Source organism: Blautia sp. aa_0143, assembly GCF_004167315.1.
Lineage (GTDB): Bacteria > Bacillota > Clostridia > Lachnospirales > Lachnospiraceae > Blautia_A > Blautia_A fusiformis.
The window spans coordinates 56,229-113,899 of the sequence record NZ_RCXU01000002.1 but is presented as its reverse complement, the minus strand read 5'-3'; the positions used below and the strand labels follow the sequence as shown (position 1 = coordinate 113,899).

Annotated in this window: 59 protein-coding genes and 1 pseudogene (2 of these 60 cut by a window edge); 26 read left to right on the top strand and 34 right to left on the bottom strand. The window is 43.5% G+C overall.

All coding sequences use genetic code 11. The annotated features are described in order from the left end of the window. Positions 1-584, top strand: partial view of a site-specific integrase gene (locus EAI83_RS01520; RefSeq protein ID WP_129974505.1) — the 3' portion only. Its footprint begins 181 nt before the window's first position; the window shows 584 of its 765 coding nt (coding positions 182-765); its start codon lies beyond the left edge, outside the window; it ends in the stop codon at positions 582-584. A 56-nt stretch (positions 585-640) separates the two neighbouring features. After that, positions 641-1,165: a hypothetical protein gene (locus EAI83_RS01515; protein WP_161206332.1), complete on the top strand. Its 525-nt coding sequence runs from the start codon at positions 641-643 to the stop codon at positions 1,163-1,165. Here the strand turns inward: EAI83_RS01515 and EAI83_RS01510 are convergent. Next, entirely contained in the window at positions 1,162-1,998 is an 837-nt protein-coding gene (locus tag EAI83_RS01510; protein ID WP_158526512.1) for a tyrosine-type recombinase/integrase, read from the bottom strand. The two genes, EAI83_RS01515 and EAI83_RS01510, sit on opposite strands and share 4 nt — an antisense overlap. Before the next feature lie 603 nt (positions 1,999-2,601). Between EAI83_RS01510 and EAI83_RS01505 the strand changes: the two genes are divergently transcribed. The 11 genes from EAI83_RS01505 to rsfS all read left to right on the top strand — a co-directional run bounded on the left by EAI83_RS01505 (position 2,602) and on the right by rsfS (position 10,734). After that, positions 2,602-4,473, top strand: coding sequence for a TIGR03960 family B12-binding radical SAM protein (locus EAI83_RS01505; protein WP_044961848.1), 1,872 nt, complete (start codon positions 2,602-2,604; stop codon positions 4,471-4,473). Beyond that, the gene (locus tag EAI83_RS01500; protein WP_334290829.1) at positions 4,448-5,164 is read left to right on the top strand and encodes a TIGR03936 family radical SAM-associated protein; all 717 of its coding nucleotides are present in this window, start codon (positions 4,448-4,450) and stop codon (positions 5,162-5,164) included. Before EAI83_RS01505 ends, EAI83_RS01500 begins: the two co-directional genes overlap by 26 nt. Further along, the gene (locus EAI83_RS01495; protein ID WP_044961818.1) at positions 5,148-6,371 is read left to right on the top strand and encodes a ribonuclease E/G; all 1,224 of its coding nucleotides are present in this window, start codon (positions 5,148-5,150) and stop codon (positions 6,369-6,371) included. Before EAI83_RS01500 ends, EAI83_RS01495 begins: the two co-directional genes overlap by 17 nt. Before the next feature lie 141 nt (positions 6,372-6,512). Then, complete coding sequence (gene rplU / locus EAI83_RS01490; RefSeq protein ID WP_015525170.1) at positions 6,513-6,818, top strand: 50S ribosomal protein L21; 306 nt, start codon at positions 6,513-6,515, stop codon at positions 6,816-6,818. Positions 6,819-6,830: 12 nt separating this feature from the next. Next, the gene (locus tag EAI83_RS01485; RefSeq protein ID WP_015525169.1) at positions 6,831-7,151 is read left to right on the top strand and encodes a ribosomal-processing cysteine protease Prp; all 321 of its coding nucleotides are present in this window, start codon (positions 6,831-6,833) and stop codon (positions 7,149-7,151) included. 5 nt (positions 7,152-7,156) lie between these two features. Beyond that, entirely contained in the window at positions 7,157-7,444 is a 288-nt protein-coding gene (gene rpmA / locus EAI83_RS01480; RefSeq protein ID WP_015525168.1) for a 50S ribosomal protein L27, read from the top strand. Positions 7,445-7,508: 64 nt separating this feature from the next. Beyond that, on the top strand, positions 7,509-8,801 hold the full coding sequence (obgE, locus tag EAI83_RS01475; RefSeq protein WP_021652070.1) for a GTPase ObgE: 1,293 nt from the start codon (positions 7,509-7,511) through the stop codon (positions 8,799-8,801). Between the two features lie 11 nt (positions 8,802-8,812). After that, positions 8,813-9,103, top strand: coding sequence for a ribosome assembly RNA-binding protein YhbY (gene yhbY, locus EAI83_RS01470; RefSeq protein ID WP_021978046.1), 291 nt, complete (start codon positions 8,813-8,815; stop codon positions 9,101-9,103). A gap of 16 nt (positions 9,104-9,119) precedes the next feature. Further along, a complete protein-coding gene (gene nadD, locus EAI83_RS01465; protein WP_021652068.1) occupies positions 9,120-9,761 on the top strand; it encodes a nicotinate-nucleotide adenylyltransferase in 642 nt (213 codons plus the stop codon). After that, positions 9,748-10,362, top strand: a complete 615-nt coding sequence (yqeK, locus tag EAI83_RS01460; protein WP_015525164.1) for a bis(5'-nucleosyl)-tetraphosphatase (symmetrical) YqeK — start codon at positions 9,748-9,750, stop codon at positions 10,360-10,362. The genes nadD and yqeK overlap by 14 nt, the downstream gene beginning before the upstream one ends. A gap of 6 nt (positions 10,363-10,368) precedes the next feature. Next, positions 10,369-10,734 (top strand): ribosome silencing factor, encoded by a 366-nt coding sequence (gene rsfS, locus EAI83_RS01455; protein ID WP_015525163.1) that lies wholly within the window; start codon positions 10,369-10,371, stop codon positions 10,732-10,734. Positions 10,735-10,914: 180 nt separating this feature from the next. Here the strand turns inward: rsfS and lexA are convergent, their stop codons facing one another. Then, positions 10,915-11,535, bottom strand: a complete 621-nt coding sequence (gene lexA, locus EAI83_RS01450) for a transcriptional repressor LexA (protein ID WP_015525162.1) — start codon at positions 11,533-11,535, stop codon at positions 10,915-10,917. 214 nt (positions 11,536-11,749) lie between these two features. Between lexA and EAI83_RS01445 the strand changes: the two genes are divergently transcribed. The 11 genes from EAI83_RS01445 (at position 11,750) to EAI83_RS01395 (ending at position 22,032) form a co-directional block, all read left to right on the top strand. Then, positions 11,750-13,192, top strand: coding sequence for an HlyD family efflux transporter periplasmic adaptor subunit (locus EAI83_RS01445; protein ID WP_114001608.1), 1,443 nt, complete (start codon positions 11,750-11,752; stop codon positions 13,190-13,192). 19 nt (positions 13,193-13,211) lie between these two features. Continuing rightward, on the top strand, positions 13,212-13,904 hold the full coding sequence (locus EAI83_RS01440) for a YggS family pyridoxal phosphate-dependent enzyme (protein WP_129974503.1): 693 nt from the start codon (positions 13,212-13,214) through the stop codon (positions 13,902-13,904). Positions 13,905-13,928: 24 nt separating this feature from the next. Beyond that, the gene (locus tag EAI83_RS01435; protein ID WP_021652063.1) at positions 13,929-14,582 is read left to right on the top strand and encodes a cell division protein SepF; all 654 of its coding nucleotides are present in this window, start codon (positions 13,929-13,931) and stop codon (positions 14,580-14,582) included. Positions 14,583-14,586: 4 nt separating this feature from the next. After that, on the top strand, positions 14,587-15,339 hold the full coding sequence (locus EAI83_RS01430; protein ID WP_021652062.1) for a YlmH family RNA-binding protein: 753 nt from the start codon (positions 14,587-14,589) through the stop codon (positions 15,337-15,339). Positions 15,340-15,359: 20 nt separating this feature from the next. Next, complete coding sequence (gene aroB / locus EAI83_RS01425) at positions 15,360-16,451, top strand: 3-dehydroquinate synthase (protein WP_092069990.1); 1,092 nt, start codon at positions 15,360-15,362, stop codon at positions 16,449-16,451. A gap of 62 nt (positions 16,452-16,513) precedes the next feature. Beyond that, the gene (gene lspA / locus EAI83_RS01420) at positions 16,514-16,984 is read left to right on the top strand and encodes a signal peptidase II (RefSeq protein WP_242872557.1); all 471 of its coding nucleotides are present in this window, start codon (positions 16,514-16,516) and stop codon (positions 16,982-16,984) included. 51 nt (positions 16,985-17,035) lie between these two features. Beyond that, positions 17,036-17,950, top strand: a complete 915-nt coding sequence (locus EAI83_RS01415) for an RluA family pseudouridine synthase (protein ID WP_114001609.1) — start codon at positions 17,036-17,038, stop codon at positions 17,948-17,950. A gap of 102 nt (positions 17,951-18,052) precedes the next feature. After that, positions 18,053-18,694, top strand: coding sequence for a cytidylate kinase-like family protein (locus EAI83_RS01410; protein WP_022427272.1), 642 nt, complete (start codon positions 18,053-18,055; stop codon positions 18,692-18,694). A 170-nt stretch (positions 18,695-18,864) separates the two neighbouring features. Next, positions 18,865-20,292 carry an AI-2E family transporter gene (locus tag EAI83_RS01405; RefSeq protein WP_044961815.1) on the top strand — a complete coding sequence of 476 codons (1,428 nt, stop codon included), beginning with the start codon at positions 18,865-18,867 and terminating at the stop codon, positions 20,290-20,292. After that, complete coding sequence (gene dtd / locus EAI83_RS01400) at positions 20,289-20,738, top strand: D-aminoacyl-tRNA deacylase (protein WP_114001611.1); 450 nt, start codon at positions 20,289-20,291, stop codon at positions 20,736-20,738. The genes EAI83_RS01405 and dtd overlap by 4 nt, the downstream gene beginning before the upstream one ends. 232 nt (positions 20,739-20,970) lie before the next feature. After that, a complete protein-coding gene (locus EAI83_RS01395) occupies positions 20,971-22,032 on the top strand; it encodes a tyrosine-type recombinase/integrase (protein ID WP_022427274.1) in 1,062 nt (353 codons plus the stop codon). A 221-nt stretch (positions 22,033-22,253) separates the two neighbouring features. Here EAI83_RS01395 and EAI83_RS01390 read toward each other — a convergent pair whose 3' ends face one another. The 9 genes and pseudogenes from EAI83_RS01390 to EAI83_RS17810 form a co-directional block, all read right to left on the bottom strand. Next, positions 22,254-22,511: a hypothetical protein gene (locus tag EAI83_RS01390; RefSeq protein WP_092070005.1), complete on the bottom strand. Its 258-nt coding sequence runs from the start codon at positions 22,509-22,511 to the stop codon at positions 22,254-22,256. 159 nt (positions 22,512-22,670) lie between these two features. Further along, positions 22,671-23,501, bottom strand: coding sequence for a rhamnulose-1-phosphate aldolase (rhaD, locus tag EAI83_RS01385; RefSeq protein ID WP_129974502.1), 831 nt, complete (start codon positions 23,499-23,501; stop codon positions 22,671-22,673). A 390-nt stretch (positions 23,502-23,891) separates the two neighbouring features. Further along, a complete protein-coding gene (gene cyaB, locus EAI83_RS01380; RefSeq protein WP_021652052.1) occupies positions 23,892-24,464 on the bottom strand; it encodes a class IV adenylate cyclase in 573 nt (190 codons plus the stop codon). A gap of 4 nt (positions 24,465-24,468) precedes the next feature. Beyond that, a complete protein-coding gene (locus tag EAI83_RS01375) occupies positions 24,469-24,816 on the bottom strand; it encodes a hypothetical protein (protein WP_015525145.1) in 348 nt (115 codons plus the stop codon). Positions 24,817-24,990: 174 nt separating this feature from the next. Further along, complete coding sequence (locus EAI83_RS01370) at positions 24,991-25,863, bottom strand: DegV family protein (RefSeq protein WP_092070011.1); 873 nt, start codon at positions 25,861-25,863, stop codon at positions 24,991-24,993. A 23-nt stretch (positions 25,864-25,886) separates the two neighbouring features. Further along, a complete protein-coding gene (locus EAI83_RS01365; RefSeq protein ID WP_059085858.1) occupies positions 25,887-26,528 on the bottom strand; it encodes a GNAT family N-acetyltransferase in 642 nt (213 codons plus the stop codon). A 198-nt stretch (positions 26,529-26,726) separates the two neighbouring features. Then, positions 26,727-27,737, bottom strand: a complete 1,011-nt coding sequence (locus EAI83_RS01360; protein WP_059085857.1) for a HAMP domain-containing sensor histidine kinase — start codon at positions 27,735-27,737, stop codon at positions 26,727-26,729. Further along, complete coding sequence (locus EAI83_RS01355) at positions 27,734-28,405, bottom strand: response regulator transcription factor (protein ID WP_059085856.1); 672 nt, start codon at positions 28,403-28,405, stop codon at positions 27,734-27,736. The genes EAI83_RS01360 and EAI83_RS01355 overlap by 4 nt, the downstream gene beginning before the upstream one ends. 10 nt (positions 28,406-28,415) lie before the next feature. Next, positions 28,416-28,601: pseudogene (locus EAI83_RS17810) on the bottom strand (purine permease); the annotation flags it as partial. Between the two features lie 311 nt (positions 28,602-28,912). Between EAI83_RS17810 and EAI83_RS01345 the strand changes: the two are divergent. Continuing rightward, on the top strand, positions 28,913-30,295 hold the full coding sequence (locus EAI83_RS01345) for a citrate/2-methylcitrate synthase (RefSeq protein ID WP_022427281.1): 1,383 nt from the start codon (positions 28,913-28,915) through the stop codon (positions 30,293-30,295). A 220-nt stretch (positions 30,296-30,515) separates the two neighbouring features. Here EAI83_RS01345 and EAI83_RS01340 read toward each other — a convergent pair whose 3' ends face one another. The 6 genes from EAI83_RS01340 to EAI83_RS01315 form a co-directional block, all read right to left on the bottom strand. After that, positions 30,516-32,270 carry an alpha-amylase family glycosyl hydrolase gene (locus EAI83_RS01340; protein WP_129974501.1) on the bottom strand — a complete coding sequence of 585 codons (1,755 nt, stop codon included), beginning with the start codon at positions 32,268-32,270 and terminating at the stop codon, positions 30,516-30,518. A 174-nt stretch (positions 32,271-32,444) separates the two neighbouring features. Next, positions 32,445-32,675, bottom strand: coding sequence for a hypothetical protein (locus tag EAI83_RS01335; protein WP_015525138.1), 231 nt, complete (start codon positions 32,673-32,675; stop codon positions 32,445-32,447). Between the two features lie 75 nt (positions 32,676-32,750). Beyond that, positions 32,751-33,983, bottom strand: a complete 1,233-nt coding sequence (locus tag EAI83_RS01330; RefSeq protein WP_114001617.1) for an MYG1 family protein — start codon at positions 33,981-33,983, stop codon at positions 32,751-32,753. A 167-nt stretch (positions 33,984-34,150) separates the two neighbouring features. After that, positions 34,151-34,570, bottom strand: coding sequence for a hypothetical protein (locus EAI83_RS01325; RefSeq protein ID WP_021652042.1), 420 nt, complete (start codon positions 34,568-34,570; stop codon positions 34,151-34,153). Between the two features lie 128 nt (positions 34,571-34,698). After that, entirely contained in the window at positions 34,699-35,940 is a 1,242-nt protein-coding gene (locus EAI83_RS01320) for a DNA polymerase Y family protein (protein ID WP_129974500.1), read from the bottom strand. Between the two features lie 42 nt (positions 35,941-35,982). Next, on the bottom strand, positions 35,983-36,531 hold the full coding sequence (locus EAI83_RS01315) for a hypothetical protein (RefSeq protein ID WP_015525131.1): 549 nt from the start codon (positions 36,529-36,531) through the stop codon (positions 35,983-35,985). 194 nt (positions 36,532-36,725) lie between these two features. Here EAI83_RS01315 and EAI83_RS01310 point away from each other — a divergent pair, with 194 nt between their 5' ends. Further along, positions 36,726-37,235 carry a hypothetical protein gene (locus EAI83_RS01310; RefSeq protein WP_129974499.1) on the top strand — a complete coding sequence of 170 codons (510 nt, stop codon included), beginning with the start codon at positions 36,726-36,728 and terminating at the stop codon, positions 37,233-37,235. Positions 37,236-37,318: 83 nt separating this feature from the next. On the opposite strand, the gene EAI83_RS01305 is transcribed toward EAI83_RS01310, so the two are convergent. From EAI83_RS01305 to EAI83_RS01225, 17 genes are all read right to left on the bottom strand, one after another. Continuing rightward, complete coding sequence (locus tag EAI83_RS01305) at positions 37,319-38,485, bottom strand: D-alanyl-D-alanine carboxypeptidase family protein (protein WP_129974498.1); 1,167 nt, start codon at positions 38,483-38,485, stop codon at positions 37,319-37,321. Continuing rightward, on the bottom strand, positions 38,482-39,657 hold the full coding sequence (locus EAI83_RS01300) for an FtsW/RodA/SpoVE family cell cycle protein (protein WP_015525128.1): 1,176 nt from the start codon (positions 39,655-39,657) through the stop codon (positions 38,482-38,484). Before EAI83_RS01300 ends, EAI83_RS01305 begins: the two co-directional genes overlap by 4 nt. Before the next feature lie 3 nt (positions 39,658-39,660). Next, positions 39,661-39,900 (bottom strand): cell division topological specificity factor MinE, encoded by a 240-nt coding sequence (minE, locus tag EAI83_RS01295; RefSeq protein WP_015525127.1) that lies wholly within the window; start codon positions 39,898-39,900, stop codon positions 39,661-39,663. Between the two features lie 45 nt (positions 39,901-39,945). Continuing rightward, entirely contained in the window at positions 39,946-40,734 is a 789-nt protein-coding gene (gene minD / locus EAI83_RS01290; RefSeq protein ID WP_118752708.1) for a septum site-determining protein MinD, read from the bottom strand. A gap of 57 nt (positions 40,735-40,791) precedes the next feature. Beyond that, a complete protein-coding gene (locus EAI83_RS01285; RefSeq protein ID WP_110103139.1) occupies positions 40,792-43,689 on the bottom strand; it encodes a penicillin-binding transpeptidase domain-containing protein in 2,898 nt (965 codons plus the stop codon). Continuing rightward, positions 43,674-44,201: a rod shape-determining protein MreD gene (mreD, locus tag EAI83_RS01280; protein WP_021652034.1), complete on the bottom strand. Its 528-nt coding sequence runs from the start codon at positions 44,199-44,201 to the stop codon at positions 43,674-43,676. Before mreD ends, EAI83_RS01285 begins: the two co-directional genes overlap by 16 nt. Further along, positions 44,191-45,087, bottom strand: coding sequence for a rod shape-determining protein MreC (gene mreC, locus EAI83_RS01275; protein ID WP_022427290.1), 897 nt, complete (start codon positions 45,085-45,087; stop codon positions 44,191-44,193). The genes mreD and mreC overlap by 11 nt, the downstream gene beginning before the upstream one ends. Positions 45,088-45,100: 13 nt before the next feature. Beyond that, positions 45,101-46,114 (bottom strand): rod shape-determining protein, encoded by a 1,014-nt coding sequence (locus tag EAI83_RS01270; protein WP_021652032.1) that lies wholly within the window; start codon positions 46,112-46,114, stop codon positions 45,101-45,103. A 16-nt stretch (positions 46,115-46,130) separates the two neighbouring features. Then, positions 46,131-46,838, bottom strand: coding sequence for a RadC family protein (gene radC, locus EAI83_RS01265; RefSeq protein WP_022427291.1), 708 nt, complete (start codon positions 46,836-46,838; stop codon positions 46,131-46,133). 105 nt (positions 46,839-46,943) lie between these two features. Beyond that, positions 46,944-48,545 (bottom strand): NAD(P)/FAD-dependent oxidoreductase, encoded by a 1,602-nt coding sequence (locus EAI83_RS01260; protein ID WP_118607985.1) that lies wholly within the window; start codon positions 48,543-48,545, stop codon positions 46,944-46,946. Between the two features lie 2 nt (positions 48,546-48,547). Next, a complete protein-coding gene (locus tag EAI83_RS01255; RefSeq protein WP_129974497.1) occupies positions 48,548-49,747 on the bottom strand; it encodes an NAD(P)/FAD-dependent oxidoreductase in 1,200 nt (399 codons plus the stop codon). Then, complete coding sequence (locus EAI83_RS01250) at positions 49,744-51,018, bottom strand: methionine gamma-lyase family protein (protein WP_044961809.1); 1,275 nt, start codon at positions 51,016-51,018, stop codon at positions 49,744-49,746. The genes EAI83_RS01255 and EAI83_RS01250 overlap by 4 nt, the downstream gene beginning before the upstream one ends. 21 nt (positions 51,019-51,039) lie before the next feature. Then, the gene (miaA, locus tag EAI83_RS01245) at positions 51,040-51,993 is read right to left on the bottom strand and encodes a tRNA (adenosine(37)-N6)-dimethylallyltransferase MiaA (protein ID WP_021652027.1); all 954 of its coding nucleotides are present in this window, start codon (positions 51,991-51,993) and stop codon (positions 51,040-51,042) included. Positions 51,994-52,020: 27 nt separating this feature from the next. Then, a complete protein-coding gene (gene mutL / locus EAI83_RS01240; RefSeq protein ID WP_044961807.1) occupies positions 52,021-54,135 on the bottom strand; it encodes a DNA mismatch repair endonuclease MutL in 2,115 nt (704 codons plus the stop codon). Positions 54,136-54,140: 5 nt separating this feature from the next. Beyond that, positions 54,141-56,759 carry a DNA mismatch repair protein MutS gene (gene mutS, locus EAI83_RS01235; protein ID WP_015525114.1) on the bottom strand — a complete coding sequence of 873 codons (2,619 nt, stop codon included), beginning with the start codon at positions 56,757-56,759 and terminating at the stop codon, positions 54,141-54,143. Positions 56,760-57,314: 555 nt separating this feature from the next. After that, positions 57,315-57,464 carry a helix-turn-helix domain-containing protein gene (locus EAI83_RS17985; protein ID WP_227588800.1) on the bottom strand — a complete coding sequence of 50 codons (150 nt, stop codon included), beginning with the start codon at positions 57,462-57,464 and terminating at the stop codon, positions 57,315-57,317. Positions 57,465-57,578: 114 nt separating this feature from the next. Further along, positions 57,579-57,671, bottom strand: the final stretch of a protein-coding gene (locus EAI83_RS01225) for a DUF4179 domain-containing protein (protein ID WP_129974496.1). 1,011 nt of this gene lie beyond the right edge of the window; 93 of the gene's 1,104 nt are visible here — the last part of the coding sequence; its start codon lies beyond the right edge, outside the window; it ends in the stop codon at positions 57,579-57,581.

The window sequence follows — 57,671 nt, the reverse complement described above, 5'->3', positions numbered from 1 at the left end:
ACAAGCAGACGGCCCGTATGGAAAGGGATCTTGCACTGATGCACATTGCCAGGGGAACTTTCATCCCTTTTTCTTATACAGTCAGGGAATTCTACGAATACTGGTTTTATCATCATATGATCGGAGAAAAACGAATTTCCTATAATACCTATACTTCTTATCGCAGCATCTTGAATAATCATATCCTTCCCGTGATCGGACACCAAAAACTTGATTGTCTGCAGAGAAAAGACCTGATCCGGGCATTACGGAAGATTCCTTCAAGAAATGTACAGCGTACCGCCATCGGAATGATATCAGGGTCTCTGCGCTATGCACAGGAACGGAGTTATTTTCCAGTAAACATATACAGCGGTCTCAATTATGAATTAAAGAAATCCGGTCTTTTTCAAAAAGAAACGAAAACAGAAGCAAACGTATATACAGTAGAACAGGATGCGCATCTTTTACATCTCTGCCGGAAACAGGAACCACAGATCTATCTTCCTATGCTTCTTGCCGTTACTGCCGGTCTCAGAGTATCGGAGGCGATCGGACTGAAATATGAAGATATTGATTTTCTCTTAATAAAAAACTTACCGTGACACGTCAGCTCGGAAGAAGTCTGTATCCGGAAAACTCTCATATAGAGCGGCCAGCATTGTCGCAGGAAATCCAGCTGAAAACAGCGAGGAGCCACCGGCAGGTAGAACTGGCAGACTTTGTCCTTGACGAGATTCTGCTGGAACGGCAGCGGTATGAAAAACGCAAAGCAGAAGATCCAGGCTTTCAGAATCTGGGATATATCTGCTGCCAGAAAGATGGACGCTGCTATAATCGCAGATTTTATACAGATGCTTATAATCGGATTCTGCAACAATGTGAATTTCCAAGACTTGAATGGAGAAAATTCCGTAATACCTATGCGACAATTCTGTCTGATTATCAGGTCCATATCAAAACAATTTCTCAGTGTCTGGGACATTACAGCCCGGATTTCACCAAGAAAGTTTACGTGTTTGTAAAAGAGCCGGACGTTTATGACATTTCTCACGCAATCGGGGAATATGTTTCTACGAACCGTCTTCTACCTGTTCCCCGTAGCTGGAAAGAAACAGATGTCTACCTGCTCCCAGGAGATTCCGTCTACAGGGAATATTTTTTGAATAATTTTTATTCCATTTAAAACATCACTGGTAATATAAATTTCATAGTGGAAAGTTCTCCCTGCGGTTCCGCAATCTGCTGACACAGGGTCAGCATCCGGCTGGGGTTTGTATAACCAAAGAGCTCCATGATCCTTTTAATATGCTTTTCTTCTTTTATAAGACTGGCAAGATACATATAGCGAAGATCTCCCATTGTGATACCAGGCAGGCCTGCAGCCTGCGTAATCTTTTTCAATCTGGTGTTTAATGCTGGAAGTGTCTTTGTCTTTCCGTATGGTCCAAGACAAAGAACATCTTTTTCAGCCAGGCCTGGATATTTTTTATGGATGCGCTCATTCTGAGATTTTCTGCATTTAATTTCATCAAAAAGGAAATCTGGCACAGGTAGGGTGCGGTAGTTACTTTCACCACGGAGCTTTCTGTTACTGTATTTTTCTTGTCCTGCTTTTGATTCATAATGCTCATTGGTACTATAATTTCTGATATGCATCCCAGTTACGGTAACAGTACCTGCTCTCAGATCAAAACTGTCATACTTAAGGTTCAGGATTTCCCCGGCTTTCAGTCCGCAGTAAAGTGCCAGGGCAAATTCAAGATAATGGGAAGCCGTATCATTTTTTGCAGCTGACAGGAAACAGGAAAGCTGTTCCGGCGTATAAAGGATCAATTCTTTCTCAATTGCAGAATAATTTTTCAAATCCAGGAAAAGCCACAGATTTCCAATTTTGTTTCCAAGCCCATTTGTTATGAGAATACGGAGAAAACGGTGTAAAGAAGCTGCCGTATTTTCGCTTTTTATGCTCACACGTTCCAAAAGTGCATTCAGGAATATCGCATATGTCTTTTCCACGGGCAGCCCCATAGCTGGAAGATTCGGCTCAATAACACTAAAAATCATCTAGCGGTAGTAAGCATCTGTACTGCTGCTGGTTGAAGTGGGAAGGTAATTGTTGTAGTACCAGTATTCCAGGTAATCTTCCAAAGTGATGCCTTCTTTCTTTTCGGTTGTTTCTTTCATGTCTTTTTTCTTTTCTGTCATCAGCCATTACAGGCCGTTTTTTGGTCAGTTATAAGCGGATTTAATTTCTGCTTTTAACTCTTACATTACTGATATGTATGATTTGCATTCTATTATCCCTCCATTTTTATCAATTTTTGACAAAATGAAAAAATTTTTTACTTAGAATATTCCGAAATGAAAAAAGACAAATTTTAGCACTTTGGAAAAAGCAAACGATTTCCCTTGAATTTATGAAATGACCTGTATTATAATAGGATAATTAACGGCATATGCTAAAATAAAAACATAAGTGACCATGTGCCATTTTTTGAGTCAAAACGGCCTGGAAAATGCATACTATTTTTCAAGTTTATTCAGAAAAAAGGATACGGTATGCCACCATCAGGAAAATCTCTGTTTTGGCAGAAAGTAACAATTGTTGAAAGGAAAAGAATGAGAAAATTAGCACTTAGTGATGAAATTTTAATGAAGGTTGACAAAGCTGCCCGTTATATCGGCGGTGAAGTCAACTCCGTAATGAAAGATAAAAATGCAGTAGATATCCGTTTCGCAATGTGCTTCCCGGATGTCTACGAGATCGGAATGTCAAACCTGGGCATGATGATCCTCTATAACATGTTCAACCAGCGCGAGGACGTATGGTGTGAGCGGCTCTTTTCCCCATGGCCGGATCTGGATAAGGTGATGAGGGAGGAGAAGATCCCGTTGTTTGCACTGGAATCCCAGGAGCCTATCCGGGATTTTGATTTTCTTGGAATTACGATCGGGTACGAGATGTGTTATACCAACATCCTCCAGGTACTGGATCTCAGTGGTATCCCGCTGAAAAGTGCAGACCGTGGTGAGGATTTTCCTATTGTGATCGGTGGCGGTGCCTGTGCGTATAATCCGGAGCCGCTGGCACCTTTTTTTGATATGTTTTATATCGGAGAAGGTGAAACGGTTTATGATGCACTTTTTGATGCGTACAAGGCAAATAAAAAGGCTGGTGGCAGCAGGAAGGATTTTCTTCTGGCAGCAGCTAAGATCCCTGGAATTTATGTTCCGTCTCTCTATGAAGTTACCTATAAAGAAGATGGTACGATCGCATCCTTTGCACCGACGGCGGATGGTGTTCCTGAGAAGGTCCAGAAACAGCTGATCATTGATATGGAAAAGGAATATCGTGCTGTGGAGGCACCGGTCGTTCCTCACATTAAGGCAACACAGGATCGTGTAACTCTTGAAATCCAGAGAGGATGCATTCGAGGCTGTCGTTTCTGCCAGGCAGGTATGATCTATCGTCCGACCCGTGAACGTGATGTGGAAACTCTGAAAGAATCGGCGCGTATTATGCTGAAAAATACAGGTCATGAGGAGATTTCCCTCAGTTCTTTAAGTTCCAGTGACTATTCCCAGCTGAAAGAACTGGTGAATTTCCTGATCGAGGAATTCCACGGAAAAGCAATCAACATTTCCTTGCCATCTCTTCGAATTGATGCTTTTGCGCTGGATGTTATGAGTAAAGTGCAGGATGTAAAGAAAAGCAGCCTGACTTTTGCTCCGGAGGCCGGTTCTCAGCGACTTCGTGACGTTATCAACAAAGGTCTGACAGAGGAAGTGATCCTCCATGGTGCGGGCGAAGCATTCAAGGGTGGCTGGAATCAGGTGAAGCTTTACTTTATGCTCGGTCTTCCCACAGAAACAGAAGACGATATGAAGGGAATTGCTCATCTGGCACAGAAGATCGCAGAGACCTATTATGAGGTAGTTCCGAAAGAACAGCGTAAAGGTAAGGTACAGATCAACGTCAGCACATCTTTCTTTGTGCCGAAGCCGTTTACCCCATTTCAGTGGGCACCAATGTATACAGAGCAGGATTTTGTGGAAAAAGCCAAGGTGGTTAAAAATGAAGTCCGCGCCCAGCTGAATCAGAGAAGTATCCGTTATAACTGGCATGAACCGGATGTAACAGCTCTGGAAGGATTTCTCGCACGCGGGGACAGACGATGCGCGGATGTGATCCTGAAGGCTTATGAAAAAGGTGCCCTTTACGATGCCTGGACAGAAAATTTTGATTATGATATCTGGAAGGAAGCTATGGCTGAATGCGGAGTGGATATGACATTCTACACACTTCGTGAAAGAAGCCTGGATGAGATCCTTCCATGGGATTTCATTGATACCGGTGTCAGTCGCAGATTCCTGGAGCGTGAATGGCAGCGTGCAAAAGAGGGTGTTGTGACGGAAAACTGCCGTCAGAAATGTTCCGCATGTGGAGCTATGAAATTTAAAGGAGGTGTCTGCCTTGAAGGTAAGAATTAAATTCAGCAAAGAGGGTCCTATGAAGTTTGTGGGACATCTGGATACCATGCGTTATTTCCAGAAAGCGCTTCGTCGTGCAGAGCTCCCGGTAGCGTTTTCCGGTGGATACAGCCCGCATATGATCATGTCTTTTGCGGTTCCACTTGGAGTGGGGATGGAGAGTCTCGGAGATTATTTTGACCTGGAAATGGCAGAAGATATGCCTACTGCAGAGATCGCAGCCCGTCTGGAGGAACAGATGGCAGAGGGGATGCATATCGTTAGCGTCCGCAAGGTAGAGGATGGAAAAGCGGGTAAAGCGATGGCACTGGTGGCAGCAACAGATTATCTTGTGGAGTTCCGTCCGGGCAAAGAGCCTTCTATTGACTGGAAAAGCCGTGTGAAAGAATTTCTGGCACAGCCGGAGATCAAAGTGACCAAGCAGACCAAGCGCAGCGAAAAGGAGATCGATCTTCGTCCGAATATCTATAAAATGGAAGTAAGAGAGAATGGGTTCTTTTATATGCTGGCATCTGCAAGCTCTAATTATACGAAGCCGGAGATGGTAACAAACACATTTTTCCACTGGATTGGAGAAGAACTTCCGGAATTTGCCTTCACAGTGAAACGTCTGGAAATGTATGCCGATAAAGGAGAAAATGCAAGCCCACGTTTTGTGACTCTGGAATCATTAGGTGAGAAAATTGAGTAAACTGATCATAACAAGAATGGAGATCCATGGTGTGCCCTGTACAGTAGCGGCTCTTTCGGAGGAGGAACGGATCGTTGAGATCCGACTGGAATCCGATCAGGAAAAATCCATTCTTGGAAATATATACACCGGACAGGTCGAAAATATCGCATCCAATATCCAGGCGGCTTTTGTGCAGATCGAGCCTGGAAAGAGATGCTACTATTCTCTTGCAGAGGCACAGAGAGCTGTTTTTTCCGCAGGAAGAAAAGGAAACGGACCATTGCGGCCTGGAGATGAGCTCCTGGTACAGGTGAGCAGGGATGCCATGAAGGGAAAACTTCCGGCACTGACATCCAATCTGAATTTTACGGGAAGATATCTTGTTCTCACTACAGGAGATAAAAAGTTTGGTCTGTCTTCCAAGCTGGCACTGGAAGATCGCCATCGCCTCAGCGGATGGCTGAAAGAGGAAGCAGAGCGTCCGGATAAGGAATTCGGTATCATTGTCCGGACCAATGCCGCAGACGCTTCCAAAGAAGAGATCCTGAAGGAACTGGAGTGGCTGAAGGGCCGCTACCATAAAGCCGTAGTTCAGGGACGGAACCGTACCTGTTTCAGTCTTGTACTGGAGACAGAACCATTTTATGTGGCTGCTGTGAGGGATGCTTATGGTCGTGACCTGGATGAGATCATTACCGATGTGCCGGAAATCAGAGAAATGATCCTGGGATATCTGGAAGAGATCAGCCCGGAGCTTAAAGAAAAGCTTCGTTTTTATCAGGACAAACTTCTTCCGCTTTATAAGCTGTATCGCGTGGAAACCGCACTGGATGCGATCCAGAAAGAAAAAGTATGGCTGAACAGCGGCGGATTTCTGGTGATCCAGCAGACGGAGGCCTTTGTATCCATTGATGTAAACAGTGGAAAATATATCGGAAAGAAGAAAATGGAAGAAACCTTCCGCAAGATCAATCTGGAAGCGGCTGCGGAGATCGGCCGGCAGTTACGGCTGCGTAATCTTTCAGGTATTATCCTGATCGATTTTATCAACATGGAAAATCCGGATCACAGAGATGAACTCTTTCATGTTTTACAGAAGCTCCTCAGAAAAGATCCGGTAAAGAGCAGGGCCATTGATATCACACCATTGCATATCCTGGAAATGACCAGAAAGAAAGTAAGACGTCCGGTGATCGAGGACATTCGGGAGCTTACAAAAAAATAATAAAAATATCAAAAAAACTATTGACATAACAGTATGTCACTGTTATGATAATCGAGTATGCCGCACAAAGAGGTTAAAGAGCTTCAGTTTCAGAACAGGAGCCACCGAATTTGGCGAGTAAATAATTAGGAGGTGCCACAGATGTACGCAATTATTGCAACAGGTGGTAAACAGTACAAGGTTGCCGAGGGTGACGTAATTAAAGTTGAAAAGCTCGGTGTAGAAGCTGGTGAAACCGTAACATTTGACAACGTGATCGCAGTCAGCAATGACGGATTAAAGGTTGGCGAGGATGTAAAAGATGCCAGTGTTACCGCTTCTGTAGTTGAAAACGGTAAGAATCGCAAGGTCATCGTTTACAAATACAAACGCAAAACTGGATATCACAAGAAAAACGGACACAGACAGCAGTACACCAAAGTTAAGATCGAAAAGATTAACGGTTAATCTGGTGTCATCATGATTACAATTAAAGTCAGAAAGAAAAACGGATCTTACGAAGAATTTATTTCGAAGGGACATGCCGGTTATGCAGAAGCCGGACAGGATATTGTCTGTGCTGCGGTATCTGCACTGATCATTACCACGGTGAATTCTCTTGAGAAATTCACAGATGATAAATTTGATGTGCAGGAAAAGGATGGATTTGTTTCCATTCATTTCAGAAATGATCTTTCTGAACGGGGGATGCTCCTTATGGATTCCTTACTTCTCGGTCTGACGGAAATTGCTGGTAGTTATAACAATCGATATTTGACAGTAAAAGTCAAGGAGGTGTAACAACAATGATGAAGATGAACCTTCAGTTATTCGCACATAAAAAGGGAGTTGGTTCTACAAAGAACGGTCGTGATTCCGAGTCTAAGAGATTAGGTGCGAAAAGAGCAGACGGACAGTTTGTAAAAGCCGGAAACATTCTTTACAGACAGCGCGGAACCAAGATTCACCCAGGTGAAAACGTAGGCTGCGGTAAAGACTATACTTTATTTGCACTTACAGACGGAGTCGTAAGATTCACAAGAAAAGGTCGCGATAAGAAACAGGTTTCTATCGTTCCTGTAGACGCAGAGTAATGAAATAGGTAAAAGGCTTCAAATCGATCCGGTTTGGAGCCTTTTTTTGGAATAGAGGTGTAATATGTTTGCAGATAGAGCAAGGATCATTATCCGCTCCGGTAAAGGCGGCGACGGACATGTAAGCTTCCGACGTGAGCTGTATGTACCCAATGGCGGGCCGGATGGCGGCGATGGTGGCCGTGGCGGTGATGTGATTTTTGAGATTGACGAGGGCCAGAATACTCTCGGAGACTACAGACACAGAAGAAAATATAAAGCTGAGGATGGCCAGGAAGGCGGTAAAAAACGCTGCCATGGTGCAGACGGTAAGGATGTGGTCCTGAAGGTTCCGGAAGGTACGGTGATCATGGATGCGGAATCCGGCAAGGTCATCGCGGATATGTCCGGTGAGAATCGCAGACAGGTCGTATTAAAAGGCGGTCGTGGTGGAAAAGGCAATCAGCACTATGCAACAGCTACCATGCAGGTACCGAAATATGCCCAGCCTGGACAGCCGGCTCAGGAACTTGAGGTTCTCCTTGAGCTTAAAGTGATCGCAGATGTCGGTCTGGTAGGATTTCCGAATGTTGGTAAATCTACTTTCCTTTCCCGTGTGACAAATGCACAGCCGAAGATCGCCAACTATCATTTTACAACATTGAGCCCTAATCTTGGAGTTGTAGATACTGATAACGGCGGCTTTGTTATCGCTGATATTCCGGGACTGATCGAGGGTGCATCAGAAGGTGTGGGACTTGGACATGAATTCCTCCGTCATATTGAGCGTACACGAGTTATCATCCACATTGTAGATGCCGCTTCCGTAGAAGGTCGTGATCCAGTGGAGGATATCCACAAGATCAATAAAGAACTGGAGGCCTACAATCCGGAAATTGCAGCAAGACCGCAGGTGATCGCAGCCAACAAGATTGACTGTATTTTTGATGATGGCGAAGAAAGCCCTATTGATCAACTGAAAGCAGAATTTGAGCCACAGGGTATTTCGGTTTATCCAATTTCAGCCGTTACCGGGCAGGGTGTCAGAGAACTCCTTTTCCATGTGAAAGAGCTTCTGGATAAGAGCCCGATGAAACCGGTAGTGTTTGAACAGGAATTCTTCCCGGAAGATGTTCTTGTAAATGAAAATCTTCCGTTTACTGTGGAGCGCAGCGAGGAAGATCCGGAAGTATTCCTTGTGGAAGGTCCTAAGATTGAAAAAATGCTTGGCTATACAAATCTGGATTCTGAGAAGGGATTTGCCTTCTTCCAGAAATTCCTGAAAGAGGGCGGTATCCTGGAGGAACTGGAAAAAGCCGGTATCCAGGAAGGCGATACGGTTCGTATGTATGGCTTTGATTTTGATTATTATAAATAAGAGGTATGACAATGACAAGTAAGCAGAGAGCATATTTAAAAGGCCTTGCCATGACAATGGATCCGATCCTTCAGCTTGGCAAGGGTGGTCTTACTCCTGAAAATACCGCTGCTGTTGAGGAAGCTCTTGCAGCAAGAGAGCTGATCAAGATCAGCGTTCTTCAGAACTGTCTGGAGGATCCACGTGAAATGGCACAGGTTCTTGCAGAGAGAACAAGATCTCAGGTAGTACAGGTGATCGGTAAAAAGATCGTTCTCTACAGAGAAGGTAAAAAGGACAAGAAAAAAATCATTCTTCCGTAATCTCGGGAGGTTATAAATGAGCAAAGCAACAAAAAAAATAGGAATCATGGGTGGTACTTTTGATCCCATTCATATGGGGCATTTGATCCTGGGAGAAAAAGCCTATGAACAGCTTGAGCTTGATAAAGTTTTGTTCATGCCCTGCGGGAATCCACCTCATAAACGGAACCGTAAGGGCAGAGCAACTGATGAACAGCGTGCGGAAATGGTCCGTCTTGCCATAGAGGATAATCCTCACTTTGAGCTGTCTCTGATCGAGATGCATGAGGAAGGCTATACGTATACTTACCGGACTCTGGAACAGCTGAATAAAGCGAATCCGGACACAGAGTATTATTTTATCATCGGTGCAGATTCGCTTTTTAATTTTGATACCTGGATGGAACCGGAACGCATTTGTCAGGAAGCAGTACTGGTAGTGGCAACCAGAGATCATACTCCATTGAAGGAACTTGATCAGCAGATGCAACTTCTGTCACAGAAGTATAACGGGAATTTTATTCGACTGGATACCATGAATATTGATGTTTCCAGTGAGCTGCTCCGTTCCTGGCATGAAAGCGGGCAGAGTCTCCGCTATTATGTTCCCAAGCCTGTGATTTCCTATATTGAGAAAAACGATATCTATAAAGGAAATGATTCAGATGGGAAAATATGATTTTATCAAGATAAAAAAGAAACTTTCCAAATATCTGGATGAGGCCAGATTTGAGCATACAATGGGGGTTATGTACACTTGTGCTGCGCTTGCCATGGTTTATGATTATGATCTGGAGGATGCACAGGCTGCAGGACTTCTTCATGACAGTGCAAAGTGTATTCCTAATAAAAAGAAACTGAAGCTGTGCAGCCAGCATGATATTCCGGTATCAGATTTTGAAAAGGATCATCCGTTTCTTCTCCATGCCAAACTGGGGGCTTATGTGGCCAGCAGTAAATATGATATTAAAGACGAAGAGATCCTGACAGCGATCACTTATCATACAACAGGAAGACCGGGAATGAGCCTTCTTGAGAAGATCGTATATATTTCAGACTATATTGAACCAATGCGTGACAAAGCTCCGAATCTTGCGAAGGTGCGAAAGATTGCTTTTGAAGATCTGGATGAGTGTATGTATGAGATTTTAAAGGATACACTGGAATATCTGGAGGAAAATCCCAAGGAAATCGACAGTACGACCAGGGATGCTTATGTTTATTATAAAGAACTCCATGACAGAAAAATGCAGGATGCAGCCAACAGACAGGAGGATTAAAATTCTATGAGTATCGAAAAAGAGATGGTCCGGATCGCCTGCAAGGCACTGGATGATAAAAAAGCAAAGGATATCAAGATCATTGATATCCATGAGGTTTCCGTGATCGCAGATTATTTTGTGATCGCAAGTGCTTCCAACCAGAATCAGGTACAGGCAATGGTTGACAATGCAGATGAAATGCTTGGCCGTGCCGGATATGAAGCAAAACAGATCGAGGGAACCAGAAACTCCAGCTGGGTCCTCATGGATTACGGTGATATGATCATCCATATCTTTGATGAGGAAAACAGACTTTTCTACGATCTTGAGAGGATTTGGAGAGACGGCAAGATTCTTGATGCGGAAGAATTTCTTGGTGAGAATGAGTAAAATTTGTTATATTAGTTTACTGTAAAAAATATTATGTAAACTAAATAAGAAGAAATCAAAAAGCAGAAGTTTTCTGCTGAAAAAGAAAAGAGAGATATCTTTGTGGGGCTGTACAGCTACCTTAAAGATATCTCTCTTTTTAGATCACATTACATTGGGTGGGATCTGTTGTTTATATTTTTATGAAAAGAAACGAAATACACCAAATACTTTGCCGAGGATCTGCAGATTACCGGTGATGATGATCGGTTCCATATTGTCGTTCTCCGGCTGAAGGCGATAATAACCATTTTCTTTGTAGAAAGTCTTAACTGTTGCAGAATCATCGATCAGAGCAACTACCATGTCGCCGTTTTCTGCTGTTGCCTGCTGCTTTACAAGAACCTGATCTCCATCAAAAATACCTGCATTGATCATACTGTCGCCTTTGACAGTCAGCATGAAACTTTGTTCATTAGGCATATATTCAGCTGGGATCGGAAAGTAAGCATCGATATTTTCCACTGCCAGGATCGGCTGTCCGGCAGCAACAGTGCCTACAAGAGGAACATTGACAACCTCGCGGCGGACCAGATTGAAATTATCATCAATGATCTCGATCGCACGGGGCTTGGTGGCATCTCTGCGGATATATCCGTTTTTTTCCAGAGCTTCCAGATGGGAGTGAACGGAAGATGTGGATTTCAGGTTTACTGCTTCACAGATTTCACGGACGGAGGGCGGAAAACCTCTGTTAAGGATCTCATTTTTCATATAATCCAGTATTTCCTGCTGCTTTTTACTGATTCTGCCATATGTCATGTGTACTTACCTCCCTGGGTTGATTTTATCTGCTGTCGACCATAATATGACAGCATCACGAAATTATATTTTGAATAGTATAACATACTTTTGAAAAAATGGCAAACGGATATTCGGAAAGTATGTTCGCGCGTTTTAAAGCTTGTATTCATTTAAATAAAATGTTACAATAAAACGAACTTTAAGAGATGAACGATGTAAAGGAGGCATTCATTTGCCGGACAATAAAGTACATTCCGGAAAAACTCCGGGATTCTTAGCAAAGCTTCGTAAAATTTTTGGTCTGAACATTGGAACTGTAATGTTCGGAGCAATTTTTATCTATATGATCTTTAGTGTGATTCTTTATCTTACAGCTTCTCATATGGAATCTTATCAGGTTCCCTCCGGTCCGTTATCCATGAATGAGACATACACAGGGCTGGCGATCATGACAGAGAACGTAGTGCAGGCAGATGCGGGCGGTTACGTTACATATTACGCAAGGGAAGGTACCAAGATCAATGCCAACGGTGCTGTCTACAGCCTGAACAGTTCAAGATCTGCAGACAATGTAACCTCTCTGAGCAGAGAGGAACTGGCGGATATACGCAGTAATATGCAAAGCTTTTCCAAAGGATTTGATCCCAGCAAATTCAACAGTGCCTATAGTTTTAAATATCAGCTCAATGGAAGCATCCTTCAGTATGCTTCAGACAGTTCGGGAGCTTCTTCTGCAAGCACGACGTCTGAAGATGGAGAGGAAGCCACAGTTACAACTATAGTTTCCAGTGATCCAAATATCCGCCGTGCGCAGACAGACGGGATCATCCTGTATTCTACAGATGGCTACGAAACCAAAACCGTTGATAATGTCACAGCTGCTGATTTTGATCAGAATTCCTATCAGGAAACGGATCTGAAAACAGATGGACAGATAAAGGCCGGAGATGATATTTATACGATCATTACAGATGAACGCTGGAGTCTTTTGATTCCTTTAAGTGAGAAGCAGGCTGCTAATCTGAAGGAGCGTACATCGATCCGTGTCAAGTTCCTGAAAGATGATCTGACGCAGACAGGAGACTTTTCGATCATGGAGATCGATGGGGCTAAATACGGTAAGATTGATTTTAATAAGGGACTGATCCGATATGCGTCAGACCGGTTTCTGGAAATAGAACTTGTCACGAACAATGTGACAGGTTTAAAGATCCCGTTATCTTCTATCGTAACGAAGGAGTTTTATGCAATACCTTCCAAATATCTTACGACGGATGATGAAACACAGCAATCCGGATTTATGCTTTCCGGAAGAAATAAAAAAGGCGACAGTACGACAACCTTTGTCAGTGCCGGTATCTATGGCCGTGATGAGATCACAGACAAAGAAACACAGGAAACAAGCTATATTTATTACGTAGACAAGAATAAATTTAAAGAAGGTGATGCTCTTGTTGAGCCGGATAGTGGAGAGAAGTTTATCATCGGAGATACAGAAGTTTTGGAGGGAGTTTTCTGTGTCAATCAGGGATATGCGGTATTCCGCCGGATCGAGATCCTGGATGAAAATGAGGAATATGCGGTTGTATCAAAGGAAACCTATAATGGGCTTGTCCGATATGACCGTATTGTGAAAAATGCAGATAAAGTAAGTGAACAGGATATACTTTACTAATTAAAGGAGGATTTATATCATGGTAGCGGAAAATTTGGCACAGGTGCAGAAAAATATTAATGAATTCTGCAATAAAATTAACAGAGATCCGAATGAAGTCACACTGATCGCAGTAAGCAAAACCAAACCGGTGGAGATGCTGAAGGAGGCTTATGATGCCGGAGCACGTGTCTTTGGAGAGAACAAAGTGCAAGAGATCGTGGATAAATATGATCAGATGCCTTCAGATGTCAAATGGCATATGATCGGACATCTTCAGCGTAATAAAGTAAAATATATTGTGGATAAAGTTGCAATGATCCATTCTGTAGATTCGCTTCGCTTGGCCGAGACGATTGAAAAAGAAGCAGCGAAAAAAGCGGTTATTGTTCCGATCCTTATAGAAGTAAATGTAGCGCAGGAAGAAAGTAAATTTGGTCTGAAACCGGAAGAAGTTTTACCGCTTATAGAACAGATCGCAGATTTTTCACACATTCGGATAAAGGGGCTCATGACAATTGCTCCCTATGTTGATAATGCAGAGGAAAATCGCGAAATTTTCCGTGAACTTAAGAAATTAAGTGTTGACATTGCTGCTAAAAACATTAATAATGTTACTATGAGTGTTCTGAGTATGGGAATGACCGGAGATTACATGGTTGCCGTGCAGGAGGGCGCTACGATGGTGCGTGTAGGCACTGGTATTTTTGGTGCAAGAAATTACGCATTATAAGACTAATAAGATTGGAGATTTAAAATGGGCGTTTTAGACAAGTTTTTAGATGCCATCAAACTGAACGACGATTATGACGATGACGAATTGTTAGATGATAGCCTTCTTGAGGATGAGGACGATTATGATGACGATTTCCTCGATGAAGATGATGATATGGAAGAGAAACCAAAGAAGAAATTTTTTGAGAAATTTTCCAAGAAAAAAAATGACGAGGAAGAGGATTTTCTGGAGGATGAGCCGGAAGATGAAACGGTTAAGGCACCTGTTGCCAAGTCATCTGCAAAGACAGCTGCAGCCAAGGCCCCGGCAAGGCAGGAACGTATTTCCAGACCGGCGCCTTCTTCCAAGATCACCCCAATGCGTACAAGCAAGCGTTCTTCCCAGGCTGCAAATATGGAAGTTTGTGTGATCAAGCCTACAACCATGGAGGAAGCAAGAGAAATTGCGGATACACTGGTCGATAATTCTACCGTGATCCTGAATCTTGAAGGAATCGATGTGGAGCTTGCACAGAGGATCATCGATTTTACTTCCGGTGCATGTTATTCACTTGGAGGAAGCCTTCAGCAGGTATCCAGCTATATTTTTGTACTTGGACCATATAATGTAGATATTACAGGTGATCTTCAGAATATCCTTGGCGGTTCTGTGCCGTCTGTTAGAGTGGGTTATTAACCTCATGGATAAAGAAGAACTTTTTGTTAAGAGAATCCGTGAACTGGCAAATCTGGCCTATCAGAGAGATATTACCACATTTACGGATTTTCTTAATTTAAATGAACGGAATATTTTAAACAGTCAGAATTTTCATAAGCTGGGTGTTACAGCGGAAGGTTTTGGCGGATATGAGAATGCAGAGCGTCAGATGGTAGCCTTTCACCCTGATGCTCTTGCTTTTACATGGGATTATCCCATTGATTGTATCCGGCTTGAGCCAAAAGCAGTGAAATTTTCAGAAGATCTGACACATCGGGATTATTTGGGAGCGATCCTGAATCTTGGGGTTGACAGGAGTGTTGTTGGGGATATTCTTATAGAAGATCATACTGCGAGTTTTTTTTGTCTGCGTCAGATGACAGATTTTTTTCTGGAGAATCTGTGTCGTGTAAGACATACCACAGTTGTGGCGTCGAAGATAGAAGATCCGGGTGATCTTCCGAGGCCGGAACTGAAACCAGTTAGTGGAACCTGTGCGTCCGTACGCCTGGATTCTCTGATCGCATTGGCTTTTGGGACTTCCAGAAGCAGTATTGTGCATTGTATTGAAGAAGGGCTTGTTTTTGTAAATGGAAAACTGATCACATCCAATGGTTATGAGCCCAAAGAGGGAGACATCATATCCGTTCGGAAAAAGGGACGTTTTATTTATGATGGAGTATCCCGTCAGACAAAAAAAGGACGTCTTGGGGTACGGATTCTGCTTTATATCTGAACAGCTAGGAGGAAAACGCAATGACAGCATCAAAATTACTTGTAAAACGAGAAGGTGATTTTCATTATCCCATCTGTTTTGAAGAAGATTTTTCTAATCTGGCACAGGTTATGAAGGAAGAAGGACTTGTTGACAGAAAAATCTGCATTGTAACAGATTCTAATGTGGGACCACTGTATGAAGAATCTGTAAAGCAGGTTTTAAGTGAGGTAAGTTCCGATATTTCTGTGTTCACCTTTGAGGCAGGAGAAAAAAACAAAAACCTTAATACCGTTTCGGCATTGTATCAGGCCCTGATCCAAAATGGTCTTGACCGAAAAAGTCTGCTTGTTGCATTAGGCGGTGGTGTGGTAGGCGACCTTACCGGATTTGGCGCGGCAACTTATCTCAGGGGGATTGACTTCATTCAGGTACCGACAACACTGCTTGCACAGGTAGACAGCAGCGTTGGCGGAAAAACTGGCGTAGATTTTCAGCAGTACAAAAACATGGTAGGAGCTTTTCACCAGCCACGTCTTGTATATATGAATCTAAGCACTCTTTCTTCGCTTCCGGCAGAACAGTTTGCCTGCGGAATGGGTGAGATTTTAAAAACAGGATTGATCTGTGATGGAGATTTTTTCCGCTATGTATGCTGTGAGCAGAAAGGGATCAAAAAGCTGGATATGGAACAGATTGCCAGAATGGTACGCAGATGTTGTGAGATCAAAGCAGGCGTTGTGGAGCGTGATCCTAAGGAACAGGGAGAGCGTGCGCTTCTTAACCTGGGACATACTGTGGGGCATGCAGTAGAAAAACTTAAGAATTTCACCCTTCTCCACGGACAGTGTGTGGGAGTCGGACTGGTAGCTGCGGCATATCTTTCCATGAAACGAGGACTTCTGACCAAAGAAGAATATCAGGAAATCTGTCAGGGATGTTCGGATTACGATCTTCCGGTGCATGTAGATGGTCTTATCCCGGAAGAAGTTCTTTCCGCAACAAAGAAAGACAAAAAAATGGAACAGGGACATATCAGGTTTATCCTGATGGATGGTATCGGAAAAAGCTTTATCGACAAAACAGTTACCGATGAAGAAATGCTTTCCTGTATTCAGGAGATAACTCTATGATCAGTCGTGTTAACCATCATCAGAAAATGTCTTTTAGTAAGTGTATGTCGGGGGACATTTTTTTGCTGATCTTACTCGTGGCTGCGGATCAGGGAGCAAAATGGCTGTCATATCTGTATCTGAAAGGACAACCATCGGTTTCGCTGATTCCCGGCGTACTTGAACTTCATTATCTCTATCCGGAAAACAGGGGAATTGCGTTTGGAATGTTTCAGGGAAGTGTACTCTTTTTTGCCATTGTGAGTGTACTGTTTCTGGGAGTGATCCTCTATGCATGGATCCGTATTCCGAAAGAGCGGTTTTATCTGCCGTTGCTCACCATTGCTACAGTACTTGCAGCTGGTGCACTGGGAAATTTTATTGATCGTTTTTTCAGAGGGTATGTGATCGATTTTATCTATTTCTCCCTGATCGATTTTCCGGTATTTAATCTTGCGGATGTTTATGTGGTTGTAAGTGGAATTTTTCTGATCCTGTTTGTATGCACGAAATACAGAGATGATGATTTTGCGTTTCTGAATATCAAACAGTGATCCGGGCAGAGAGATATATAATGCATTTGTCTGTTCTTGTAGGAGATATAAATGGAAATATATGATTATATAGTAGAAAAAGAAGAATCAGGTATACGAATCGACCGCTATCTTGCTGAGAAAGACAGCGGTCTTTCCAGGTCTTTCCTTCAGAAACTTCTGAAAGAAGGACAGATTACCGTGGGAGAGAAGGCTGCCAAATCTAATTATAAGGTCCGTGAAAATGACAGGATCCATCTGGAGATCCCGGATTCCAGTGAGCCGGATATCGTTCCGGAGGATATTCCGCTGGATATTCTTTACGAGGATGAAGATGTACTGATCGTTAATAAGCCCAAAGGGATGGTTGTACATCCTGCAGCCGGGCATTATCAGGGAACACTGGTCAATGCAGTTATGGCACATTGTGGTGACAGCCTTTCCGGTATTAACGGAGTGATGCGGCCTGGAATTGTCCACAGAATTGATAAGGATACCACCGGGGCACTGTTGGTATGCAAAAATGATATTGCTCACCGGGATCTGGCAGAACAGCTGAAATGTCACAGTATCCGCAGACGCTACCGGGCAGTTGTGCAGGGAAATCTGAAAGAGGATGTGGGAACAATAGAGGGACCTATTGGACGGCATCCGACAGATCGTAAAAAAATGGCCATCAATCATAAAAATGGTAAAGATGCAATAACACATTACAAAGTGCTGGAACGTTTTGGCGAGGCCACGTATGTGGAATGTCGTCTTGAAACAGGACGTACCCACCAGATCCGTGTGCACATGGCCAGTATCGGACATCCGCTTCTTGGGGACACGGTGTATGGTTCATCCAGAAATCCCTATCATCTGGAGGGACAGGCACTTCATGCAATGATCCTTGGATTTATTCATCCACGTACCGGGGAATATATGGAATTTACAGCCCCACTTCCGGAATATTTTGTTAAATTGCTGACAAAATTGCGAAAATAGCTGGAAAACTTGTGGAATATAGTGTATAATAACTATATTAAAGAGGAAGCGGAGTTAATATTTGCAAATTCGCTGAATCTGAGCAGAAAGGATGTGGCTGTTATGAGTAACAATACAACAAGTTCTATTATTACTATCGGTCGTAAATATGGCAGCGCCGGAAGACAGATCGGCCAGGAAGTTGCTAAATATTTTGGAATCAAATGCTATGATAAAGAGCTGCTGGAGCACGCAGCCAATGACAGTGGGATCTGCAAGGAGCTGTTTGAGCATCATGATGAGAAGCCAACAAACAGTTTTCTTTATTCTCTTGTAATGGATACTTATTCATTTGGGTATTCCTCAGCAGGATTTACAGACATGCCTATGAACCATAAGATTTTTCTTGCACAGTTTGAGGCAATCAAGAAGCTGGCTTCAGAAGGTCCTTGTGTAATGGTCGGCAGATGTGCGGATTATGCACTTGCAGATAATCCGGATTGTTTCAGTGTATTTGTTCATGCAAACCTTGACTGGCGTATCAACCGTATTGCTCAGAAATACAATAAAAATGCCAAAGAGGCCAAGGACATGATCAACAAAACAGACAAAAGCCGTTCCAGCTACTATAATTATTATACCAACAAGAAATGGGGATCTGCGGACAGCTATAATCTTTGTCTGGATAGCAGCAAGCTTGGCATTGATGGAACTGCGAAGGCAATTATCGAAGCCATTCACATTTATGATAGCCTGAAAAAATAAACATCAGATTTTTAGGCACCCTGCCATTTTATGGCGGGGTGTTTTCTGTATCAGCGCGATACCCTGAAGTCGGAATTTATCTTTGCAGGTTATTGGAAAATAATGTTTATGTTTTTTTTAGACACAAACCAGAGATGCTATGTTATAATCACCTGGTGGAGGAAATTACTATGAAAATTCGTTGGAACCATCGTTATGTGCAGTTAGGTGTGACTGCATTTCTGGTTATTGCTGCCAGTATTTTATTTTATTATGGGATTTTCCATATGAAATCTCTGATCACCGGAATTAAAACATTTTTCGGTATTATGGCGCCGATCATTTACGGAGCTGCCATAGCATATCTGCTAACCCCCATTGTTAATTTTCTGGAGCGGAAGATCATTTTTCCGATTTTTGAAAAAAGGAATAAAGCACTTCAGAAAAAGGGGAGGAAAGTAGTACGCTGGATCTGTGTGATCCTTTCTGTATTTCTTATGTTTCTGGTCATTTATGCCCTTGTCATGATGATCCTTCCTCAATTGATTCGAAGCATCATGAATATTATCTACAGTTTTCCTCATTACGTAAGTGTAGTGGAAAACTGGTTAAATTCCGTCGTGGAAAAGGGATGGAAACTGAATCCGGATATGATCAGCCAGATCAATCAGTATTCCAGCAGATTACAGGAGTATCTGACAAATACGATCCTTCCCCAGATGCAGTTTATGATGAAAAATATATCCGCAAGCTTTCTGGATCTTCTTGTTTTTCTGAAGAATTTCCTTATTGGAGCGATCGTATCTCTTTATATACTGGCGGATAAAGAGGGATTTGTTGCCAAGGCAAAAATGGCTGTTTATGCAGTTCTTCCAACCAAATGGGCAACCTTTCTTGTTCATTCCATGCGTTTTACGCATAAAACCTTTGGTGGATTTATCAGCGGAAAGATCCTGGATTCCGCAATTATCGGTGTATTGTGTTATGTTGGAACATCGATCATCGGAACCCCATATGCGATTCTGGTCAGTGTGATCGTCGGTGTTACAAATGTTATTCCGTTTTTCGGGCCATATTTGGGAGCAGTTCCGTGTTTTCTTCTTATTTTGCTGGTAGATCCCATTCAGAGCTTGTATTTCCTGATCTTTATTCTGATCCTTCAGCAGTTTGACGGAAATATCCTTGGACCAAAGATCCTGGGTGAGTCGACCGGATTGTCCAGCTTTATGGTTATTGTTGCAATCATGGTCGGTGGTGGTTTATTTGGAGTTCCGGGAATGATCGTTGGAGTTCCGGTATTTGCTGTGCTGAATGCTGCTGTATGGAAGCTGATCGGACGTAGTCTTGATGAAAAAGATATGTCTGCAGATGCTGAGTTTTATAGAGATATTGATTGTGTAGACCCCGTTTCCGGAAAGGTCCTGCCAATGCCAGTGAAAAAATCCGTATCAAAAGCACAGGAAGTTACAGTAAAAGCGGAAAAAAACAGAATCTGGTCCGGGGCTTGGGATGAAATTAAACGAATGTTTACATTTTTAGTTAAATTTATTCAGGCGAAATATATAGGCTTTCGATTGAAGCAGAAAAACAGACGGAGACGGAGGAAGAACAGGTTATGAAATTTGTAATTCAGCGTGTAAATCATGCAGAAGTCAAAGTAGACGGAGAAATTGTCGGAAAAATCGGAAAAGGGTTTCTTGTTCTGATCGGCGTTGGCCGTGAGGACACCAAAGAGGATGCAGACTGGTATCTGAAAAAGCTTCTGGGACTTCGTATTTTTGAGGATGAAAATGGAAAGACCAATTTGTCCCTGGCGGATGTAAACGGGGAATTGCTTTTGGTTTCACAGTTTACCTTATATGCAAACTGCCGTAAGGGAAACCGTCCAAGCTTTATAGAAGCCGGTGCACCGGATGAAGCAAATAAATTATATGAATATATTATTTCGGAAGCCAGTAAACAGGTTCCGGTTGTAGAACATGGAATTTTTGGTGCAGATATGAAAGTATCTTTGGAAAATGACGGACCGTTTACCGTTATTTTTGATGAAAGCCTCAGAGGGTAACGACAAATAATAATAAAAAGTGCTTCCATAAGGAGGCACTTTATTTACTTGAAAATTTATCAAAAACAGGCAATTTTGCAGGAAGTAGCTGTTTATACTACCTATCTATTTGAAAAACTCGGGTTTGTCGTATAGATATAGATGAGTGTAAAAACACTTCTTTTAACAGGTGTTTCAGGTGTTTCAGGTATTTCCTGCAAATTATGTAAAATTTATATATTAAGGAGTTTTTATGGATAACAAAATTACTTACCACGAACAAAATGACATTGACAATACTTTAAAACTCCGTGAGGTTTTAAAAACGCTTCCGCCATTTTGCAGGGATTATTTCCGGGCTATTGATGCAACGACTACAACCAAGACCAGAATTTCCTATGCATATGACATTCGTATATTTTTTCAGTTTTTACTGGAGCAAAATCCAATGTTCAAAGACAAAACCATGTCGGATTTCACAGTTGATGTTCTGGATCAGGTCAAGGCTGTTGATCTTGAGGAATATGAAGAATTTCTCAAAGTTTATAAATCCGCGGACTCTTCCAAAACGGAAACAAATGGTGAACGTGGCGTCAAACGTAAAATTTCTGCTTTAAGAAGTTTTTATGCTTACTATTATAAACATGAAATGATCACCACCAACCCGTCTGTTCTGATCGATGTGCCCAAGATCCATGATAAGAATATTATTCGTCTGGATACAGATGAGGTTGCCATGCTGCTGGATTATATTGAGCATTGCGGAGATACGCTGACCGGGCAGAAACGGATGTACCATGAAAAAACGAAGGACAGAGATCTTGCTATTGTTACTCTCCTTCTTGGTACCGGGATCCGAGTATCGGAATGTGTCGGACTGGATGTTGAGGATGTAGACTTCAAAAACAATGGAATCAAAGTTACCCGAAAAGGCGGAAATGAAATGGTTGTATACTTTGGTCCTGAAGTAGAAAAAGCATTGAAGAAATATCTGGAAGTCAGGGAGAATATTACGCCTCTGGCAGGCCATGAACACGCTCTCTTCTATTCTACCCAACGCCGCCGGATCGGTGTTCAGGCTATCGAGAATCTGGTTAAAAAATATGCCAGGGAGATCACAACTACAAAAAAGATCACCCCGCATAAGCTTCGCAGCACCTATGGTACTGCCCTGTACCAGGAAACCGGTGATATTTACCTTGTAGCGGATGTTTTGGGTCATAAGGATGTCAATACTACTAAGAAGCATTATGCGGCTCTGGATGATGCTAGACGGCGTCAGGCGGCCAAGGCGGTACGTCTTCGCGAGGACTGATGAATAATGGGACTGCGGAGCAACTGATTCGTTTGACATGCATTGCATATAAATATAGAGACAGTTAGTTCACATAATATAAATTATGTAAATCAACTGCCTCTATATATTTAATCAGATCAAGAAAATCTCAAATTCCCTGTAGGGTTCAAAAAACCTTAAGCAGTGATTATGGACATCTGTATTATATCCATGACCCAAAATCAAAATCCGTACTTAACTTATTTATCAAAATCTGTCTCGAATACACCCTCCGGAGTACGCATGGTAAGAACACCCAGATTAAATTCACTGTCCATAATTGAGATATGATATTCAAAGATCACATCATCATCAAATTTGGAAAGCAGCACATAGCTTCCATTCTCTTTCCCATCAATCTGATCGCAGATGTCGTCGTAAACTTCCTCTCCGGAAATCTTTCGCGGGTATCCGCTTGCCTTGATCTTCTCTTCGATCGCTTTATATAATTCTTCCATACCTTATCCATATCCTTTCTGAAATTAATTGGCTGATAAACCAGATATGTTTTTATCATACCAGATTTATCAGCAAAAATCAGCAAATATTTGGTTGTTTCTGATAAAGTTTCAGATAGGAGTACAGTTATATAATATAAAACTGTGTAGCCGAAGAATTTATTTTTTCTCGTAAAGGAATTCTTCCGGCAGAGTTACTTTGAAATCCTTTGCAAGGGCGCGGAAGTTATTCGGTGTGATAGTCTGCAGCTTTTGTGGAGCCATGGATAAGATCTTAACCAGGATCTCTGCGGATTTTTCAACGGTATGAAGAAGTCCGAAGGTCAGGTCAAAATCCTCGCCTGAGCAGAACATACCATGATGCGCCCAGATAACAACATCATATTTTTTCATCAGTTCAGCGGTTTTGATCGCGATTTCTCTTCCACCTGGAACCATCCATCCGATGACACCTACACCATCCGGGAATACTACCGGACACTCAGTTGCGGATTCCCAGAGTTCACGGGTAAATACCTTGTCATCCAGGGGAAGAACGAAGGTAAGTGCAATGGTATTGGTGGTATGTGCATGGTAAATAACACGATGTTTACCGTTGGTAAGTTTTTTCTTTACTTCATGGTTCATCAGATGAGTTGGAAGCTCACTGGTCGGACGACCGCCTTCCACAAGACCCCAGCGGATACGGTAGTTGGTTCCTGTTTCGTCAAGCTCAATGATCGCAAGACATACTTCCGGGTCAACGATGATATTACGGAAATATTTACCGCTTCCTGTTACCAGGAAAAACTCTCCGGCAAGTCCCGGAACCTCAACACCGATGGGGGTCCATTCTCCGGGGGCGTTCAGTCGTGGGCGGATCATTTCCACTTCTTCTGCTTTCAGACGATAGCTTAAGTTTCCGCCGTTTCTTTCATGCCACCCCTGCTTATATCCATCATCTGCCATTTTGATAAAGCCCTGTACGAATTTAGATTCAAGAATTTTCATAATATATTTCCTCCGTGTTTAAATGTGGTTTATTGTTGGGTTTGCGATTGCTTCAATATGCTTTCTTGTTGTTTGTGACTTTATTATATGCCCGATTGTGTGGATTTGTAAAGGGCTTTTTTGAAAAAATATCAATAAATCCACATGTAAAATGCAAAAAATCTTGTAAACATTCAATAAACCACATAAAAATAAACATAAAGCAACAAAAATCACGAGTGGTCAATAGTAATGACATGTACATTGAATGTGGTTTGGTGTTGCTTTGTGATGTGGGATTTATAGTATGATAGATAAACTTGGAACGCCGAAGAATTGTAAGAAAAGAAAAAACAGGAACATTTCCGTATTCTGTACCTTAGATACTCACACGAAAATATTCCTGCTGGTTTAAAAAAGATTTTTATTTAATTTTTTCGGAAGCATACTGAGATAAGAAGTCTGTACAGTGTCCGACATGTGATATCCCAATATGGCAAGCAGATCTTCCATTTTGGATAAAATTTCTTTCCGCTCACTTTCCTGCTCTGCGATCACCTCAAGCTCCAGAAAGTCTCCAAGTCCCTCTACCTGATCCAGACAGGCGGTAAATCTGCCACATTTCATATACTTTCGCGTTTTCATGACAGACGCTACCGGAGAAAAATCCAAATGGATGAGAATATTTTTAAGCACTTCTGCATCGGATACTTCTGTTTCCAGTTCCATTCGGGACATGGAGATTTTATCCAGTTTGGGCCCCTTAAAATTAATCTGAGTCTTAGAAATACCGGATCTGCAGTCTGTGCTTGTTCGGATACGCAGTGCTTCATCACGTTTTTTTACATCATGATAGACACTGTTAAAATAGGTATCTTCTTCCTGGATCTGTGCTGTCTCCTGAAATCCCTGATCTGTCAGAAATTTCAGGGTTTCCTTAAGATTCTTTAATGGAAGCTTGATCTCAATTTCAAACTGGGCCATGTGATTACTTCAGAATTTCTGCTTTTTTGTTCAGAAGTGCTTCGCAGGCTGCACATGCTGGGCAGTCACAGTATTTTGCACCGGAAGCTTTGATCTCCTCAGCATGAGCCAGGATCTTTTTTGCGTCATCTGCGCCAAATACCTGTGCACCCATGTCAGAACCTGCAAAAGAGATCAGTCCGTCGATGGGCATGATATCTGCTTCCAGCTCTTTTACGTAAGCAGTTGCCGCATCTGCTTCTTTCTCAGTTCCTGCCGCATCCAGATAATTCTGTGCCGCTTCTTTTACTTCTTTGCATGCAGATGGTGCCTGAAGAAGATCCTGTGTTAATTCTTTAATTGTTTTTGCCATGATAATTTCTCCCTTCTGATCATAGCACTCCCAGAAATTACTGCATCAAGTTCAGCTGTGCAGAACATGAATGGTTGGAAGTGCTATAATAACAGATAAAATCTGCCTGTTATGTATTGATAACAATATCATACCACAACCCTGGATTATTTGCAGAAAATATTGAGACGTTTTTTATAAAGGCATGCAGGAACATCCGATTCCCAGTCCGTCTGGGCCAATATGGCAGGAAAGTCCAAGGGAAAGATCATCACACATCACATCCATTCCCGGAAAGCTTTCCCGGATCTGTGAGATCCAGTCCGCGGTAACTTCCGCAGTGCTGCTGGAGGCAGCCATAAGATATACTTTTCCGGCATCATATTCTTTTTTGAAAGTTGTTTCCAATTCTCTGTGCATAGCATCGATCATGGCTTTTCTTGATTTTTTCATGCCTCTGCATTTCTGGAAAACATCCAGTTTACCGGTTCCAAATTTCATAACCGGTTTGATATTGAGAAGATTTGCGGCCAGTGCTGTAGTGGTATTGATACGGCCTCCCTTTTTCAGATATTCCAGTGTGCTTAATCCGACATAGATCACGGTTTTTTCACGGGAAGCTTCCAGAATATCCTTGATCTGCGGTGCTGTATATCCATCTTCCACCAGGTCTATCGCATCCAGAATGGAACGGTGAAGGGGGGTGGAAACACGCCCGTTATCTACCACAAATACTTTGTTTTCGTATTTGGGTTCCTGAGACAAGGCGGCAGCAGTCATGCAGGAACCGCTTAAACTACTGCTCAACGGAATGTAGAGGATCTGATCATAAGATAAAAGCATTTCGTCCCACATTTCCATAACTTCCTGTGGGGAAGGCTGTGAAGTTGAAACATCTGCTCCTTCACGCAGCTTCTCATAAAATCCTGTTCTGGAAAAATCCAGGTCTTCATGAAACAGTTCTCCATTCAGATAAAAAGGCATGGGAAGGACATGAATATCCAGTTCCTCTGCTTCTTGTTTTAAAATGCCACTGTGGCTGTCAGCCATGATTCCAATTTTTTTCATTTTCCATTTATCTCCTGCGTAATTTATGAATGTGTTTCGCAACGCGGTTCTTTTTTATAAAGAGCTACACTTTCCCGGAAACGTTTTTTGTTCAGCTCCCGCATCTGGGAAACCTCGTTTTTCTTTACGAAACCATGACTTTCCATAAAGGTTCTTTGATCCAGCTGGTCCATATATATGGAATAATCCGTATCCTTCTCTGTTGAAATCTGTTTGAGAAGCCCGGTACCGATTCCGTTTCTGCGGTAATCTTTGCTTACATAAAGAAAGAGGATATTTCCGGGAGTCGGTTTCTCCGGGGAAACAGTCAATTGTTTTTTCATATCCTGAAGTTTGTTAAAATGCTCCAGATTCTTCCGGCCTTCCTTAGTAAACTTCAGGCGCAGGAAATGATAGCCTTTTTTCAAACGGAAAACCGGGGCAAAATGGCCATGAGATTCTTTACCGGTAATGAGCACCCCAACTACCTGATCACGGTAGGTTGCCACGGTAACGCTATCTCTGTATATCATATAGGTGTAAAAGAAAAGTCTGGTCAGACGTTTTTCGGTATGTGTTTCCTCAAACTCCCAGCGGTCTTTATAATTTCTTCGGATAAATTCCCGGATTATTGAAAAATCTTCCTTTTCTGCTTTCCGGTAGGCAGGTGCTTTTTTTAATAACATAGTCCATATCTCCTGTATTTTTTCATAAATAACTATCCTATACTTTAAAAGATGATCTGCAACTTAACATCAACTGTTTCTCAACAATTGTTGAAGTTTATGAAAAAGTCTATATAAATAAAAAACAACGGAAGAACCTTATGAAAAATAAGGTGTCCGCTGTTTTTTGGTTTTATGGATATGTGTAAAATATTTGTTTTACAGTATAACAGTAAAACGACAGCCGCTTCCGGGAATATTTTCCACGGAAACGGTTCCCTTACACAGGTTCAGGATCTGTTTTACAAGGGCAAGTCCAAGACCGTTTCCCTCCTGTTTATGGGAACTGTCGCCCTGGTAAAATTTGTCAAAGATATGTTTCATGGAGTATTCACTGATTTGGGGACCTTCGTTTTCTATAGAAAAACGGATCTTTTCTCCTTCCGGCATCATCCGGATATAGATCGTACCACCACAGGGACTGAATTTGATAGCATTGGAAAGCAGATTGTCCCATACATGACAGATGAGATTTTCGTTTCCAAGATACTCCACATCCATCATGTCCACATCAAATTCAATTTCTTTTTCTGACCATTTCGGTTCCATCATAACAATGGATTGTCGGATCTGCTCATCCAGACGGTACCAGTTCTGACGGGTCTGGATCGACTGGTGTTCGATCTTGGACAGCAACAGGATATTTCCTGCCAGGTGGGAAAGCCTTCTGGTGTTAAAAAGGATTTTGCTGATGTACTGCTCCTGCTCTTCTGATATAGGCATGTCATCATCCTGCAGCAGAGTTGCATAACCCTCAATAGCACTGATGGGAGTTTTGAATTCGTGGGAAACATTGGAAACAAAGTCTGTCTGCAGAATCTCCGTTGCTTCCAGTTCCTGGACCATCAGGTTGAAATTAGAATAAATATCCCGGATTTCCTTCATTTGCTTTTCCGTTTCCAGTCGGACGGAAAAATCGCCTTCAGCAACCTGTTGCATGGCTTTTTTCAGCTTTAGTACAGGACCGAAATACCGGATACTGAGAAAGTTGTTAAGGACACCCCCTGCGGTCACGCTGGCCAGGATGATCCATACGATGTTCGGAACAGCTGAAATATGCAGTACATCCATAACAAGCCAGGATATCAGAGATACACAGACAAGCTCCAACATGATCATAAAGATAAAACGTAAACGAATGCTTAAATTTATGAAGAGTTTCTTTTTCATGCCTTTACCACCTTATATCCAACTCCACGGATCGTCACGATCTTAAAATCCGGATTATCGCGAAAGCGTTCCCGAAGCCTTCCAATGTGGACATCTACTGTGTGGGCATCGCTTGCGGAATCATATCCCCAGATATCATCCATAAGCTGTTGCCGGGTAAAGATTTTTCCCGGAAAAGAAACCATCTTATATAAGAGCATGAATTCTTTCTGAGGAAGTACCATACTTTCCGAGGAGGTGGAGACCGTCAGGGAATCGCACTCCAAAATGGTATCTCCGATTCGCTGTTTCCGCTCATTGATCATCTGTGCTCTGCGGAGAAGTGCACCTACCCGCAAAACCAGTTCATTGATATTGACCGGTTTCACCATATAATCATCGGTACCGGACAGAAATCCCATACGCATATCATCAAAAGCATCTTTGGCAGTGACCATAAGTACAGGAATGGAATCTCCGGCATCTCTGAGTGAGCGGACCAGTTCATAGCCATCCATGTTGGGCATCATTATGTCCGAAATGATCAGATCGTAATAATCTTTTTCCAGGGCATCCAGCGCTTCCTGCCCGTCAGAGACCCCTTTTACTGTATAACCGTTTTTTAAGAGGACATGCCGGAAAAGCTGGCGGAGTTCCAGGTCATCTTCCGCAATGAGAATTTTAAACATTTTTACATCCCTATTCCTTGATCTTTTCAATGTCCATGTTTTCAGGCAGGATACAGCTTAAAACAATGGATATGATAAATACAACAGCAACTACATTTTACGCAAAAACGGACTGTATGATCGACGGGAAAATATCCCAGATCCCGCTCTCACTTGCTGTGGTGAATCCGATTCCGACAGCAAGAGAAAGAGATAGGCGGCAGCAGTCCGATGTGAAACAAACTACTATTATAAGAAAAATTACGGAATAATCATAACATAGATTCGTTGTGGAAACCAGACGGATTTTGATGAATAAATGTAATAATAGATGAATTAGGTCATATTATGAATATTTATACACGAAAAAAAGAAATACCCTCTTGCATTTTCGAAACTTTTACTGTAGAATTATTAACCAGGTAAACACAAATGTATGCCATACCCGAACACTGATTACAAAGATGTAACCAATCTTAACTGTATCAGTGTTTTTTAATATACAATGGGGAAACGAGGAAAAAGATTATGGAAAAAAAGCATGAAATGATGAGTCTGGAGGACTCCGAACAGCTGAAAGGCAGAATGAAATTCTTTGAAAAGGAACTGGTAGAGAATCATCACATCGATCCCAACCTTTATGTGGAATACGATGTAAAAAGAGGACTTCGTGATTCCGCAGGTAAAGGTGTTCTCACAGGTCTTACTGAGATTTCCGATGTTACCGGCTATAAGCTGGTCAATGGCAGACGTATTCCTGCAGACGGTGCATTGTATTACCGGGGAATCGATGTGCAGGATATCGTAAACGGACTGAAGGACAGACGTTTTGGTTTTGAGGAGACGATCTATCTTCTGATTTTCGGTAAGCTTCCCAGCAAGGAAGAGCTTTCCAGATTTCTTGAGCTTCTTTCTGACATGGAGGATCTGGGAGGACGTTTTGTCCGTGACGTTGTCATGAAGGGAACCAATGCCAATATTATGAATGCTATGGAGCGCTGCGTACTTGCTCTCTATACATATGATGATAACCCGGAAGATATTTCTGTGGAGAATGTACTCCGCCAGTCTCTGGAACTGATCGCTAAGCTTCCTGAAATCGCGGTTTACTCCTATCACGCATACCGTCATTTCCGTAAAGACGAGACACTTTTTATCCGCAATCCGCAGAAGGGGCTTTCACTTGCCGAGAATATCCTTCTGATGCTTCGTCCGGATGGCAATTATACAGAGCTTGAGGCCAAGGTCCTTGATATCGCACTTGTACTTCATGCAGAGCACGGCGGTGGTAATAACTCTACTTTTACCACACATGTAGTAACATCTTCCGGAACAGACAGCTACTCTTCTACCTCTGCATCCATCGGTTCACTGAAGGGACCGCGTCATGGTGGTGCCAACCTGAAGGTCCAGAACATGTTTACAGATCTGAAGGCCAATGTAAAGGACTGGGAAAGTGATGAGGAGATCACAGCATATCTGCAGAAAATACTGAATAAAGAAGCATTTGATCATGCAGGTCTGATCTATGGTATGGGACATGCAGTTTATACACTCTCCGATCCGCGAGAAGTGATCCTGAAACGTTTTGCACAGGCTCTTGCAGAGGAAAAAGGAATGATAGATGAATTTAAGCTCTATGATAAGGTTGAGGGTATTGCCGGAAAACTGGTCATGGAACACAGAAAGCTGTTCAAAAATGTTTGCGCAAATGTTGACTTCTACAGTGGCTTCGTTTACTCAATGCTTGGTATTCCGGAAGAACTTTTTACTCCGATCTTTGCCATCGCACGTATGCCTGGCTGGAGTGCACATCGTCTGGAAGAGCTGATCAGTGCCAATAAGATCATCCGTCCTGCTTATAAGTATGTGGGGCATCATGCAGATTTTGTACCTTTTGATGAGAGATAATAAACAGAATGATAAAAGCAGTGGGGATTTCTGACCTATTTAAGTTGGAAATCTCTGCTGTTTTTTTGTTCTCCTAAATTACAGAAAAACAGAATCATAACTATACATAATATATATTATGTAAAATAAATATCTGTTTTCACAAAAAAACAAGGCTCACCGCATAAGATATGATCGGATTGCCTTGTTTTTTATGGAATCTTACTTTATTATTCCTTTCCTATCGGAAGCTCTTCAGCCAGTTTACAAGAGAATCATGCCAGATGTTGTCGTATACGGTCTTTTTCATCTGGTCATCTACGGGTCCGTTTCCTGCCATTTTTGCAAGGATAGCAGCCTGAAGTTCGCCTACTGTCATTTCTTCTGGTGCTTTGTGCGGATTTGGCGCAGTGACCGTTTCCGTTTCCTGTGTATTGGAGGATTCTGCTTCAGGAGTTGACGGAATATCCGCTGCGTTTGCTGTATTGTCAGAAGCTTTATCTGTATTTTCAGCGTTTGAAGCTTCTTTTTCCGGGGCAGCTTCTGTTACAGTGCTGTTTTCAGCCGCCTGCTCCTCTTCTGCCTCAGATGCAGCGTTTTCGTTCTCTTTTGCTACGGCAGTTTCCAGAACATTAGTCTGAACCGGCTTATATTCCGGCATATCTCCTGCAGGAAGCCAGATCTCACCGCTGTTTGCTGCAACACGGACACGGATCCGTCCGCCCTGTGCGGAAACCTTCTGACCTGTGAGGGCACCTACGTATTCCGGAGCACTTCCTGTTGGAAGGTTCATCTCTGAATCACTGTCATCATTATTCACAGTAACGATCACTCGTATGCCTTCCAGATCTCTTGCAAAGGCAAACTGACGGTTTGTAAGAGCCAGTTCTGCGTAGGAACCATAGCTTAATGCAGGAGTTCCCTGGCGGACCTTTCCGAGGGCTGCGATCAGTGCAGTACATGGGTTCTTTGTTGCAGCATCCGCATAATCGTTAAGATCAAGTGCCGGACGTAAGCTGGCATCGGAAAATTTTTCTTTTTTTCCGTCAATACCAAATTCTGAGCCGTAATAAATGCTTGGAACGCCAGGTAAAGTATAAAGAAGTACATGTACAGGAGCAAAATGTGCTTTGTTCTGCAATTTGGTATGAATTCGCTCTACGTCATGGTTGTCCACGAAATTGTAGAGGTCCAGATCTCCCATATTCTGAAGATATTTTACTGTATGAGCAATTTCAAAATAGTTGTGGTCATTATGTCCGCTGTAAAGTGCCTTGTGAAGGGCATAGTTGGTTACACTGTGAAGAGTCTGTCCGTTTACCCAGCGGCTGTAATCTCCGTGAATGACCTCTCCCATAAGCCAGAAGTCTTTCTTAACCTCATCTGCGGTATGACGTAGAATACGCATGAAATCAAAATCCAGAACATCAGCGGCATCCAGGCGGATTCCATCAATATCAAATTCGGAAACCCAGAAACGGATCACATCACAGATATAGTTCTGTACTTCCGGATTGCGCTGGTTCAGCTTTACAAGAAGATTGTATCCACCCCAGTTTTCATAGGAAAAACCGTCATTATATTCGGTATTTCCGCCGAAATTTACATTGCAGTACCAGTTAACGTAAGGGGAATGCTCACGGTTTTTCTGGATATCCTTAAAAGCGAAGAAATCACGGCCTGTATGGTTAAATACACCATCAAAGATCACGCGGATGCCTTTTTCATGGCAGGCTTTTACAAAATTGGTGAGATCTTTATTGGTTCCAAGACGGGAATCCAGTTTTTTGTAATCGGTTGTCTCATAGCCATGTCCGACACTTTCAAAAAGCGGCCCTATATATAAGGCAGTACATCCGATCTCTTTGATGTGGTCAATCCACGGCAGCAGTGTGTTCAGTCGATGTACAGGAGTTCCGTAATCATTTTCTTTTGGAGCGCCTGTAAGTCCAAGTGGATAAATATGGTAGAAGATTGCTTCGTTGTACCAGCTCATAATATTACACCTCTGTTCTAAAAATTTGCAATTTCCTGATAATTAGAGAAATTACACAAATATCTTCTCTATAATACCAGATTCCTATAATATAATCCAGAATAAATCAGCCAGTTTTTCAGCGAAAAATCCGGCATATTGCTAATTGCCGGATCTTACCTGATGGACATATGTTTATTCGTCAAATTCTGCAGTAACTATAAAGCCGCGTGGCGTATGCTCAATGCTTTTGATGATCCCCTCTTTGGATCTGATGCGGTCTGCGTTTCTGTAGCAGCCAGACATGGCTACTGCAGGCTCAATGATATAGCTGTAGTTTGTGGCAGAGAGAAATTCGGAGATCTTTACTTTATCTCCCACCTGTATCAGCCCCTGTCTTTCCATTTTAAATTTTTCTTCTCGCATAAACATGCCTTCTTTCTGTATAAATACGCAATGTGAATATATCTGTAAATACAATTAATTACATGTTTAAGATCTTTAAGAACCGGATGGGATCCGTACCAGAAGCTTCTGTCCGTCTTTTTCTACTGCTGTAAGAACGGGAATATGTTTTTTTCGCAGAGCATGAACGATGGGATACAGGGAAAACATGGCATTATCTGCAAAAACTGCTTCCGGTTTGTAGCGGAGGATTTCTTTAATCCTGTCTTTTATAAAGCTTTTCCATTCTGTCTTTTCCATGGAGAGTTCTCCGTAGATTCCGTTCAGAGTCAGCTCCGGTAATTGGGGAACCGGCAGATGTACGATCCTGGCAGAAGAAAGATCCGGAAGCTTTTGAAGCAGCATGTCTGTTTCTTTATTTCCGCCAAGGCTTACGATCACAGCTTCTTCATGGAAGGCGGCAAGACTGCTCCTGCAGGCAAGAACAGAATCCTCAAGGGTTCCGCAGGTCATGAGAAATCCTCCTTTATGACAAAAGGCTGCACTTTTAAGACCGGTTACCAAAGATAACTCTTCGCCTTCCAGGCCAAGCCAGGAAGAAGGAAAACTGCATTTGTAATTCATGGAATATTCTTTTTTCTGTGGCTGGATACAGTAACCGCCCCGGTTGGACGGAAAGATCACAAAAGCAATGTTAGTTTCCGAAAGGCGTTTTTGGCAGGGAATAAATTCCGGAAGTATAAGGATATTGGTATTTTCTGCCGGGGTATCGCCCGAAGCCAGGGAAGCAGCATGTTCTGTAAGAACTTCTTCCACCCGTCTGTCTGCACGTTCATTTCCAAGGTAACGCTCGAATTTATTTTCCAGGATCATACCTGCCACACTGACTGCCTGGAAAAAGGCTTCGTCATTGCTGCTTTTGGAATCCCATCCCGGATTAAAATTGCCGATCAGTGTGGCAAGTTCATTTTTTTCACCGGTATTATCATTGATATCCAGAGGCTGGACAAAGGATTCATCGAATTTTAGTGCCAGCTCCTCACCTAGGATTTCCGGTCCAAGCTTCTCCCAGAGAAGGCCGAAGGCCGCATATGGGACGCCATTATCGCGGATACGGCTGTCTTTCTGATGATGATCATACTGTCCTCTGCCAATATCAAAAACAAGACCTTCATAGTTTTCAGGAACCTGGTTTCCACGTGTGATGGTGATCTCGGGATTCAGATATAAAAGCAGAGCGGCAGAAAAAACATCGTCTGCGTGAAATTTCCCGCTGTGGGTGAATGCGGATGCATTTTTTTGTTTGATTTTTTCCAGTAAATGATTCATATGAAACGCTCCTGTGTGTTTATTCTGCTCTTCAGTATACCACAGAAATGAAGAATAAACAAAGTTTCCTACAGTTAAAAAGGGATCCGTCCTGAGGACAGATCCCTTTAAAAATTTACGTTCTTTTATGCTTTATGTACAAAATAGGACGTTCATATTCAATTTTATTATAATGCGCAGATAATTTTATCCTGATATGCTTCCGGAACTTCTTCTTTATCCAGAGACATACTGATAATAAAGGAAACTTTGAAGGTCTCACCGATGGCACTTAACTGATCCAGTGTTTCGGTTGCATCCTTTCCTTCAAGCTTGGCTGTTGTAAGGAAGCTGTCCAGATATACCTGCTCCAGATCATGATCCTGAGAGAGGATACCACAGATAAATCCTACAAACTCGTCCGCATTTTTAACCGGAAATCCGGAAACATCGATAAGGCGGACCTTGTTGTTCAGCTCATACATGTGCTTGGTGCTCTTGTCTAAGTAAACAATACTGCCGTTGGCGTCCTTAACAGCTCCGTTTACTTTGTCTAATAGTACTTTTGTTTTTCCTTTGCCTTTCTTTCCTACGATCAGTTCAACCATCCTGTTTTCCTCCTTAGACACATATAATAATTTTGAATAAAATTGCTATTGATATGCTTCAAATTATAGTGCATTGTGAATAAAATTGCAAGGGCTTTTTGAAAAAAACTGGTAATTTTAATCAAGCCTTACTGCTCTCTTTCATTTTCCATTTGTGCTTTTGCTTTCCTTCCGATCCGGGCAGTGCTGTTCATGATACTGGCCCGGGTAACCTTGTCGTTTCCGTACTTCAGACGGATGGAATCCAGTGCTGCATCCAGTTTCTGCTGGCGTTCCTTCTTGTGAGTATTCTCAAAAAAGGACAGCTGTTCAAAGGAATCATCCGTAAGACCGGTCAGTGATACTCCCAGGAGCCGGAGTGGCTGTCTCATCCAGGACTCCTGAAAGAGGTTTTGGGCATTTCTGTAAATCTCTTCTGTGATATCGGTGGCATTTGGCAGTTTAGTCTGATGAGATTTGTTTCGAAAATCCAGGGTACGGAAGGTTACAGAAATGCAGGTGCATTTTTTCTTTTTGCGGCGCATGCGGGCGGCCAGAATATCGCATTGTTCCAGCAGGATCGGAAGTGCCTGCTCCAGTGAGACCAGATCATCGTTAAATGTAGTTTCCAGACTGAATCCTTTTGCTTCATCAGTTTTTGCTTTCACAGGGGAGTCATCAAGGCCACGGGCATACTGATATAACTGCTGTCCTGCTTTTTCACCGAGAAGTGCCTGTATCTTTGCTTTTTTTTCATGAGCCAGATCGCCTATGGTTCTGATCCCTGCGTCCTGCAGTTTTTTTTCAGAGGATCTGCCAAGAAAAAGAAGCTCTCTCACTGGAAGAGGCCACATTTTTACAGGGATTTCTTCCGGAAATAAAGTATGCACCTTATCTGGCTTTTCGAAATCAGAGGCCATTTTTGCAAGAAGTTTATTGGTGGAGATGCCGATATTTACGGTAAAGCCGAGTTCTGTACGGATCTTATCCTTCAGCTCATGGGCAGTTGCCACTGGATCCGGGTAAATATAGGAGGTTCCGGTCATATCCAGAAAAACCTCATCAATGGAAAAGGATTCCATTACCGGTGCATAGGACCCACAGATTTTTTTGAAGGCTCTGGAACATTTATCGTATAATTCAAAGTCAGATGGAACGGCCACAAGATTCGGACATTTGCGAAAAGCCATAGCCATAGGCTCTCCTGTCTGGATTCCGTATTTTTTTGCAGGAATGGACTTGGCGACAACGATGCCGGTACGTTTACTGGGGTCTCCGCCAATACAGGAAGGGATGTCTCTCAGATCCGGAAGTCCCATCTTTACTCTTTTTGCTGCTTCCCAGGAAAGAAAAGCACTGTTTACATCAACATGAAAAATCAATCGTTCCATATAGGGTTCTTCTTTCAATTGTATAAAGTGTGTCTGTTATATCTATTTACAGATTTTTGCAGACAGCTGATCAAAAAGGTTCCGATATTCCTCTTCTACCTGTGAAAAAGGGTATTGCCGGTATTGGATCGGAACATGGACAACCGGTTTTGGAGTGTCCGGTGTTTCATTCAGAAGATATTTCAGGTCATACCAGAGCAGGTCATTGTCGATCTCCTTCAGCTTCTGCTCTTCTATGGCAGAAAGTCCGGATCCCAGATATTTCTGATAGATAATGTTTAAAAGAGCTTCCTCCTGTTTCCGATACTCAGGAAGACTTTTCTTAAATGGTCTTGGAACATCGGACATATAACATTCGCTGGCATCGTGAAGAAGGGACGCCAGTATAAGACGGCCGGAATAGCCACGTGCTTCGGCTTCTTTGGCACAAAGGATGCAGTGCTGCCCTACAGAGAAAAAAGTCCTTACATGACCATTTCCGCGGCATAGAAGAGAAAGTGCGTGTGCAATGTCCTCAATGCAGATCAGCTCTTCGTCCGGATGTGTCGGATCAAAATGTTTTCCAGTATATGTGGTAATGCAGTCGCCCATAAAATGTTACGCCTTTCTTTAAGTTATGAATAAATATGATTATTTATTATAAACACCCAGAGAAAGTGTGTCTATATGATCGCGAAATAAATTTCGGGAACTGTTACAGAAAAACAAAAGAAATACATGGCTGTTTTACAAATATGAGTGATTCTGTGCTATAATACAAAAAAACGACAGGGAGATCATCAGCGATGAAACATATGGAAGAAATGAAGATTGCCGGATTAGCCATGGCATTATGTATCGTGATGCTGGGAATCTATATCGTCGTCCCAAAGGATGGAACGGTTTCTCATCTTACTGCTATTCCGGATAATAATGCGGCGGAGCCTGTTACAGATTCTACATCAGAGGGAACTGCTGATGCGGATTTTCCAATCTATACAGAGGACAGCTACAGCAGTGAGCCCGAGAGTTCTGACGATACTGGGGACGGAGATTCCTATACGGAAGAGCCGACTTATGATCCAGGTGATAATTCTTACGACGGCAATACGGATAGTGAAGCCAATGGAGTAGATACCTCGGATACTTCAGGTGGAACCGGTGAAGACGCAGGCAATTATGAAGATCCGGACAGTGGCTCAGGTGAAGTGGTCGATGACAATGATTACAGTGGTACTTCGGATACGGATCTTGATAGCAGTGAGACCGAAGATACCGGCAGTGATGGCACCGATGATACAGTAGAAATTAACTGAATGTAAAAAAAAGAATAAAAAAGCAGATCTGCGAAATAAAATTTCAAACAGATCTGCTTTTTTGTTTTTTGTATGGAATCCTGTCAGTTGATGTTCTGGAGCAAGGATGTCATTTCCTGATAAAGAACATCCTTTGAGGACGCACCCATGACGATGGAAATAAATGGCTTCCCATAAGCATTCTGGCTTAAAAGTGCCAGACAGTTACCGGCTTTATCGGTTGTTCCTGTTTTTCCTCCAAGGATAGTGACATCCTTAGGAGTTGCTGCCTCTCCGGTAAGATAATGATCTGTAGCGGGTAAGGTAGCACTTGCATCGGAGCCATCGGAATGCTTATAGCTAACTGTATAAGATGCCATTTGTGTGATGTCTGTAAACTCCGGATAATTCAAGGCTTCTTTCAGCATCAGATAAATGTCATAAGGCGTTGTATAATGATTTTCGTCCTGAAGACCATGGGGATTGGTAAAGTGAGTTCCTGTACAGCCAAGTTCTGCAGCAAAGCTGTTCATCATCTCTACAAATTTATCTGTTGATCCACCTATATGTTCCGCAATGGCAGATGCTGCATCATTGGCAGAATAAACAAGAAGACAATGAAGAAGCTGATCCATGGTAACCTGATCTCCCGCCTGGAAACCAGCTACCTGAGAACCGGATTCCAGGGTAACATTCTCCTGTGAGATCGTTACTGTATCGTCCATGTTTCCATATTTCAGTGCAAGCATAGCTGTCATGATCTTTGTGATGCTGGCAGGATAAACCTTGTTGTAGGCACCTTTTGCATAGAGTACCTTTTTATCACTGAGATTCAGAAGCACACCGGACTGGCTGTCATCCAGACTGACAGAATCCAGAGCAACATCTTTTGTAACAACACAGAAATCATGGGCGAAACCTGCCGCGCGCTGCTCTTCTTTGGAAGTCAGAGTATTATCAAACTCGGAGAATGCATTGAAAGAATTTGCAGGAGTGGAAAAATCTCCGCCCTTCAGCATGTAAACACCAAAACCGCCAGCTGTGCATAGTACGATCAGCAGAAGAAGGAGAAAAATGGTGTTGCGAATCCTTTTGCGACGCATCCGTTTTATCCGGGTATTTTGAGCTTTACGTCTGGCAGAAACAGTTCCGTCAGACGGCGTGGAAGTTCTTTTTGTCCCCTTGGAAGCTGTATGTGCAGCCCGGGAAGCCTGACCTCTGGAAGGATTGCCAGAACGTACATGATTTTTTACAGGTTCTTTACGTGTCATAAGTATTCCTCTTTCCGAAAGTAGGTATCCGATTTCTGACCTTTTTTCTGTAATTCTTTATTATATGCACTGCTCTGCAGTCCTACATTGAGAACAAGTCCCATACCCATAAACAGACTGATCAGAGAAGTAAGACCATAGCTTACAAAAGGAAGCGGAGTACCTGTGTTTGGTGCAAGGCCGGTAGCAACACAGATGTTGATGAAGCTCTGTATGGAAACAATGCTTCCAACACCGCAGCATATGATCTTACCGGCAAGATCCTTGGCCCGCAGGCTCATACGGATACATTCAAAGGTGATCAGAAACAGCAGCAGTACGATCAGAGTACAGCCGATAAATCCGTACTGCTCTCCAGCCACTGCAAAAATAAAGTCGGTCTGATTCTCAGAAACAAAGTTTCCATCATTTACGGATGTAACACTGGTGTCATTACTGAAAGCACGTCCCACAAGCTCTCCGGAGGCGATGGCTGTTTTTGAGTTGTTCTGCTGTTCAATATCATCTGCGTATTCTTCGTTCTCCGGATACAGGAATGACATGATACGGTTTCTCTGGTAATCCTGTATCAGTTTCTGATCCGGCTGCACGATAATGGACAGAAAGATGATGGCCAGAGGAATCGCGATCAAGGCTACACCTCCGATGATCTTATAACTAAGTCCTGCGATGTAGATCAGAATACAGAACAGGACTGTTACGGTGATGGTGTTTTTCATATCCGGCTGTACATAGATCAGCATCAGTGGGATGACCAGAAGGACAGCTGATTGTATCAGAGTCTTTAAGGTATTCAGATCTTCCTCATGATCCATAAAAAATTTGGCAAAAAACAGGATGATGATGATCTTTGAAAGCTCGGTAGGCTGGAAACGGATAAAACCTAAATCCACCCATCTGGCAGCACCATTGGCGCTGGATCCGAAGAACCGGACAGCCAGAAGCATAACGATATTAAATCCATACATGATCCATTGAAAATTCAGCAGCCAGGAATAATCCATCAGTGAAAGGATCAGCATAAAGACTACACCGATGATCACACCCAGAAGCTGACGTGTGCGAAGGTAGTCGGCAGCTGTTCCTACAAGCTGAATTCCAATAAAGCTGATCGCCAGGAGAAAGATCACCAGTCGAAAATTGTAAAACCGCAGCTTATACTGTTTAATCATAAATTATGCATCTCTTTTCTTAAGTACGGGTATGACTGCATGCAGAACAGGTGGTTCCTGTGTGATCTGTATGGTCACCCCTGGTTCATCAATTACAACGTATTTTTTTACGGCATGTATCAGATCGTTCCGTAAAAGCTTCATCATCTGTGGAGAACAGTCTATGCGTTCCGATACAAGAAGAAGCTTCATCCTGTCGCGTGCATAGCCTGCAGAGTGGTTTTTCCCGGAGAAAAATCCCATAATCATTCCTCCTGTGATGAAAAATGTCAGACAGCAAAGCGTCTGTTATTTTCGAAAAATGCTGCCAAGACGGTGGAATACACCATTTTTTCGACGCACAGTAACATAAGGGACCTCTTCGCCCATAAGCCTCCGGCAGATATTGCGATACTCTTCTTCTGCCTGGGAATTTTTTCCGGATAAAGGTTCTCCCTGATTTGTGGAGATTACGATCTGTTCATCATCCAGGATCGCACCGATCAGATCTACAGCCAGGATTTCCAACACATCTTCTACGGACATCATATCACCTCTGGCGATCATTTCCGGTCGAAGCCGGTTGATGATCAGCCGGATATCACGGAGCCCTCCGGACTCCAGCAACCCGATGATACGGTCTGCATCCCGGATCGCGGAAACTTCCGGTGTGGTCACGACCAGTGCACGGTCCGCTCCGGCTACTGCATTTTTGAATCCCTGTTCAATTCCTGCCGGACAATCCAGAAGGACATAATCGAATTCTTCCCGGAGATCATCGGTAAGCTTGATCATCTGTTCCGGAGATACGGCAGTTTTGTCCTTGGTCTGGGCAGACGGAAGAAGATACAGTTCTGAATGCCGACGATCCCGGATCAGTGCCTGTTTCAGGCGGCAGCTCCCATTGATCACATCAACCAGATTATAAACAATACGGTTCTCCAGTCCCATGACAACATCCAGATTTCGGAGTCCGATATCGGTATCTACAACTGCAACCTTTTTTCCCATGGCAGCCAGTCCGGTCCCGATATTTGCCACGGTGGTGGTTTTTCCAACACCGCCTTTTCCAGATGTAATGACAATGACTTCACTCATGTTTTCTGATTCCTCCTATAAAATGTTCCACACTTCTGGTATCCTCATAAAGTTTGTTTAGTCATTCGATACATTACTGGTATCGCTTGCTGCATAGCCAGTGAGAATGGTGCTTTCATCTGCAAGTCCGAAAATGTATTTAAAGATATCATTAGCTGCAAGGCAGGCATTACCGGATGCATATCCGTTTGCGATTCGTACAGATATTGCGTACTTGGGATCAGAAACAGGCGCATATCCGATAAAAAGTGCATTGTTCGGATGATAATAGTCAATCTCGGCAGTACCGGTTTTTCCTGCTACTTCAACTCCAAGTCTGTTAAACTGATCATGAGTCTGCACCACACGATACATACCGTCATGGATGTCATCCCAGATATTGCTGGAAAGATCCAGCTGTCCAGCTGTTTCGGAAGGATATTCCTTTATAAGTTTTCCTTTGGAATCCGTCACACGGTCCAGAAGGGAAAGCTTATAGATCGTACCGGAAGTGGCGATCGTTGACGCATAACGTGCAAGCTGGCTGGTCGTAAACGCATTGGTACCCTGTCCAATATAGGAAGGGACGGCGTTTTTGTCAGAAACCTGCGGAGAAGCTTCGGAAATTTCAATGCCGGTTTTCTGATCCAATCCCATGAGGGAAGCATATTTCTGAAGCATTCCAAGACTTCTGGCTTCAGAAAAGTTACCTTCGGAATCTTTACCAAGTTCGAAACCAATCGTAGTGAAAAATACGTTACAGGACTGCTCAATGGCTTCACGGATATCAAGAGAACCGTGGCCCTGTTTATTCCAGCAGTTGATCGGAGGTGTTACAAGGTCAAAGCTTCCTGTACATTCAATATATGTGCCATCATCTATTACGCCCTCAGACATGCCGGCAACAGTAGATAAGATCTTTAAGGTAGATCCTGGAGCCGTCTTCTGCTGTGTTGCCTTGTTGAAGAACGGGCTGGAAAGATCTGTGGAAAGCTTTGCATAATAATCAGTATCCATATTGTTGGTCAGACGATTATTATCATATCCCGGATAGGAAACACATGCGAGAACATTTCCGGTTGTAGTATCTGTGATCACCGCAGATGCAGAGCACGGAGCCAACGCAAGCTGGGCCGGTGTGATCTCAAGATTTGCGATCTTGCGATACATGAAGGTGTAGGCATCAAGACCACCGGAGGCCATTGTCTGATACAGCTCGTCTTCTTTGGAAAGAACGCCCTGTTCATAGAGAACAAGACACAGATCTTCTCCACTGATGGTGTCTTCCTGAAGCATATATTTATACAGAAGCTTTGAAAAGCCTGTATCTGTTTTCAGGTAATCAATGATATAGGCGGTAAGAGCCTGATAGATCTCTTCAGAATCCAGATATTCTCCGGAGGTTGAGATCTGGGAAATATCGATCCAGTTCTGACTGGCAGCGTAGTTCAGATAATCCTTCAGACTGATACTCTGATCATTTTTCCAGGCTTTGTATGTTTCATCCGCGGTATCAATGGAATCACTTTTCAGTACCTTCAAGGTATTGGTAAGAAGATCATCACAGATATAGGTAAGATATTCCTGCATCTGCGTATCTTCATCCTTATAGGCTGGAGGATTGTCGCCTGTCAGCCTGTTACTTATTGTATCAAAAACCTGTTGCTGTTTTTGCTGAAATTTGACGTATAAATTTTTTTCTGTGTCGGAAGCATCTGCATCACTGAATTTATTGATATCGATCACACTGTTTGCGATCAGTGCATTGTATACATCATAGATTGGGATGGTGATCTTACTTGCATCTTTCTCTGCTTCATAATCAAAGCTTTTATTCGGTGTCAGTTTAGAGAGGACAATACCAGCAACACGCTGTTCCAGGATCTGGTAAATACTCTTCTGCCAGTCGGAATCAATGGTCAGATAAACATCGTTTCCGGCCACAGGATCAACAGTTTTAGAATTGTCGATGTCAAGGACTTTACCAAGATTATCAACTGTGACCGTTTCTTCTCCGTCTTTTCCCTGAAGTTCAAGCTCCATATACTGTTCGATTCCGGCTTTTCCAACAACCGCATCATTGGAATAATCAGGATTATCCTTACGAAGGGTTTCCAATTCCTCAGAAGAGGCCTGGCCTGTGTAACCGAGGATCGGCGCCATACTCTCATCGTCCACATATTTTCTGGTGGAATCTTCTACAATGTCAATACCCTGGAGAGCGGCCTGATTTTCTTTTATGGCTGCCACAGATTTTTCACTGACATTTGTTGCAATGGTCACCGGCATATATTTCTTGAAACTGTTGGTGTTCAGCTGATAGCGCATGATCGCAATTTCGAGGATTTCCTGTTTGGTAAGCTCTTCCGGAAGAGAATGTGCGGCAAGTTCTTCCGGGGTGTAGGCATCTTTTCCGTAAAGAACGATAGAAAATCCGCTGCTTCCGGTAAGATGATCCATGATCTGGGCTGCGGTTGCGTTTTTCTGCTCCTCACTGAGATCATCAATCTGTGCTTCTCCGTAAATATCCGCACGGAAACGGTTAAGAGTAAATCCTTCATCTACATCAAAAGCATAGTCGCCATGATCATTGACGGTAATATGAAAATTATCAGATAAGCTGTCCCCGTTTTTGGAAAGGATCTGTAATACCTGGTAGGCGATACCGTTCAGAGTCAGATTCTTTTCTCTGGTGCTGTTGTATGTACCGCTATCTTCGAATGTGACAGAATATGCAAGTACATTGGAGGCGACAACTGTGCCGTTACGGTCATAAATATTACCACGGGTGCTTTTGATCACGCGTGTTTTGGTGGTACGTGTCTGAAATTTACTGATGTAATCCTCTCCTTGTATGATCTGCAGACTGAAAAGCTGCCGGACCAGGACAGATGACAGAAAAATAAATACGATCACAAGAACTGTAGTACGTTTCAGACGGATTTTTTTGATGATTTTTTTTATTTTAATTCCCAAATAGACTCACTTTCTTTCCTTACAGTATCCATTAAGTGGTAGTTGATCCAGTAAAATACCCGGTATACGATGATGGTGAGAAAAACCGTATATACAATCTCGGGGATAATGATCCTGTATATGTAGGTCCAGAATCCAAGACGGCCTCTGAGCAGAAACTGGAGGCCATACACAGCCAGATTATAAAGAAGATCTGTTCCTGCTACAAGAAAAAGCGGAACTTTCAGATCATCATCATAAAAACTGCGGAATGCATAGCCGCTGATAAAACCTATATACATATAGATCAGTGCATAAAATCCAAACAATGATCCATAAAAGAGATCGACAAAAAGCCCGGAAAAAAATCCAGTCCACAGACCGACTTTTCTTCCACGCATAAGTCCCATGGATACACACAGGATCAAAAGCAGATTTGGAGTGATGGATCCAATGGAAATACGGTCCATTACTGTGCACTGAAGGAGAAAACAGACAATGATAGTGATAAATAATATAATCCTATTTTTCATTGGACGCATCCTCCGATTTGTCTATCGCGTCCTGTTTATTGGTGGTGATCACAAATACATCTTTCAGATGACCGAAATCAACCGGTGTAACGATCGTACCTGTTTTTGTCAGGTTATTGGGATCCTGCTGGATCTCACTGACATAACCAATAAACAGTCCTTCCACATATTTTTCACTGATGTTCGAGGTGACAATACGTTCTCCGACTGTTACCTTGTTATCCTGATCGTAAAGCTGCTCAAAGCTTAATTTGCCTTCATCGATCAGTTTCAGATCTCCAGTGACAACGCAGTTGTCGGAAGTACTGACTGCCATGGCACTGACATTGCTGCTGTCATCGATGATGGAACGGACAGTAGCCCAGGAAGGTCCCACTTCTGTAACGATACCCACAAGACCCTTTCCGGCGATCACGTTGTTATCAACCCGGATCCCGTTATTACTGCCTTTGTTGATCATAAAGGTATCATACCAGTTTCCGGGATCTTTGGAGATTATCCTTGCGGCAACCTTGGGATAGTCGGTATATTCCTGATCAAGATCGTAAAGTTCCTTCAGGCGTGTGAGCTCTGTCTGGTCCTGGATCAGGATGTTATTCTGTTCCGTAAGACTGTTGATCTGACTTTTCAGCTCTTCGTTTTCCTGAAGCACGTCCTGTTTATCACGAAGATTGTTTTTTACATTTCCAAATATATCGCTGACACCGGCGATCCCCTTTTCAAAGGGAACGATAAGAAAACCGGCTGCTTCCTGAAGTGGTGCGGAAGAGGTTCCGGAGGCTGCTGTAGCTACGATGCAGCTTCCACAGAAAAATGTCATGATTACCAGAAGATGTTTACTTTTTAAATTAAAATGAAAACGCACTTTTTTTCGGATGTTTTTCATTATATATGCCCCTTTACAGTTTTTTCTGCTTTACCGGCTGGGCCCATTTGCGCAGGTTTCTGTCGCGGATGATCTTTTCCAGGCCGTATGCTGCAGAAGTTTCATACAGATCAGAAAGATTAAAGGCAAATCCGGTATAGCTAGCCAGATAGTTATCTATATAAGGAAGCCGTGTGCTGCCGCCGGTCAGATAAATGCCCTCTTTTGCGATATGATAAGCGATCTGTGGCGGGGTACGTTCCAGAAAAGATTTCATTTCTGCTGCGATCTGGTTCACACAGTTGGCGATCCCTTCATTGACAACGTAGGCAGAAATAACTTCTTCTCGTGGAAGTCCGGAAATACTGTCGATCCCGACTACTTTTCGGGCTTCTTTTTTCTGATCATTCAGTCTTCCCATAACTACTTTCAGACGTTTTGCAGTTCGTGTTCCAATCTGAAGATTATAATGTTTTCGGATTTCGCTGCAGATAGATTCGTTCATCTGTCTGCCTCCGATGGGGATCTTACGGCTGATGATGATCTTTCCGTCGGTTATGATGGAAAACTCTGTACTCTGTGCACCGATGTTTACGATCATGCTGCCCTGATTCTTTTCAGGGTCGATTCCCATGGCAATGGCATCTGCAATAGGGGACTCCACCATAAAAACACGGTTTTTCCGCAGCCAGTGACCATTGACCAGATGATAGTATGCCCTCTTTTCGATAGCAGTCATATCAAGTGGTACGGAGAAATACATGTCTGCTCCGAGACCGGATGTATGATCGATTTTTTTTATCATGCTGTAAAGGACGATCTCCTGCAATTCCAGATTTGCCAGCATACCGAAAGCCATAGGAGAATTTACGGAAATATCTGCAGGTGATTTTTCAAACATTTCATAAGCTTCGTTCCCTATGGCAAGGATCCGGCGTCCTCTGTAGGCTACCATGTTCTTTTCTATGTAACTTTTGTTTCTGAAAAATGAATAGACTTTTACAGAGCTGCTTCCAAGGTCTACTCCGTAATTATTTCTAAAAAGCATAAATCTGTCCCTTCACTTAAGTATATTCATCAAAAATCCCTTTTTCGCGGAAACTGACATACCTGTGATCACCGATGATGATATGATCCAGAAGATGGATGCCGAGGAGTTCACCACAATGATAGATCCGTTCCGTAACATCCAGATCAGCCTGGCTGGGGGAGGGATCGCCTCCTGGATGATTGTGGACCAGGATCAGGTTCACCGCCCGATACTTTACAGCTTCTACAAAGACTTCTCTTGGTGTGATCAGTGTGGCATTGACTGTACCGCGGCTTAAAAGCTGTTCCCCCGACAAATGGTTATGTCCGTCCAGCATCATGCAGTAAAGCAATTCCTGCTCTTCATGCCGGAGCCGCTCCATATAATATTTCGCAATGGTTACCGGATGGTGAAAAGATAATTCCGGTTTTGCAGCTGCGGTTGCCATACGCTTGGAAAGTTCCCCGATACATTTCAGCTGTATGGCTTTTACCTTACCGATCCCATGGATCTTCATCAGTTCTTGCATGGAAATATGAAACAGTCCAAGCAGGCCACTGTATCCGGTCTGTTTCGATAAATTCAGGATTTTATCTGCCAGAGTCAGGGAACTGGATCCCTGTACGCCACAGCGCAGGATCACGGCAAGAAGCTCTCGATCGCTTAAGGACTGTTCTCCTTCCCGCAGACATTTTTCATACGGACGCTGATAATCTGGCATTTCCATTATAGTATCTTTCATATGATTTCCCTTTTCGCTCTCGAAGAAGGGGATGCAAAATTGCAGAAGTTATTTTAGCATAAAAAAGCAGGGATGTACACTCTATCCCGGAAATTTCCACTTTTTTCACATTTTGTTTACAGGCAGGGCATAAACAGAAGCGACTGCTTCTGCCACCTTGATCCCGTCCATCGCTGCGGATGTAATGCCTCCGGCGTAACCGGCGCCCTCTCCGCAGGGGTAGATTCCTTCTATATTGGAAGTGAGCTTTTTCGGTTCCCGAACGATCCGTACAGGAGAAGAGGTACGGCTTTCTACTCCTTCCAGCAATGCATCCGGTCGGTCAAAACCGGAAAGCTTTTTTCCAAAAGCATGGATTCCTGCTTCAATGGAATCGCCGATCTCTTTTGGGAAAATACTGCGGACATCGGTAAGTGTATAAGCTCCTTTGATACAGGGGATCACATCTCCAAGCCTGGTACTTTTCTGATGGGTACAGTAATCTTTGAAAAGCTGTACCGGAATTTTTCCTTTTCCGGCTTCCCAGGCAGCGCGCTCCAGTTTTCGCTGCAGAGCGATTCCGCCGAGAACTCCCTCTTCAGGAAAATCAGAAGGGTTTACCGTAACGATGATAGCACTGTTGGCATTATGGCTGTCACGTGCCTGATAGCTCATACCATTCACTGCAAGCATACCTTCTTCAGAAGATGCATTTACAACATATCCGCCGGGACACATACAGAAAGAATAAACGCCACGTCCGTTTTCCAGTGTATGGGTAACCTTGTAGCTGGATGCACCCAGACGGTCGTTTTCCGGTTCCCCGTAAAGATCCTGGTTGATCATGGTCTGCGGATGTTCCACACGTACCCCCACTGCAAAAGATTTCGGCTCCATGTTAATATTGTGTTTTTCCAGCATGGCAAACGTATCTCTGGCGCTGTGGCCGGGAGCAAGAATGCAGATTTCTGCCGGTATTTCCTCTTTTGCATTGACAATGACTGCAGTAAGCTTCCGGTCACGGATCATCAGATCAGTTACTGTGGAACGAAAACGGAATTCCCCGCCCATTTCTTCAATCTGATGACGCATAAACTGAACGATACCTACAAGCTGATCTGTGCCAAGATGAGGCTTTTGCTGGTAAAGGATCTCAGAGGGAGCTCCTGCCTCCACAAATCGGGAAAGAACTTCCCTTCCTCTTCCAAAAGTATCTTTTACCAGAGTATTCAGCTTTCCATCGGAAAAAGTCCCTGCACCGCCCTCTCCGAACTGTACATTGGAATCCGGATCCAAGATGCCGTTTTTCCAGAAATTTTCCACGGTTTTCTGGCGTTTGTCTGCTTCTTCTCCCCGTTCCAGTACCAGTGGACAGTACCCGGCTTTGGCCAGGTACCAGGCACAGAATAATCCTGCAGGTCCGCTTCCGATCACTATAGGACGATGGGACAGAGCTTCAGAGCCAGATGAGGAGAAATGATATTTTTTCTCAGAGGTTAACATAATATTTTTATCGTGAACCTTTTTGAGAACACGGGATTCGTTATCCAGTTTAATATCTACAGTGTAGACAAATTTTTTGTCCTCTTTGTGCCGGGCATCCAGAGATTGTTTTCGGATCTCATAGGTGAACGGCTGATTTCCAAGACGAAGCATTTTTGCTATTTTTCGGTGAAGCTGCTCTTCTGTATGAGTGATGGGAAGCTTCAACTGTGTGATCCGGATCATTGTTATTCCTCCTTTGCTGCCCAGATACCGGCGGTAGCTCCACTTGACCATGCCCACTGCAGGTTGTATCCACCGCAGGTGCCGTCAATATCAAGGAGTTCTCCGGCAAAATAAAGGCCTTTATGAAGTCTGGATTCCATGGTTTTACTTTGAACTTCAGAAGTATCCACGCCGCCGGAACAAACCTGTGCCTGTTCAAAAGAAAGGCTGTCTTTTACCGGAAGGCGAAAATCATTGATCCCATGGATCAGATTCTTCTGTGCACATAAGACACGGATCAGTTTTTCCGGAAAAAGTCCGATGAGAAGTTCTTTTTCTGTTTTATAAGGGCAGGCTGTTTTTCTCTGTTCCAGGTATTCTTCCAGTTCTTTCTGGTTCAGTTCCGGAAAAAAATTTATGGAAAGCTCTGCGTTTTTGTTTTCGTGAACCGCTCGGATGGCGTAGCGGGAAATCTGAAATACCGGGATCCCGGATACACCGTAATCGGTAAGCTGCAGTTCTCCCTGCTGGGAGACTGTCGGTGTGCCGTCTATATAAAGTGTTATCTTCCCTTCTGTCCGTACACCACTCCAGCCGGAAAAAGAATTTCCCTTACATTTCAGAGCTGTCAAAGCTGGAAGGGGTTCGATCAGATGATGTCCGAGACTTTTTGCAATTTCATATCCGCTTTCGCAGGAACCTGCAACGGAAGACGCACGGGAACCATTTGCAAGGATCACGGCATCACCACTGTAGGTCCATCCGTCCGTATGGATCTTCCACTGTCCGTCTGCAAAAGACACGCCGGTAACGGTCTGATTGGTTTTCAGCTTTACCTTCAGGCTGCGTGCCTTCATGACAAGAACATCTACCACACTCTGTGCCTGGTTGCTTCGGGGATAGATCCATCCGCTGCGGTCTGTGATACAGATTCCCAGTTCCTGAAAGAATTTCAGAGTTTTTTCCACAGGAAACTGTGCCAGGGCATCTTTGGCAAATTCAGGATGAGATCCCCGGTAAGCGTTTTCATCCTGATTTAGGTTCGTCATATTACAACGGCCGTTTCCCGTAGCACAGATTTTTCTGCCGGGACGGTCATTTTGTTCCAGAACCGTAACTGCAGCTCCGTATACAGCAGCCTGAATAGCTGCCATAAGACCGGAAGCACCGGCTCCTATGACAAAGATCTGTTTTTTTAAGTCCGGTCCTTCGGATTTTTTCATAAGCTCACAAGTTCCTTATCAACCATATACTGAAGAGATTTCAGGATTCCCAGCTTTGCATGCTCCCAGGTGAGACCACCCTGGAAATAAACTGCATAAGGCGGTTTCATAGGACCATCGGCAGAAAGCTCGATGGAAGAACCCTGGATGAAAGCACCTGCTGCCATGATCACCTGGCTGTCATATCCCGGCATATCCCACGGCTCTGGTGTTACAAAGCTGTCTACCGGTGCAGCAGCCTGGATACCCTGGCAGAATGCTACAAGACCTTCCGGTGTTCCGAGAGTGACCGCCTGGATGATATCCTGACGTGGCTCTGTGCTGTTGGGAACTACCGGGAAACCAAGCTTTTCGTAAATGTTCGCTGCAAAAACAGCGCCCTTTAAAGCTCCTTTGGTGATCATCGGTGCAAGGAAAAATCCCTGATACAGAGAACGGTTTACACCAAGAGTTGCACCGACTTCCATACCCAGTCCCGGGCAGGTCATACGGTAGGAGGCATTTTCCACACAGTCTTTTCTTCCTGCGATATAACCACCGATAGGAGCAAGGCCGCCACCTGGATTTTTGATCAGGGAGCCGACCATGATATCTGCACCTACATCACTGGGCTCGATGGTATCTACGAATTCTCCGTAGCAGTTATCTACCATGCAGATCACATCCGGCTTGATCTTTTTTACAAAAGAGATCAGCTCACCGATCTGTTTTACGGAGAAAGAAGGACGGGTCTGATAGCCTTTGGAACGCTGGATGGTTACCAGCTTTGTTTTTTCATTGACTGCTTTTCTGATGTTTTCATAATCAAAGGTACCATCCTCGAGAAGATCCACCTGACGATATTTTACGCCATATTCCGCAAGGGAACCATTGGACGGGCGGATACCGATCACTTCTTCCAGGGTATCGTAAGGCTTTCCTACAGGGGAAAGAAGCTCGTCACCGGGGCGCAGGTTTCCGAAGAGAGCAATGGCAAGTGCATGAGTTCCACAGGTGATCTGCGGGCGTACCAGGCAGGCTTCTGTGTGGAAGGTATCGGCATAAACCTGCTCCAGAGTTTCGCGGCCAAGGTCGTTGTAGCCATAACCGGAGGAAGCTCCGAAACATGCCTCACTGACACGGTTTTTCTGCATGGCATGGATAACCTTCATCTGGTTATACTCTGCAGTTTTATCAAATTTTTCAAAACGTTCTTTCAGGGAATCTTCTACAGTTTTACCGAAATCGTAAACTGCGGAAGAGATTCCAAGCTGTGCATATAATTCTTTCATGATCATTTTTCCTTTTTTATTTTATTTGGCAGGCAGGATCCCTTTTTCTCTGCATACAGAAAGCATGTAGGAAAGGATCCGGCTGTCATCGTAATCAAAGTTATCTTTATCTACCCAGGTTACCTCGCCTTCTCTTCGGAACCAGGTAAGCTGGCGTTTGGCGAAATGTCTGGTGTCACGTTTCAGGATGCGAACGGCTTCCTCGTAAGGGTATTCTCCGTCCATCCAGTCCAGGATTTCTTTATAGCCCAGTCCCTGCATCGAAACCATTCCTCTGTGGCAGCCCATTTCCCGGAGCTTTTTTACTTCTTCTACAAGCCCGTTTTTCAACATCTCATCCACTCTTGTGTCTATGCGTTCGTAGAGAAGGGGACGGGGTGCGTTCAGGACAAAGTATGCCAGGGCATAGGGGCTGGTATGTTCTTTCTGCTCTTCATTATGTTCGGAGATCCTGGTACCGTTCTGTTTATAAAATTCCAGGGCGCGTATCACTCGCTTGACATTGTTCTCATGGATGTCCTGGGCTGACTTGGGATCAACCTGTGCAAGCATATCATGAAGAAATGAAGGGCCTTTTTGTTCTGCCAGCTCTTCCAGCTCCCTGCGGTAATGGTCATCCTGGTTGGAACTGGTAAAATCAATATCTCTGGTTACGGCCTGAATATAAAATCCCGTGCCGCCTACCAGGATCGGGATCCGGCCTTTATCATAAATTTTTTCCATGGCTTCTTTTGCCATCTGCTGGAAAAGGACAATATTAAAATCTTCTGTGGGCTCCAACACATCCACCAGATGATGAGGGACGCCATCCATTTCTTCCGGTGTGATCTTGGCGGAACCAATATCCATATGGCGGTAAACCTGCATGGAATCTGCGGAGATGATCTCTCCGTTTACTGCTTTTGCAAGGGCAATGGAAAGTTTTGTTTTTCCCACGGCAGTAGGTCCGGTAAGGACGATAAGAGGTTTTTTCATAGATTTTCTCCGTTTATGATAGGTATCTTACACGATACGTTTAAATTTTTTTTCAATCTCTGTCTTACTCATGGCAATGATGGTTGGCCTTCCATGAGGACAGTTATAAGGATTTTCCAGTGTCAGAAGTTCATCGATCAGCTTGTCGGCTTCCTGGGGTGACATGGAATGATTGCCTTTTACAGCAGCTTTGCAGGCCATAGTTGCAAGCCTTGCGGTAAACAGTTCAAATGCATCTTTGGAGCCGTCTGCAGTGAGATGGTCCAGCATTTCCAGAAACAGCTCTTCTTCTGTCATTCCCAGAAGGCTGGAGGGAACCGCACTGATACTGTACTCCCTTCCGCCAAAGGGTTCGATCTCAAAGCCGAAATCCCGGAAATACTTTTTGTTTGCCTTCAGCAGATTCTCCTCCTCAAGGCTGAGTGAAACGATCAGTGGGGGACTTACATACTGGGACTGGATGTTCTGGGACTGAAACTGCTTTACGAATCGCTCATAATATACTTTTTCATGGGCAGCATGCTGGTCAATGATATAAAAATTATCCTCAAACTGTACCAGCCAGTAGGTATCAAACAGCTGTCCGATCAGTCTGTGGCGGCTTCTGGATTCAGGAGCAAGAAGCCGTTCTTCGAACAGTTCCAGCTGTTTTGGCGGTTCCTGTTCCTGCGATTTGATCGGCTCGTTGTCTACCTCAGGAGGTGCCGATTCAGCAGGCTTTTCAGAAATCACTTCATAATCTGCTGTTTCTGTAGCGGAATTTTCATTTCTTCCGTCTTTTAATGTTCCGGAAAACATTTCCTCTTCTTCTTTTGTGAAAGGCTGCGATTCATATACGGGATTTTCCCGCAGAGAATCCACACGTTTGTATTTATCTGCAGAAGAAGCTGAAGAATTGTGAGTTGTTTCAGCTGAACCATAGGAGGCGGTACCATTTGTTGGCTTATTATAAGGTATCGATGGAACCGGCGCTGTACTACGTACTTCAGAAGCTGTCGGTGCAGCATGGGAAGCTATATTTGCCGTCCGATTTGGGTGACCGTACATCTCCTGCCGCCGTTTTACTTCAAAAGGCTCCGGAATATTTCCTGGCTTTATCTGTTCTGTGCGGGATGTCGGTTCGTCTTTTCCAACAGATACCTGTGGGATCAGTTCTCTGTGGGTCAATACCTTGCGGACAGTTTCATAAATGGCCGTATAAACTTCGGTTTCTCTGGCAAAACGCACTTCTCTCTTTGCGGGATGCACATTAACATCCAGGTCATTGCCGTCCATTTCGATCCGAAGTGAGACAAACGGAAATTTATGCTGCATGACAAGTCCTTTATATCCGTCCTCAATGGCCTTGGTAATGATCTTGTTTTTTACATATCGGCCATTGATATAATAATTCTCAAAAGTACGGTTTCCTCTGGAAATCTCCGGTTTCCCCACAAAGCCCTCGATCTTCATGAAATCATTTTCGTAGGAAACATCCAGAAGCGCCTTGGCGATCTCCCGGCCGTAGACACTGTAGATCACATCTTTTACGCTGTAGTTTCCGGAACTGGAAAGCTTCACCTGACGGTTCTGGATATATTTAAAGGAGATTTCCGGATGGGAAAGCGCCAACTGCTCCATCAGAGTATTGATGTAACCGGCTTCTGTCATATCGGATTTCAGGAATTTGCTCCTTGCAGGTGTATTGTAAAAGAGGTTTCGGATCAGAAATGTTGTTCCCTCCGGTGCCCCCATTTCCTCCAGAGACTGTTCTTTTCCGCCTTCGATCACATAACGGGTACCACTGATCCCGGAAGGAGTCTTTGTGATCAGCTCCACCTGGGAGACGGCGGCAATACTGGAAAGTGCTTCACCACGGAAGCCAAGAGAGGCAATGTGGGTCAGGTCTTCTACTTTTTCAATTTTACTTGTGGCATGGCGGAGAAAAGCAAGCGGAACCTGCTCTGCATCCATTCCGGAGCCATTGTCCGTGATACGGATCAGCTTTTTTCCGCCGTCTGTGATCTCTACAGTAATAGCGGTAGCACCTGCGTCAATGGCATTTTCCACAAGCTCTTTTACAACAGAGGAGGGGCGCTCTACGACCTCTCCTGCTGCGATCTTATCAATGGTATTCTGGTCTAAAACTGCAATTTTTTTCAAGGGTCTCACCACCGGTTCTTAATTTTGTTCTGCAGGTTATAGAGAATGTTCAAAGCTTCCATTGGTGTCAGATTCCCGATCTCCAGGTTTTTGATCTCTTCAATGATATCATTGTCCTGTACCGTGTCAAACAGTGACATCTGTGCCATATCTAACTGATCATAGGTGATCTTCTGCTTTTTCTTTGGAGCAGTTAGATCTTTTACAGCTGCAGTGATATCTGCATCACTGAGCTCCTCTACCAGTTCCTTGGCACGCTGGATCACGGAATCCGGAACACCGGCAAGCTTGGCTACCTGGATACCATAGCTTTTATCTGCTCCGCCTTTTACGATCTTACGCAGGAATACGATATCGTCGCCTTTTTCCTTGACAGCGATACAGTAGTTGTTGACACCGGAAAGCTTGCCTTCCAGTTCGGTAAGCTCGTGATAATGGGTCGCAAATAAGGTCTTGGCGCCGCAGAGTTTGGTGTTGCTGATGTGTTCGATCACTGCCCAGGCAATGGAAAGGCCGTCAAAGGTACTAGTTCCACGTCCGATCTCATCCAGGATCAGAAGACTTCGGGAAGTGGCATTACGAAGAATGTTGGCAACCTCTGTCATCTCCACCATAAAGGTACTCTGTCCGCTTGCAAGGTCATCGGATGCTCCCACACGGGTGAAGATCCGGTCAACCACACCGATATTCGCACTGTCCGCAGGAACAAAGCTTCCGATCTGTGCCATCAGTACGATCAATGCTGTCTGGCGCATGTATGTGGATTTTCCGGCCATGTTCGGTCCTGTGATAATGGAGATACGTTTTTTGTGGTTGTCAAGATACGTATCATTTGGAATGAACATATCGTTTTCAATCATCTGTTCCACAACCGGGTGGCGGCCATTTCGGATATCAATGAGGCCGGTCTCATTGATCTTGGGCCGGACAAAGTTATTCCTCTGTGCAACCAGTGCAAGGGAAGCAAAAACATCCAGAGCAGCTACTGCCTTTGCAGTACGCTGGATACGGACAACCTCAGCTCCAACCTGATCACGGATATCTGAAAACAGTTCAAATTCTAATGCATAAAGCTTATCTTCTGCTCCAAGGATCAGATCCTCCAGATCCTTCAGCTCCTGGGTGATGTAACGCTCTGCGTTGGTAAGGGTCTGTTTGCGGATATAGTCCTCCGGCACGAGATCCTTGAAGGTGTTGGTAACTTCCAGGGAATAGCCGAATACACGGTTATATTTGATCTTCAGGCTCTTAATACCGGTACGTTCCCGCTCTCTTGCTTCCAATTCAGATAACCACTTCTTTCCATCTGTCCGGGAGCGGCGGAATTTATCCACATCTTCGTTATAACCTTCCCGAATGATACCGCCGTCCTTTTGGGCAAGGGGTGGATCATCAGCAATGGAATTACGGATCAGATCGGTAATGTCTGACAATGGATCCATGTCTTCGTTGATCTGCATAAGCAGCGGAGATTTAAATTCTGCAAGGATCTGCTTTATATAAGGCAGCATTTCCAGGGAAGAGGCAAAGGAAACCAGATCTCTTGGGTTGGCAGATTTATAGCTGATACGGCTTATCAGACGTTCCAGATCGTAGATCGGATTTAAGTATTCCCGGATCTCATCACGATCCATAGGTTTTGCGTTCAGTTCTTCCAGGGCACCAAGTCTCTTTTCGATTTCCTCTGCATCGATCAGAGGCTGCTCCACATAAGAACGAAGGGTTCTTGCACCCATGGCAGTTTTGGTTTTATCCAGAACCCAGAGAAGAGAACCTCTTTTCTGCTTTTCGCGCATGGTTTCCACAAGCTCCAGGTTACGACGGCTGGAGCTGTCGATGAGCATATATTTTTCAGCAGAGTAAGGGCGGATGCTTGCCATATGGGAAAGTGCTGTTTTCTGTGTTTCCTTCAGATACAGGAACAGTGCACCGGAAGCAATGATCCCGCTGTCATAATCTCCGATCCCGAGACCTTCCAGATTTCCGACGTGAAAATGCTCTTTCAGGGTTTTCTGGCACAGCTGGTCGTCAAAGTACCAGGGATCCAGAGCAAATACACAGATTCCAAGACGCCCCTTCAGATCCGCTACATCCACACCGCTTAAAAGAAAGGCGTCATTGCAGATGATCTCTGCAGGTGTAAATTTATTGATCTCATCCAGAAGCTTCTGAGGTTTATCCAGTTCTGTGAGAAAACAGTCACCGGTTGTGATATCTGCAATTGCACAGCCAAAATGCTCTCCAATGGAGACGATGGACATCAGATAATTGTTTTTGGACTCGTCCAGTGACATGGTATCCAGAGTAGTTCCCGGCGTGACAATGCGGACAACCTCTCGTTTAACAAGACCCTTGGCTTTTTTCGGATCTTCTACCTGTTCGCAGATGGCAACCTTATAGCCCTTTTCGATCAGCCGGTTGATATAAGTTTCCGCAGCATGAAAAGGAACGCCACACATGGGCGCTCTCTCTTCCAATCCGCAGTCTTTTCCTGTAAGTGTGATCTCCAGTTCCTTGGATGCAGTCAGCGCATCATCAAAGAACATTTCATAAAAATCGCCCAGACGGTAAAAAAGGATACAGTCGCTGTACTCTTCTTTGGTCTTTACGTATTCTTTCATCATCGGTGATAATGTACTGGTATCAGCCGGAAACCCAGTGTTTATGCGGGTTTCAGATGCCTTATATTTTTTTTTGACCCACTTTTGACCCATTTTTTTCTCTTCTTCAGTGTTTCTTGCTTTTTCCAAATATTTAAACCTCTTCCTAAATTGTCATTTTATCAGTAAAATTAGCTTTCTTTTCCATACTTTTCTTCATAATTTCTTATCGTGGTTGCTTTAAGATTCCGAACCTTATAAAGTTCCATCCATTTCTCATACCATTTTGAAACGGACATACTCGAATCAAAGCCTGGAATACCTGGGAGAACTTCCGCCAAATACATGTTTCTTTGCTTTTTCACCTGCTGAAGATTTGTTCCATAGATAGAAAAAGGCGGTTGCCAGATCCCTTAATTGTGATTCTGGCTTCTTACCGCCCATCTTTTCTTTGTCGGATTCCCTTACCTATTTCTTTTCCTCTTAGATTTTTTCCATAACATTACCATCCTTTTTCTAATAACAATAGATGATCATGCATGGCACTGGACTTAATTTTAACACAACCCCAAAAACCTTTCAAGACTGCCGATCTATCCATTTCTGAAATTTTTTCTTATCAATCAGGGTTCTTCGCCCAATTCGTACCATGAAGGTATTATTCTTCATAAGAATTCTCATGGTTTTCTCTGAAAGACCTGTGCGTTCACAGGCTTCCTTGACTGATATAAGAATCTTATCGTTATCTGCTGCTTGTATTTTTTATGTATCATATATATTACAGCCAATATCTGAAGGCAGATGATATTGGCTGTTCCTCTCTTCGATTAAATTATTCTTTTGTCATCTGATTTTAATTTCTATTTTTCCTTCCACTAGGCTATATAAATCCAGAGGATCTTCATCACTTTCATAAACACGTCCTACGCCTTCTCC

Bases quoted from the DNA above. Each gene is read 5' to 3' on its own strand.
- EAI83_RS01505 (WP_044961848.1), top strand. From the start codon at position 2,602: ATGAGAAAATTAGCACTTAGTGATGAAATTTTAATGAAGGTTGACAAA.
- rplU (WP_015525170.1), top strand. From the start codon at position 6,513: ATGTACGCAATTATTGCAACAGGTGGTAAACAGTACAAGGTTGCCGAG.
- EAI83_RS01485 (WP_015525169.1), top strand. From the start codon at position 6,831: ATGATTACAATTAAAGTCAGAAAGAAAAACGGATCTTACGAAGAATTT.
- rpmA (WP_015525168.1), top strand. From the start codon at position 7,157: ATGATGAAGATGAACCTTCAGTTATTCGCACATAAAAAGGGAGTTGGT.
- obgE (WP_021652070.1), top strand. From the start codon at position 7,509: ATGTTTGCAGATAGAGCAAGGATCATTATCCGCTCCGGTAAAGGCGGC.
- yhbY (WP_021978046.1), top strand. From the start codon at position 8,813: ATGACAAGTAAGCAGAGAGCATATTTAAAAGGCCTTGCCATGACAATG.
- nadD (WP_021652068.1), top strand. From the start codon at position 9,120: ATGAGCAAAGCAACAAAAAAAATAGGAATCATGGGTGGTACTTTTGAT.
- yqeK (WP_015525164.1), top strand. From the start codon at position 9,748: ATGGGAAAATATGATTTTATCAAGATAAAAAAGAAACTTTCCAAATAT.
- rsfS (WP_015525163.1), top strand. From the start codon at position 10,369: ATGAGTATCGAAAAAGAGATGGTCCGGATCGCCTGCAAGGCACTGGAT.
- lexA (WP_015525162.1), bottom strand. From the start codon at position 11,535: ATGACATATGGCAGAATCAGTAAAAAGCAGCAGGAAATACTGGATTAT.
- EAI83_RS01440 (WP_129974503.1), top strand. From the start codon at position 13,212: ATGGTAGCGGAAAATTTGGCACAGGTGCAGAAAAATATTAATGAATTC.
- EAI83_RS01435 (WP_021652063.1), top strand. From the start codon at position 13,929: ATGGGCGTTTTAGACAAGTTTTTAGATGCCATCAAACTGAACGACGAT.
- EAI83_RS01430 (WP_021652062.1), top strand. From the start codon at position 14,587: ATGGATAAAGAAGAACTTTTTGTTAAGAGAATCCGTGAACTGGCAAAT.
- aroB (WP_092069990.1), top strand. From the start codon at position 15,360: ATGACAGCATCAAAATTACTTGTAAAACGAGAAGGTGATTTTCATTAT.
- EAI83_RS01415 (WP_114001609.1), top strand. From the start codon at position 17,036: ATGGAAATATATGATTATATAGTAGAAAAAGAAGAATCAGGTATACGA.
- EAI83_RS01410 (WP_022427272.1), top strand. From the start codon at position 18,053: ATGAGTAACAATACAACAAGTTCTATTATTACTATCGGTCGTAAATAT.
- EAI83_RS01405 (WP_044961815.1), top strand. From the start codon at position 18,865: ATGAAAATTCGTTGGAACCATCGTTATGTGCAGTTAGGTGTGACTGCA.
- dtd (WP_114001611.1), top strand. From the start codon at position 20,289: ATGAAATTTGTAATTCAGCGTGTAAATCATGCAGAAGTCAAAGTAGAC.
- EAI83_RS01395 (WP_022427274.1), top strand. From the start codon at position 20,971: ATGGATAACAAAATTACTTACCACGAACAAAATGACATTGACAATACT.
- EAI83_RS01390 (WP_092070005.1), bottom strand. From the start codon at position 22,511: ATGGAAGAATTATATAAAGCGATCGAAGAGAAGATCAAGGCAAGCGGA.
- rhaD (WP_129974502.1), bottom strand. From the start codon at position 23,501: ATGAAAATTCTTGAATCTAAATTCGTACAGGGCTTTATCAAAATGGCA.
- cyaB (WP_021652052.1), bottom strand. From the start codon at position 24,464: ATGGCCCAGTTTGAAATTGAGATCAAGCTTCCATTAAAGAATCTTAAG.
- EAI83_RS01375 (WP_015525145.1), bottom strand. From the start codon at position 24,816: ATGGCAAAAACAATTAAAGAATTAACACAGGATCTTCTTCAGGCACCA.
- EAI83_RS01370 (WP_092070011.1), bottom strand. From the start codon at position 25,863: ATGAAAAAAATTGGAATCATGGCTGACAGCCACAGTGGCATTTTAAAA.
- EAI83_RS01365 (WP_059085858.1), bottom strand. From the start codon at position 26,528: ATGTTATTAAAAAAAGCACCTGCCTACCGGAAAGCAGAAAAGGAAGAT.
- EAI83_RS01360 (WP_059085857.1), bottom strand. From the start codon at position 27,737: ATGAAAAAGAAACTCTTCATAAATTTAAGCATTCGTTTACGTTTTATC.
- EAI83_RS01355 (WP_059085856.1), bottom strand. From the start codon at position 28,405: ATGTTTAAAATTCTCATTGCGGAAGATGACCTGGAACTCCGCCAGCTT.
- EAI83_RS01345 (WP_022427281.1), top strand. From the start codon at position 28,913: ATGGAAAAAAAGCATGAAATGATGAGTCTGGAGGACTCCGAACAGCTG.
- EAI83_RS01340 (WP_129974501.1), bottom strand. From the start codon at position 32,270: ATGAGCTGGTACAACGAAGCAATCTTCTACCATATTTATCCACTTGGA.
- EAI83_RS01335 (WP_015525138.1), bottom strand. From the start codon at position 32,675: ATGCGAGAAGAAAAATTTAAAATGGAAAGACAGGGGCTGATACAGGTG.
- EAI83_RS01330 (WP_114001617.1), bottom strand. From the start codon at position 33,983: ATGAATCATTTACTGGAAAAAATCAAACAAAAAAATGCATCCGCATTC.
- EAI83_RS01325 (WP_021652042.1), bottom strand. From the start codon at position 34,570: ATGGTTGAACTGATCGTAGGAAAGAAAGGCAAAGGAAAAACAAAAGTA.
- EAI83_RS01320 (WP_129974500.1), bottom strand. From the start codon at position 35,940: ATGGAACGATTGATTTTTCATGTTGATGTAAACAGTGCTTTTCTTTCC.
- EAI83_RS01315 (WP_015525131.1), bottom strand. From the start codon at position 36,531: ATGGGCGACTGCATTACCACATATACTGGAAAACATTTTGATCCGACA.
- EAI83_RS01310 (WP_129974499.1), top strand. From the start codon at position 36,726: ATGAAACATATGGAAGAAATGAAGATTGCCGGATTAGCCATGGCATTA.
- EAI83_RS01305 (WP_129974498.1), bottom strand. From the start codon at position 38,485: ATGACACGTAAAGAACCTGTAAAAAATCATGTACGTTCTGGCAATCCT.
- EAI83_RS01300 (WP_015525128.1), bottom strand. From the start codon at position 39,657: ATGATTAAACAGTATAAGCTGCGGTTTTACAATTTTCGACTGGTGATC.
- minE (WP_015525127.1), bottom strand. From the start codon at position 39,900: ATGGGATTTTTCTCCGGGAAAAACCACTCTGCAGGCTATGCACGCGAC.
- minD (WP_118752708.1), bottom strand. From the start codon at position 40,734: ATGAGTGAAGTCATTGTCATTACATCTGGAAAAGGCGGTGTTGGAAAA.
- mreD (WP_021652034.1), bottom strand. From the start codon at position 44,201: ATGAAAAATAGGATTATATTATTTATCACTATCATTGTCTGTTTTCTC.
- mreC (WP_022427290.1), bottom strand. From the start codon at position 45,087: ATGAAAAACATCCGAAAAAAAGTGCGTTTTCATTTTAATTTAAAAAGT.
- EAI83_RS01270 (WP_021652032.1), bottom strand. From the start codon at position 46,114: ATGCTTTTTAGAAATAATTACGGAGTAGACCTTGGAAGCAGCTCTGTA.
- radC (WP_022427291.1), bottom strand. From the start codon at position 46,838: ATGAAAGATACTATAATGGAAATGCCAGATTATCAGCGTCCGTATGAA.
- EAI83_RS01260 (WP_118607985.1), bottom strand. From the start codon at position 48,545: ATGATCCGGATCACACAGTTGAAGCTTCCCATCACTCATACAGAAGAG.
- EAI83_RS01255 (WP_129974497.1), bottom strand. From the start codon at position 49,747: ATGAAAAAATCCGAAGGACCGGACTTAAAAAAACAGATCTTTGTCATA.
- EAI83_RS01250 (WP_044961809.1), bottom strand. From the start codon at position 51,018: ATGAAAGAATTATATGCACAGCTTGGAATCTCTTCCGCAGTTTACGAT.
- miaA (WP_021652027.1), bottom strand. From the start codon at position 51,993: ATGAAAAAACCTCTTATCGTCCTTACCGGACCTACTGCCGTGGGAAAA.
- mutS (WP_015525114.1), bottom strand. From the start codon at position 56,759: ATGATGAAAGAATACGTAAAGACCAAAGAAGAGTACAGCGACTGTATC.